Raw genomic sequence first — 47,710 nt, 5'->3', positions numbered from 1 at the left:
GGGGCTTTTTTTATGCGTGGGGTTTAAATAGTTACAACTTTTTCTATTGATATTTTCTGATCTAAAAAATGAGTTAAGGAGTAATAAGGAGCAGCCAAAACTTCAGAGCTATTAGCTGCACCATATTGTTTGAAGTAATTAAATTTTATCTATTAATACTTCTTTAATATATTTAAGAATTTTCAATTATTTCCTGTTGATCAAGCTGACGACGAGCATGTTTAAATGCTGTTCTTAGTCCTTCTTCTAAAGTCGGATGGTAGTAAGGCTTTGCCAGAATCTGATGAATATCTTGCTCTGCATCAATCATCCAGGCTAGCATGTGTGCTAGATGTTCGGCTTGAGGACAGAATAGTTCGGCGCCTAATAATTTTCCTGACTTTTTATCTATATATACTTCAGCTCCACCTTTATTTTCAGCAAGGATTAATGCGCGTCCCTGTCTTTCATAAGATACAAAGCCTCTAATATATTCTGCATTTTTTTCTTCTAACTGTTTGAAACTTTGTCCAATGATCGCCATTTCTGGTTGGCTAAATACAATTGCCAAAGGAGTCAGGGAAGAAATAGGCTGAACATCTGGAAAATTTAAGCAGTTTTGGACTACTTCTTTACCATTATGGGCAGCTTCATGTTGAATTGGGACATCAGGGGCTGCATCTCCAACAATAAAAATGGGTAAGTTTTCTAATTGTTTGGTTTTTTTATTGATAGGTAGCTTTTTAACATCATGGAATTCAAGATTAATTTTCTCTAAATCTAATCGATCCAAATTAGAGCTACGACCAGTGGCTGAGAGTACATAATCTACTTCAATACTTTGCTTTTGATCGTTCTCTATATAGTCAATTTTTACCTGATCATTAAGGAGTTTGACTTGATTAGGCAAAGTTTTAAATTTGATAGTTAGTTCGTTATTTAACTGCTCTCTAACCAAAGCTTGTAGAGTTGGACTAGTGAGTGCACCTATTTTCTGACTACGAGCAAACATAGTAGTACGTACCCCTAAACGTTGCATGGCTTGAGCCAATTCAATTGCAATAATGCCACTACCAATCACTGCTAAGGATTTGGGTAAATGTGAAAGCTCAAAGATTTCATCAGAAGTCAGGAGTTTATCGCTTAGTTCATTTTTTAAGGTGTCATCAAAATTTGGTCGAGAGCCTACTGCAATAATAAAACTTTTAGCTTGATAAAATTTTCCCTCTACTTGGACTGTTTGAGCATTAGTAAATTTTGCGTGCCCCGATATTTTATGAGTTGAATCCCATTGTTCAACTTCTTTTAAAGTAGCCCGAATATAATGATCACGAAGCTTATGCAGGCGATCCATAACGGTGGAGGTATTTACTACAGCATCATGTTGTAATCCCAAGGTTTCTGCATTTTTTATCTCATGCATACGGTTAGCAGAAGATATTAGAAGCTTGCTCGGCATACAGCCTACACGAGCACATGTAGTCTCCCATGAACCGGCATTAATAATTAAAATATTTTGGGTATGTTTAATAGCTTCTTTATAGGCACTGATTCCTGCTGTTCCTGCGCCGATAATAATAATGTCATACATAAAATGCTTACCAATTCTCAGAACATGAATATTTATATGCATGATTTACAATGTTTCTGATGTAAATTATGTAACTAGATTGCTTATTTTTGATATTTTGAGTAAATTTTGTGTAAAAGCCAGAAGATTAACTTTTATGGCAGCTTAACTATTATATGCAGTGGGAAAAAACATGAGTTTGTTTATAAATTTAAAAAAATTAGGGGTTAACACGACTGTTTTAGCAACATCGATTTCTTTAGTTGCATGTGGCGGGGGGGGGAGTGACGGTTACTATAATAATGACAATAATAGTCAACCAAATACAGGTGGAAATAATGGAGGCGGCAATGAATCTACAGATAATACAGCCCAAGTTCCAGAAAGCTTGAATATTAGTTTGCAAGATTCGAGTGGCCAAAATATTGTTCAGGTTGTAGATAATTCAACTGTACAAATTGCTGTTCAGGTCTTAAATGCAGATAAAGGTGGAATTTCTAGCAAAAATGTACGATTAGCGATTAATGATTCAGATAAATTAGGTGTAACAAGCAAAAGTTCCTTAGTTGCTACAGCTGAAGATGGCATTGCTATTTTTGAGCTTAAAATTCCTTCAATTAATATTGAATCTGGTAAAGTACAATTAACTGCAACTGTAGATGGCACACAAGTTAAACAGGTATATACCCTTAATATTAAAAAATCTAGTGTAATTGTTAGTGATTATACTCTAGATGTGCCACAAGGCCTTACGATTGATTTACCAAATGGGGCAGTTGAATTTTTTGTCCAAGTGACTGATCCAAAGGGTGGTTCTAAGTCAGGACAAACCGTTGAATTGTCTTTACCTGCTGAGTTACAAGGATTGTTTGTAATTAGCAACGGATCATCTGTACAGACAGATAGTGAAGGTAAAGCAAATTTTAAACTTGTAGCAAATAAAAATTTAACTGCGGCACAAATTCAACAGCTTGTAGATACATCTAAAACACTAAACTTTAAACTCATTGATGAGCATCGTGCAGAAAAGCAAGCAACTACGTCTCTAACATTTAAAGATATTGCAACAATTGTCGATAAACTTGAAATTATTAAGCCTGATGCACCGATTGCTGCAAAAAATGGCGAAGCACGTATTCGTGTATATGCCAAAAATTCCAATAAACAAGATTTAGCAGGTAAAAAAGTTCGCCTGGAGACCAATCAATCTGGTCGTGGTGTAACCTTGGATAAAACTGAAGCCATTACAAATGCACAAGGTTATGCGGAATTTATCCTAAAAAGTAATTCTGATACACCACTTGCTTTGAAGGATGAAGGGATTGAACTTAAAGCAACTTTCCTAGAGAACCCTGAGAAATTCGCGACCATTACTGTTGATGTCATTACTGCAGATGATAGTGCAACCGATCAAGAAGCTATTCAACGTTTAGAAATCGCTTCATCTTATAAAATCAATGCAATGTCTGACAGTGTTGAAATTAAGGTAAAAGCGATTGCGAACAATGGACATGCTGCGAAAAAAGGTAAAATCAAACTTACCTTGAATAGCGAAGCTGTAGCAAATGCTGTTAAGTTAGAAGGCAGTAGTGATGGTGTTAACTTTGATTTAAATGAAAGTCAGTCTGTCGGCGCAGAGGGTTATGTCACTTTCAGAATTAAAACACCAGCATCGCAAACAGCAGCAGCTGTAGAAGCATTAAAGGCTTCAGGGATCACAGCGACGTTTACAACAGATAACGGTATTAGCAATAATATTAAAATTGTTGTTGAAGATAAGGCTGTTGCAACTGAAGCAGTTAAGTATCTCTTAATTGACCCAATTAATGAAAACTTTGATCCTACCAAGAACCAAGACATTACAATTAAAGTAAAAGCAATTGGTGAAAAAGGTGGCCCTCTTAAAAATGAAAAAGTATCAATTAAATCTTTACTTTCAGATGATCAGCTGAATAAGTTGAGTCTAAGTTTAAGTACAGATGCTGAAGTTTTAACAGATGCAGATGGCTATGCAAAGTTTGTTTATAAGTATCAATATAATAAATCTGCAGAACAGCAAGCGTTGGCTAAGCAAGGGATTACTTTTACATCCACGGCATTATCTAATCAAAAGACTCAAACGATTAAAGTTAACTTCAATACAAAGAGTGTCAGTGACAAAGTCAGCCTTGATTACTTTACTTTAGATACTGATGGTTTAGCTCAAATTGCACTTAATCAACAAACTGAAATTGTAGTACGTACGCAAGCCTTTGGTGTTGATGGTGCAGTTCTTGCAAATCAAGAATTAGCTATTGGTATTGATGAAACTGCGATTTCAAATGGTGTTTCATATGCCACGGCAACTAAGCTTGTATCGGATGCACAAGGTAAAATTGAATTTAAATTAAAAGTTGCAGCACGTAATTTGACTGAATTAAATACCTTGATTGAAAAAGGCCTAACTGTTGCAGTAGTGTCTTATCGTAATGATGGTTCTAAGCATTCAGTTACTCGTAAAATTGATTTAGTTTCAAACTCGATTATTGACACTGGAACGAGTCAAGTGGATTACCTCATGGTAGATCCAATCTTAACCCGTTTTGACTATACGCAAAATCAAGAAATTACCGTTCGTGTAAAAGCATTAGATGTCAATGGAAGCCCATTAGCAAAAGAAAAAATTCAATTAAAATCTGCCCTAACTAATCAGAAGATGCAGCAGTTAGGCTTAAGTTTTACGACCCAAGCAGAACAAATCACTGATGCATTAGGTTATGCAACGTTTAAACTTAGTTACCAGTATAACGAAACGCCTGAACAAGAAGAACTTGCGAAAAAAGGTCTTACTTTCAATGCTTTGGCAAATGGTAAGGTCAGTAATATTCGCATTAACTTTAAGGCTCCGAGCGATAGTATCGACTTAAGTTTCTTTACTGTCGATACAGATGGACAAGCCTTAATTTCGACCACTACAGATACACCGATCAAGATCCGTGTCAAGGCAATGGGTACAGATGGTAAGGTTTTAGCTAACCAACGTATTAGTATTGGTATTGATAATACTGCAGTTTCAAATGGCGTAACGTATGCGACCTCTAATAACCTAGTTACAGATGCATTAGGTAATGCGGAGTTCGTTTTAAATGCGAAACCAAAGAATAAAGATGAACTGAATGCATTGCTTGCGAGTGGTGTAACAGTCGCTGTTAAAGCAACTGCAAAAGATGGTTCTGAATATACAACGCTAAGAACGATTAAGCTTATTGAGCAAGAGCAAGCATCGCAAGTATCTTCACTACTAATCGATCCGTTACAAGCAGCATATGACTATACAAAAGACCAAACAATTCAAGTACGCGTGAAAGCGATTGGTCAAGCTGGTCAGTCTTTACGTAATGAAAAAGTGAGCTTAACGACAGCCCTTAGTGCACAAGAGTTAGCTGATCTGAATTTAAGTCTTGTTGGCGATGCGACGAAACTGACTGATGATTATGGTTACGTGACATTCACATTTGACTATAAATACAATGCACAGTCTCCTGCACAAAAGAAACTGCTAAATGGTTTTGAAATTAAAGCAACTGCTAATGGAAAGACGAATAATACGATTATTAACTTTAAAGCACCTGCAAATGAACAAGAAATCAATCTTGATTATTTAGTGGTATCTACAGGTGGTCGTGCAGTTATCTCAACCGATAAACCAACAGAAGTGACGATTACAGCAACTGCATTGGCAACAAATGGTCAGGCATTAAAAGACCAGACTGTGAAAATTGAATTGAATGAAACAGAAACCAATAGTGGTATTTCATTTAATTCTGCGACAGAAGTTGTGACCAATGCACAAGGACAAGCCACATTTAAAGTCAACATTGCACCAGAAAATGCATCTGAATTAGAGGCATTGCTTGCATCTGGTTTGAATGTTCGTTTATCTGCACAGCGTGTAGATGGTTCTGCATACAAAGTATCAAGAAAAGTTGAACTTTATAAGTCAGAAGCAGAAGCACCAAGTGAAGTTGATTATCTGATCATTGATCCTATTAGTGTTTATGATTACAGTAAAAATCATACCATTGCGGTACGAGTGAAGGCGATTGGTGAAGATGGTAGCGCATTACGTAATGAAAAAATTACATTGCGTCCTGAAAACATCTCAAGTGCAGAATTAGCAAAACTTAATTTAAGTTTAAATGGTGCTGCTGAGCAATATACCGATGATCAAGGCTATGCTGTCTTCGAATTTAGCTATAACTACGATGCACAATCTACAGAGCAAAAAACCCTTGCATTGAAAGGTGTAGCGTTATTGGCGACTGCAAATGGTAAAGAGCAGCGCACAGTTATTAACTTTGCCGAAACTCAAACTAATACGCTTGATTATCTTGTCATTGATATGATTGGTAAAGCTGTCATTGATACGGATGTAGAAACTAAAGTTGTATTATCAGTGCTTGCAAAAGGTACTGATGGTTCAGTTTTGGCAAATCAAAATGTTCAGATTGAATTGACCAATGAAAATGGTATTAATCTTCTTACAGTTTCATCAGTAGCAACTGATGCAGAAGGTTATGCAAAATTTGAATTCAGTGTGCATCCAAAGAACCAACAGGAATTAGAAGCATTATTGACAAATGGCGTAACAGTAAAAGTCTTATCTGCAGTTGCTGATGGATCTGTTCGTCAAGCTCAACGTAAAGTTGAATTAGTACAAGCCGAAGAGCAAGTTGAATCTAAAGTTGAGACTTTAGTTATTGATCCAATCTTAAATTCATTTGACTATACTCAAGATCATACGATTCAAGTACGCGTTAAAGCATTAGATGCTGCTGGCAGTACGCTGAAAAATGAAAAAGTTGCAATCACAACTGATATTCAAGCGAAATTAGCACAACTCAACTTTAGTTTAAATGGAGCAGCTGAACAGTTTACTGGTGATGACGGCTATGCGACATTTGTATTTGAATATAAATATGCAAAATCTACAGTACAGCGTGAGATCTTAAATGGTGTAACTGTTACTGTAACTGCAAATGGAAAAACACAGACGACAAAATTGAACTTTAGAGAGTCTTTAACTTCAGAAGCATTAGATTATATTTCTATTGATACAAATGGTTATGCTGCGATTGAAGAAAACGTACAAACTGATATTACCGTTAAGGTACGTGCAATTAATGTGGGTGGTAAAGCACTTGCTAATCAAGATGTAACGATCAGCTATAATGAACAAGCCCATAATAATGGTGTTTATTTACTTGATCCAACAGGTGCGAATGTTGGTGCACAAACCTTTACGCAAAAAACGGATGCTGATGGATATGTAACCTTTACCTTTAAGGCATTGCCACGTAATAGAGCGGAAGTGCAAAAGCTGATTGATGATGTGACTGGTGATTTACAGGTTACATTAACAGCTAAACGTGCTGATGGTTCGAATTATGAAGCTTCTCGCCGTATTGATTTAAGAGCTCCTGATGTTGAGTCTACACCTGCAGAAGTTTTAATTGATCCAATTACACAAGCATTTGATTATTCAAAAGATCAAAAAATCATTATTCCAGTAAAAGCGTTATCTGCTGATAAGGGTGCTTTACAGGGTGCCAAAGTTACGATTGATACACCGGATTTAACCCTAGCGCAGTTAAAAACAGCACAGTTAACTTTAACAGGTGAAGCAACTAAGCTTACTGATGCCAATGGTTACGCTTATTTTGAGTTTGAATATAAAGTTGCAGGTACTCAAGAGCAGATTAAGTTGGTAAGTCCTGGTGTTCGTATCACGGCGACCACCAGCAATGGTAAAGCTGCTGTTCAAACCTTGAACTTTAAATCACCAAATGCCGGGCAGATTCTAGATTACTTTACCTTAGATGCATCTGATTATGTAGTTGCATTGGATGTGAATACACCTAAGACAATCCAAGTGACGATTAATGCAAAAGATACTGAAGGTAAGGCATTTGCAAACCAAGTTGTTTCACTTGGTCTAAATGAAGCTGCTTTAAGTAATGGTGTAAGTTTCAACACACCATCTCAAGTCATGACAGACGATAAAGGTCTTGCAACATTTAAAGTGACACTCAATCCTCAAAGTGATACAGAAATTGAAAACTTAGCTGCAAATGATCTTGAATTTACAGCAACTGCACGACGTGCGGATGGTTCTGAATATACGCTGGTTCGTAAAATTGAGTTAGATAAAGCTAAGGTTATTTTACCTGAATTAGCGAATCTTATTTTTACGACAGTAGATGATAAGCCATTAGATACAATTTCTGTTCTTGGTGGTGAAACACGCGTCAAAATTAAAGCAGTTGATAAAGCTGTTAATACAATTCCAAACACGCCTATCGCAGTTGCACTATCTAGTTTAACTTCTAGTCGTGTGACATTAAGCAATGTACCAACTCAAACTAACAGTAAGGGTGAAGCTGAATTTACGGTTACCGTTTCTGAGGGCGCATATGATGCTAGTTTGATCAAAAATGGTATTGTCTTTGCAGTAGTTGGTACGAACTTAAATAATGGCGATCGTTTACAGCAAACAAGTGTAATTGGTATCACCGCTCCAGCAAATGCTTTAAATCCACGTTTAACATCAGATGTAAAAACAGTGACAGCTGGACAAACAGTTAAAGTGTATGCAGCTGTTAAAGATGAAATGGGGATTAATACTGTTACAGGTACACCGATGCGATTAAGCTTGAATAAAGAAGCGATCGATGCTGGTGTTAAGTTAAAAGCCAATGGTGTTGATATAGAGGGTGTGCTTATACCAGCAGATAGTTCAATTGAATTTGCCTTAGAGGTACCAAAAGGTATAACGACGGATATATTACAATCTATTCGAGTTACAGGTGTAATTCGAGATCCAAAAGGTAATGAAATTCCTGCTATTTTACCGTTTACAGTTGAAGATGTCGAAAACCCAAACCATCTTGAAATCAATAGTTTTAAAAACACTTTGAATCCAGGTGATGACAGAACAGTTGTCGTTGTACGTTTACTCGATGCTTCTAATAATCCTGTACGTAATGAAGAAGTCACCTTGGCTGTACGTAAGACAAACACTACCACAGGTAAAAATGTAGGCTTTATTACTGAAGAAAATACTTCTGATGAAAATAATCATCCTTTACCAGAAAATATTGCTGAGAAATGGACTGTCAAAACTGATGAAGATGGACGAGGCTTCTTCACCCTATATATTCCAAAAGAAGGTTTTGATAAAGATGCTTTGATAGCAAGTGGTATTACCTTAGATGCAACTAATACTACGAATGGTATTGATGTGAAGCAGGTTCTTCATTTAAATGTTACAGATCCAACTTCTACTGCACCAAGATACAGCCTGTTCATTAAACCTAGTCAATCAACTATTAATGTTGTAGATGGAACCGCAACAATTACTGTGAATTTACGTGATCAGTTTGGTGGAGCAGTTTCTAATGAATATATTACATTGAATTTAAAGAACTCGAACTTCAATGGAGCTTATATTCAAGGCGCTTCCGGGATTGTGACAAATAATAATGGTGAAGCTGAATTCATAATTAAAATTGATGAAAGCTTACGTCGTAATTATACTGAGACTGCTTTTATCAATGAAGATTTGGAGCTGAGTGCAAGTTTTTCAGGTGCTACCCAAACTCATATACTGGATGTAGTCAGAAAATCTGTTAACAATCTAGTGATTAATATTACAGATAATCATTTAGAACCTATAGCCAATGGTAATGCTTATGAGCAAACGTTAAAAGCTACAGTAAAAGATGAACTTGGAAATTTAGTAAAAGAACAGAATGTAAGCTTTGAAATTAAACCTCAAAGTTATATTAGAGGGCAAAATTTATGGGCATTAGCACCAACAAATTCCATAACTCCTCCAACTAGTGAAATGAAATGGGTGTTTGCTGGTCAAAGATATTATCAAGGTAATGATGCTGCTAATCCTGAATTAGTTAATCAGAGCTTGCACTGTAACTTTGCTGTAGATGTTACCCAAGTCACAAATGCGAATGTAGCGTTAGATGTTGTTAAGTTTAAGGCAAGTAATGATGCGACATGGACTGGGGTTACAAATAATTCAGGTGAAATTAATTTTGTAATAACTTATCCAAAAACGTATGCTCAATGGTTAAATGTACGTATTGATGCTACAGCAGAATCAAATTCGTATAGAATGTCAAATAGTTATCCTCATCTTTTACGTAACCAGCAAGGTAATGATAAGGATTTCAATGGAATTTATTCGATTAATGCAATTAGTCCATTTGGTACAAATACCTCGGAGTGTACACCCTAAAATTTAATGAATTGTAGATAAAATTTACCTATAATTCAAAAAAAACAGCGCCTCGGCGCTGTTTTTTTATAGGAGCTAAAATTCATAGGAGCTAAAATTCAAAAAATTAAATAGAAGTTCCCACACTGACACCCACAGTAGGCTTAAAATTCATTGAATTACAACCCATCAATGCAAGACTGCAACATATAACCAGTAAGAATTTATACATAGGCCGATCTCTGAAACTAAAAGGAGATGTTGACTAAAAGTACATTTCCCCAAATACCTTAGTCATCCAGCAGATCCATCTGTTTCGCTAACTGATATAAATTATTGGAGCGATTTCCTGTACGGCAGAACATCAAGATCGGTTTTGGTAATTCGTTATAATGGTTAGCAAAGGTGCGCACATCCAGCTCGGTAATCTGGCCAGCAACTACTGGCTGGAAAACATAATCCAGACCTGCACTACGAGCAGCTTCCTCAATTTGTACGCTGGTTGGCTGTTCAGGGCCACCTTCCATATCTGGACGGTTATTGATAATTGATTTAAAACCTTTTTCAACTACTTGAGAGATATGTTCAGGACCAATTTGGCCAGCAAAGCCTACATTTTCGCTCATGATGTCACTCCATTATGTCATTTATCTTGATATGCTTTATGATAGCATTAAGCTGAAAACATGATGGCCTAGTTCTGAAAAATTTATAAACGATTACAACTATAAAATAACGCAATGGAGCGCGTATGTACGCCTATACAGTCGAACCACTGTATGTCAAAAGCGGTCAGGAAGTGATTGCTGCGGATTTCTATCGTCCTCAACAAATTGACAAACCAGCTGTGATCCTGATGGCTCATGGCCTAGCGGCTTTACGTCATTTTAAACTGGTACAATATGCCCAATGTTTTGCCAGTGCAGGTTATGCGGTGGTTCTGTTTGATTATCGCTATTGGGGAGGCAGTACCGGACGTCCGCGTGAACTGGTATCGATCAGTGCTCAAATTGAAGACTGGCGTACGATGATTCAGCATTTGCAGGTACGTAAATCCATTGATGCTAAACGGATTGTGTTATGGGGAACAGCATTGAGTGGCGGGCATGTGCTGACATTGGCCGCAGAACTAAAAAATATTCAGGCGGTAATGGTCCAGGTACCCTTTGTAGATGGGGCAGAAAGTGCCAAACTTTATCCTTTGCAGCAATTGCCTAAAGCCCTGAAGATTTCCAGTCAGGATTATATGGGAGCAAAGGTCGGAATGGCTCCCAAGACCTTGCCGGTGGTTGATCGTAATGAACTCTGTTTTATGCCGACACAAGACAGTTATGAAGGGTATCTATCCATTGTGAATCCAGATTATTACTGGAGTGGTCATATCCCAGCCCGGGTATTCTTTAAATTGATGCGTTATCGTCCTATTCAGCAAGTCCGCAAAATCACTATTCCTGTCCTGTTTATCGCAGCACAACAAGACAGCCTGATTCCCATTGAAGCTAGCCGGGAAACCGCAACCAATATTGCACCATTTGTACAATATCATGAGTGGAATATGCGGCATTTTGATATTTATCATGGTGAATGGTTTGAAAAAGCAGTCTCGACCCAATTAGAATTCTTACATCAACATATTGGAGTGCGCTAGATGATCATTGTATGCCCGAATTGCCAGGCTAAAAATCGTGTGCCTGAAGAAAAATTAACGGCCGATCCAGCATGTGGTCAGTGTCATCAGGCTTTGGTTCCACTGGCGCCGATTGAGCTAAATGAACAGAACTTTAGTCAGTTTGTCACCCATAGTGATCTTCCCATCCTGATTGATCTATGGGCAGACTGGTGTGGTCCATGTAAAATGATGGCACCGCATTTTGCTGCTGTAGCAAAAGAAAATCCACGGGTGGTATTTGCTAAAATTGATACCGAAGCCAATCCGCGATTAAGCTCAGCATTTAATGTGCGTAGTATTCCGACGCTGGTTTTGATGAATAAAACCAATGAAATTGCTAGAATAAGCGGTGCATTACGTTCAAGCGAACTACAAAAGTGGCTTGATCAGCAGTTAAATAATGCTCAATCCTAATTTAAAAAGCCTGGAGTTCAAGTGACAGATTCTCATATTAAACCAGAGGGAGTACTTTCCCTGCAGACGATTGCAATGCCTGCGGATACCAACTGGAGTGGAGATGTATTTGGTGGCTGGATTGTTTCACAAATGGACTTGGCGGGAGCAATTCATGCAGAGCGCTTTAGTAAAGGACGCTGTGCAACGATTTCGATTAACCAGATGACCTTCCTGGTTCCTGTGAAAGTCGGCGATGTCATTAGCTGCTATACCAAAATTCTAAAAGTTGGTAATACCTCAATCCAGATGCAAATCGAAGTATGGGACAGTCATGATAACTCACGTGCACCTGTACGCGTGACTGAAGGGGTATTTACCTTTGTCGCAGTGGATGTCAAAGGCAATAAACGTCCAATTCCGGATGAAGCAAAACAGAAATTTGCAGAATCTCAGCAGAACTCATAATTCTTTAAATAAGAAATCCCAGATCATTGATCTGGGATTTTTTTGTCTGTATTGAAATTAGGCTGGCTTCAACTGATTCTTGGCGATCCAGGCCCAGAGCATCTCGCATTGAATCGGTGCTTCACCAGATTCATCAGTTACAATAACTTGTACTAGCGTTTCACCTTTTTCTGAACTCTGCATGAGTTCTTGTTGTTCAAGAGTTAAAGTAGCTACTGCAGTCATGGCGCCTTTAGTTGGACGCTTAAAGTCTACTTTTAGGCTTTTAATCAAAACCACTGCGCTGTCAGGTACATTCATTGCAGTCACAAAGCCGGTTGCTGTTTCTGCCAATAGTGCCATAGCACAGGCATGAATCTGACCGATATGGTTCTGCATGGCTTTATGATTGACCATACTCACCACAACTTTGGATGCACTGACTTCCTGATAGCGAATCTTGGCAGAGCCAACCATTGGAACCACTCGGCCAAAGGTCTTACTCAATAAAGAAGTACGCATACCTTGCGGTAGTCTTGATGTCGCTTTGACCAGTTTGGTCAGTCGGTTGCTCTTTGCCATAATTCCATCTACAGACGTTGCTGCCTTAGTCTTTAAAGTTGTTGAACTGTAAAGGCAGACCGAATTGTTGTTCTTTCAGGAATGCCATCACTTGTTGCAAGGTATCGCGTTTTTTATCAGTCACACGAATCTTGTCGCCCTGAATAGAAGATTGCACTTTAATACCGCTTTCTTTAATGGCCTTATTAATTTTTTTTGCTGTATCTGAGTCAAGGCCATCTTTAAGCTTGATCACTTGAACTACATTTTTGCCTGAAGCGGTCATTTTTTGTGGATCTAGTGCCTGAATATCCACTTTACGCTTGAAGAAATGGTTTTCCAGCATGGTATACACTTGCTCACATTGGAAATCACTTTCTGTGCTAATTTTGATTTCCTTGTTTTTTTCATTCAGTTCAATGGAAACATCCTGTCCACGGAAATCGAAGCGGGTTGCAATCTCTTTTTGGGTATTTTGAACTGCATGATTTACTTCAAAAATTTCTAATTCAGAAACAATATCGAAAGAAGGCATAGTTTAGACCTTTACAAAGGGAAAGAATATCTGAGATGCTAGGGATGTTTTCTTCATTTGCCAAGTGTTGTTTACATCAAAGGAGTGCGCAATGATCCGTAAACAAGAAATTACAACATTTGAGTTCCCAGAAAATGCTGTAATCTGGGATGTACGAGATGCAAGTGCTTATGCTGAAGCACACGTGAAAGGGGCGGTCAATCAGCCCATTAACGATCTTTCAGCAGATAGCCTGACTCAGGTGTCAGCGGATCAACCGATTTACATTTTATGTGGTGGTGGGAGTAAAGCTCCACGTGCAGCTGAAAAATTAGAAGGTTTTGACAGCTCACGTGAATATGTCATCCTGATGGGTGGTACTCGTGCTGCTCGTGATGCAGGTATGCCACTGGAACAAGGCGCATAATTGACCTTGTGAAAAAAAAGCGCCGTCAGGCGCTTTTTTGTTGTCTAGATTTCTTCAAAGCCCCTTTTTTTAAAGAGGGGGTTAAACTCTTTCTAAAATCTCTCCCTTGCGGAACAGTGTTCCTCCCCCTTTATTAAAGGGAAGGCTCTTTAATCTTGAGGCTTAAAATAAGGCTTCTTGGCTTTTACCTTCTTTTGAAAGCGTGTCACGTCGAGTTTCTTTACCAAGTTCGAAGGTGCGGGACAGGCTTCCCCTAAAATCTGGGCAGCCAGAATTTCACTACACAGTGGTGCAAATAGAAAACCTTTAGAGCCGAGACCAGCAAAACTATAAATCTCTTCATCTGCTTTCATTTTTCCGAGTAAAGGAAAATAATCCTGACTCTGGGCACGTACTGCTGCTCGACCTTGCCAGGTTTCGGTAGGTGGTAATAACTGTGCATATTCAGGAAAGACACTGTGGATAAGTTTATAATTATGCACATGATCTTCTATTAAGACTTCTGCATCATCCCGGCCTGGATAGAAGGAAGCACCCAAAATCAGTTGTTCGGGATTGAGCTGCATACAGTAACCGCCATAACTATAGGCTGTATCCTGATGTAAGGGCTGATCGTGATTATTGACCCAGCTAACCTGTCCACGAATCGGTTTCAGGATTGGATAATTTTTGAAGAATTGCTGGGTATCACGTGCGGTACATACAATGATGTGATCAAACTTGCCTAAGGATTGCTGATCTGCAAATAACTCAGGTTGTTCAGCAGCCTCAATATGACTAATTTGGGCTTGTTTATACTGAATAAGAGGATGCTGCAAAATTTCATCACGCAGTTGATGGGGTGAAACTGCGCCCGCTGCTAATAGTTTTAAAGCTGGAAATTCAGTTTGAATCTCTTGGTCTGCTGCACTTTGAGCAGAAAGAATGTCTGCGGGATATTCATCTACCAATCCTAAAAGCTGTTCAGGATTTTTTAAGGCAAGCTGATTGACCTGAATTGAGCGAAAAGCTTTAAATTTCTGATAATGATTTAAGGCATGCTGCCAGGCCACCGTCATCAGATGTTCAGCACTTTGCTCAACTGGACACAGTTTAGGATTAAGCAGGGCAAGGGGATTGCCGGAACCGCCTGAAAGAGGCGCTGACTGGTCGTAAATCGTGACTTGATGACCACGCTGAGCGAATGTCAATGCCGTACTTAAACCTGCGATTCCAGCGCCAATCACAGCGATTTGACGAGGTCTGGTAGGACTCTCTAGATCTGGTTCAGTTTTTTTTTGAGCAATTTCCAGCTCTAAAACCGTTTCACTGTCTTTATTTTTTTCAACAGGATTCCAGATCGCTTTCAGCATTTCACGTTTATGCCCAAACCCACGTGGACGGGAAATGGAGATTCCATGCTGTTTTAAACCACGCTTTAAGACACCTGCAACACTGAAAGAAGCAAAAGTCGTTCCGATCTCGGATAAACGCACGATGTTATTTAAAACATTTTCTTCCCACATGTCCGGATTACACGAAGGTGCGAAGCCATCTAGAAACCAGGCATTAACTGGTGCAGTTTTTTCAATAACAGGAAAGACATCATGTGCATCTCCCAGCCACAGATCCAGACTGAAACGTTCTTCAGGAAAGCTGAGACGATGACAACCGGCAATCGGCATTGGATATTGGGAAATGAGTTGATCTGCTAGTGGCTTCAATTCTGGCCAGGCATTTAAGGCGCGAATTAAATCTGCTTTAGAAAGCGGAAATTTTTCTACTGAAATTGCATGCAGATGACTTTGATTATCTGGACGAACCTGTTGCCACAGCTGCCACAAAGCCAGAATATTTAAACCCGTACCAAAACCCGTTTCACCGACACAGAAATATGCAAAAGGTTTTAAATCGGCCAGGCGGGTACGAAGGTCATTACCATTTAAAAAGACATGCCGGGTTTCCAGCAATCCATTGTCTTTGGAAAAATACACATCACCAAATTGCTTGGACACAGGCACATCAATGCCATCCACTAATTGCCAATCCAGATCGGCAGTTTGAATTGCATACGACAAAACGGGTACAACCTTAAAGATATTTGGAAAGCTTATAGATTACCACTGACGGCGACGTTTAGTATAAACATAGCTTGCAATGAGAAAGCCAAGTAATACACCGACCGCCAAAGTTGCAGCACCGTAGAGAAACATCTGGGCACTACGTTCACTTTGCAGGACCTGTACCTGAACCCCGAGATTGTCGTTCTTGAGCTGCAATTCCTGATTTTGTGACAGGGCTTCCAGATTGGCTTTTTCCAGTTGCTGTAGACGCGTTGCCTGATCTTTGACTAAAGCTTTGACTTTGGCATCTTGCTGGGCTTTCTGCTTGGCAATTTCTTCTGCAGTGAGCGGCTTTTTCTCAGTCGGCTGAACAGTCTGAGCAGTTGTCGCAACTGCTGGAATAATTCCAGCCTGCTGTGCAGAAGTGCCCTGAGCAGGTGCTTGCGTGGTAACAGCTTGAACAAGAGTAGCTGCTGGCTGTGTAGCCGGGGCAGCTGGAGCAGAAACTTCAACAGCCCAGGCAGAAGGAATCATGAAACAAAAGCCAATGAAACTGGCGGTAACAGCGCGCATGAACCTTATCCTTTAGGAAATGCTTTGTTAAATGGTTTCACATCAATATGCGCGTATACACCTTCTTTCAGGAATGGCTCATCCTGTAACCATGCATCCAGTGCTTCACGACTGTCAAAATCAACGATGATGGTACTGCCATAGAAACCGGCTTGTGGATTGGCTGGATCTTTAGGCATGGCACCTGCAACAATCAGACGACCTTCAGCATCTAACTGTTCCAGACGTGCAAGATGTTGTGGACGAATCGCAAGGCGTTTTTCAACTGTACCTTCGCGGTCGGTACAGCTAACGACGAATAATGGCATGATGACTCTCTATCGTTTGTAGTTGGACTTATTCAGCTGTTCTAAAGTATTTACGTAATACAATAAACTGAATAATGATAAAGGAAAACATCACGATCATGTCACCGAATGCAGTAAATTCGCCCCAATATTTTCCATCCATCCATAAATAGGCGAAGAAAGTATGCAGAAATGACATGAGAGTAAACATACCGACCCAGGCATAGTTTAATTTAAGCCAGCCTTTGGCACTCAAATTGAATACCGGTCCAAACAGACGCTGGATGAGTGGCTTCTTATCTTTGCTAAACCATGGCGATAATAGGAAGACGCCGGCAAAGACCAGATTCAGTAATACAGCTTTAAGACGGATATAGAAATCGTCGCTGAGCATCAGGGTAATACCACCGAAGATCACTGTCATAAACAGAACGATCCATTGCTGTTTGTCCAGGCGGAATTTTTGCATGACAAATAACGCACCATAAACCACCAGCATGGAAATGATCAGACCCGTAGTTGCAACGAGAATATTGTTATTGTCGACACCCCCCGCAGAACCGATCAATTGTAAAAGTTGATGGTCAGTGTCTTTTGGATCTACAGTTTTATATAAATAAAAGAAAATAATGAGTGGCACAAAGTCTAAAAGTGCTTTCATGTTAGAGTATCTAAATCTGATCAAATAAATGTCATAGTATAGAGATGCACGGCGTAGATTTACATACACATAGTAATATTTCTGATGGAACTTTGAGTCCTCGGCAATTGGTCGAAGCGGCTGCGGACAAACTTATCCATACTTTGGCCCTCACTGATCATGACACCATGGACGGTTTGGTGCTGGCTGAAGAAGCTGCCAAAAATCATGAGATTAAGATAATTTCTGGAGTCGAGATTTCCAGCCAATGGTCACGTCCAGCGACCAAGAAAAATTATGGCGTACATATTGTGGCACTCAATGTTCAGAATCCTGAGCCGTTACAAAAAGCCCTCAATCAGCAGAAGATCATTCGTGCCGAACGCTCTAAACAGATCTGTGATCTTCTGGTTCCTTTAATAGGCCAGAATATTTATGCTGACGTGATTGCCAAAGTTGACAATATTCCTGATCGGGTTACCCGAACCCATATTGCCAAAACGCTGGTAGAAAAAGGCATTGTGACCCGTCCACAGCAGGCCTTTGATAAGTACATCAAGGAAGGTAAAAAGGCTTATGTCAAATTTGATGGTCTGGGTCTGGAAGAAACCATTCAGGTCATACATGACAGCGGTGGCTTTGCCGTGCTAGCTCATCCAACCCGTTATGACTTATCAGCCACCAATATTCGCTATCTGATCGAGATCTTCGCCAAGTTTGGTGGAGATGCGGTGGAGCTACCGCCAGCCATTGATCCAAGTTCAACCCGTCAGATGGTCGACCGGATGATTGCAGAACAAGGTTTGAAAGTTTCGATCGGAAGTGATTTTCATGGCGATAATATGCCTTGGGTTAAACTGGGCCAAGTCCCAAGCCTAAAACCAGGGCAGATCGGGATCTGGGAGAGTTTTGTTTAATGCGTTAAGCAGTAGTCGCAACACTGCTACGCATCCCAGTGTGAAAGAGTTCTCTCTTTTGATAAGAGAGGTAATCTATTAAAGCAAATTATTATCTTGAGCCTGAATCGGTGGTGGTGTCGGTTTACCTAAAGTTCCCAAGAGTTCAATTTCAATAGTACGAACCATAGAATCAAGTGGTAAGTCATTGCTTTGTGTACCAAAAGGCTCTTCAATTTCTGAGCTTAAAGCATCCAGTCCTAGGAAGGTATAAGCGAGAATGCCGACCAGAAAAGGGGTGAATAAACCTAAGGTTGCACCAAGGCTAAACGGCAGAATAAAACAGAAGAAATAAACAGTACGATTCAACAGAACTGAATAAGCAAAAGGTAAAGGAGTCGTCGCAATCCGGTCACAACCTGTCTGCACAATACTGAGTTCCGCGACATGATTATTCATCTGCATATAAATGATGTCAGAGATTTCACCTTCTTTGAGAGCCTGCATCAGCTCCCATTGAATCAGACTCAAGGTATATTGCGGGGCATTGGCCTGTTGATAAAGCTGAGTAATTGCTTGCTGGCTCATTCCACTGGTTTCCACTAGCTCAGTCGGATTGGCTGTCTGATGGCGTAGACGGTCACGCAGGACATTTGCGAAAACGATGACATGCTGAATCACACGTTCACGACGACCTTGGGACAACATCCGGCAGTCACGGTCAAAATGACGTGCATTGGCAATCAGAATACCCCAGAGTTTACGTGCTTCCCACCAGCGGTCGTAACAGGCAGTGTTTTTAAATCCGAGAAAGATAGACAGCACCACACCGATGAGGGTAAAGCCAACGAGAGGGAGTTCTGGAAAATGAAAGTAACCTACACGTGAAAAACCACCAATAATGGCTGAAATCAGCATGACCACGCCTAAAGGAGGTAGAACCTTAGGTAAAATCGTTCCTCGCCAGGAAAATAATAATTTAAAAACGTCCTGCTGGTCACGTACGATCATTTATTGGAATCATCACAATTTTTTTCATGATCTTCTTGAGTTGTAGCTGCTTTGTCAAGTGCTATTCCCCCTTAGGCTTCAGGTTTGATGAGTTGCTGCTCAGCAAAGGAAAAACTGCCTTCCAGAGCAATAATACAATGATCAATTAAACGGATATCGACCAGTCGACATGCCTGTTGAATCTGGCGGGTCAGATACAGGTCAGCCTTAGAAGGAGTGGCTTGGCCCAAGGGATGATTATGCGCAATCACAATTGAAGTTGCCTGTTGGGTAATGGCATATCTGAGCAACTGATTAATTGAAATATCACATGCATTCACAGAGCCATAAAACAGCTTTTTAAACGCAATTTTCCTTAAACTGGCGTCCAGACACAGGACCGCGAACACTTCCTGATTTTCACCCAATAATTCGAAACGTAAATAATCCCGCAGTCTTTTTGAATTACTTAGTTCTAAGGCATCCTGTTTAAGATGCTCGGCAGTATAACGCCGTCCTAATTCTTTAACCGCCATCAGTTGGGTATATTTGCTGATACCCATACCATGAAACTGACTGACTTCCTGTAAGGGTGCATCGAGTAAAGCAGTTAAATGGCCAAAATGTTGAATCAGTAGTCGGGCTAATTCTACGGCTGAATGCTGTTGTGAACCTGATCGGAGAAAAATGGCCAGCAGTTCCGCATCAGATAAACTTTCTGCCCCAAATTGAATTAAACGTTCCCGCGGCCGTTCCAGTTCAGGCCAGTTTTTGATTGAAAATCGCATAGTTATTAGACTTATTTATTATGAATTATGAGTTTTCCCTGAAGCTGATCTCTTGGGAATGCAATTATTTAATGCTATTGTGAGCCCCACTGCAACAGAAAGGTAAGCTGTTCGTGAGCTTTGATCTAAGTGTAATTCCTCATAAAAATATCATTTTAGCAGTCACTGGCGGTATTGCTGCCTATAAAAGTGCCATTCTGGTTAGACGTCTGAAAGATGCCGGGTTTAATGTGCGGGTTGTCATGACTCAAGGCGCACAGGCTTTCATTACTCCTTTGACCTTTCAAGCTTTGTCAGGCAATCCGGTACATACCGAGTTGCTGGATCCTGAAGCAGAAGCGGGCATGGGGCATATCGAGCTGGCACGTTGGGCTGATCTGTTGTTGGTAGCGCCAGCCAGTTGCGACACGCTGGCAAAATTTGCTGCAGGTCTTGCAGATGATTTGCTCAGCACTTTGTATCTGGCTACCAATGCACCGGTCTGGGTAGCACCAGCGATGAACCAGCAGATGTGGGCTGCCAAAGCGACACAGCGTAATCTGGCGACTTTGATTGAAGATGGCGTACATGTGATTATGCCGAATGCCGGTTCGCAAGCCTGTGGTGATGTAGGCTTGGGACGTATGCCGGAACCGGAAGATCTGGCACGTCAGGTCACTGAGTATTTTCATAAGGCACAGCGCGCGATTGCAGAAAAATTTGGCATGCTGGCGGGCAAGCAAGTCACGATTACAGCTGGTCCGACCCGTGAAGCGATTGATCCGGTACGTTATATTTCCAACCATAGTACCGGGAAAATGGGTTTTGCATTGGCAGCGGCCTGTTATGCGGCTGGAGCGAATGTGACCCTGATCGCTGGCCCCGTAAGTCTGGATACACCGAATGGTGTCAAACGTAGAAATGTTTCTTCGGCAGTACAAATGCTGAATGAAAGTATGCAGATGCTGGAGCAGGGCTGTGACATCTTCATTGCGACCGCTGCAGTAGCTGATTATCGTGTCGCACAGATAGCTGAGCATAAGATCAAAAAAGCAGGCGATGAGCTGAATGTTGCTTTAATAAAGAACCCGGATATTGTGGCGACCATCGCACAGCAGGAAAAACGTCCATTTATGGTGGGCTTTGCTGCAGAAACCCGTAATATTGAAGAATATGCAGCGGGCAAACTGGTAGCTAAAAAACTGGATATGATTGCTTGTAATGATGTTTCGCGTGCGGATATTGGTTTTGCATCCGATGAAAATGCTATGACGGTATTCTTTGCCGAACACTATCATCTGGATAAGCGTGATCTGGACAAAGCTTCTAAACAGGAAATCGCCCAGCAGTTGGTTCAAGCGATCCATGATGCCTTGCACCATGATCCTGCTGCAGAAGATGATTTTTAAGTTTTCAATGACGGTTAAAGCCCTGACTGGTTTAGGGCTTTTTATTATCAGTTTTTTACTATTAAGTTAAAAAAATCGGTATGACATAAAAATAAAAACGACTTTATAGACTAAGGATTTATTTATTCATTTATTTAAAAAAAGTGTAAAATGGATCACAGAATAATCCAAAGATGAAAAGTTTTACACATCTGTAAAGCAGTGAGAGAACACAAGGGGGCGGGATGAAAAAAATCATAATGATATTGATGATCGCCTGTCTGGCTGGATGCAGCTATTTTGTATCGATTGATGAACTGGCCAAAAATATTCAAGGGCAAATGCAGCAAGAATTTAATGCCAATCCCAATTATCAGCATTATCGTCTGACTGTGGTAAATGTAAAAATCCGCCATCGCAAAGGCAATGAGTTTGAAGCAGTTTCACATCTGAATTATCAGGGCAATGAATATCCCATTAATGTCAAAATTTCAAAGGTGAATGGTGGTTATAGCTGGGCCATTGAAGATGATGCTTTTGCCTTTATCGATGAAATCGAGATTGAGAAATATCGTCAGCAACTGGATCGTGAACTGGAACAGCTAGCTTCATCACTCGATGATCTGGAACCTGTGAATGAACCTACCAGCATTGAGTTAGGGCCAGATGTCCGCCCAGTTACAGAACCTGTCCTGCAAGCGGCTTCCTATGATGAAGAACCGATTCCGGTCGGAAATATTACGGCCTATACCCACTAATTTTTATTTTAGGTCATCAAAAAGCACCGGATCTCGGTGCTTTTTGATTTTAAGGCTGAACTTGATGTTCACGCAGATAATCTTCAGTGCGCTGCATGGCTTCCTGAATATTCGATAATGCTGTTTCTACATCTTTTAGCGTTTTGGCATTGCCACCACTTAAAGCCTGACGCCATTTGCGTGCACCTGGCAAGTTTTGGAATAAACCTAAAATATGACGGGTAATAATCGACAAGGGGGCACCTTCAGCCATACGTTGGGCAATATAAGGCAGCATCTGTTGCATGATCTCAAAACGGTCCGGTGCTTCGAGATTCCATAGTTGCCCCAGCTCAGCTAACAGGTACGGGTTGTGATAGGCTTCGCGGCCAATCATCACGCCATCAACATGCTTGAGATGTTCAAGCGTGTCTGCGTAGGTTTTAATCCCGCCATTTATTTCAATGGTCAGTTCCGGACGGTCCTGCTTCAGGCGGTAAACATCTTCATAGCGCAGTGGCGGGATTTCACGGTTTTCTTTAGGTGAAAGACCTTGGAGTAAAGCAATTCGCGCGTGCACGATGAAATTATCGCAACCGGTTTTGGCGACCGTATCCACAAAATGCAGCATTTCTTCATAAGAATGCATGTCATCAATACCAATGCGGTGTTTCACACTCACCGGAATATCAACGGCATTACGCATTGCATCAATACATTCCGCGACTAGATCAGGTTCGGCCATCAGGCAGGCACCGATTTTATTATTTTGTACCCGGTCACTCGGACAGCCGACATTCAGGTTAACTTCATTATAACCCCAGTCCTGAGCCATTTTAGTACAAGTTGCCAGATCTTGAGGATTGGAACCGCCGAGCTGTAACACAATCGGATGTTCTTCTTGATTGAAGTCCAGATGACGTTTGGCATCGCCATGAATGATGGCGCCCGTAGTCACCATTTCGGTATATAAAATGACATTTGGATTAAACAGGCGCGCAAAGAAACGATAATCTTTGGTGGTCCAGTCCATCATCGGCGCAACACTGATGCGAGGTTGAAGTTTGTTTTCAATGGTGCTGAGATCAGTCATTCAAAATCACGCCTTAAATGAAATGGAAGAGAAATAGCAGTACAAGAATGAGCAGGAATTGCTGGAAATCTGCTCAAAAAAGCAGTACTGCAAAAAGAGGGCGTAATACTAGCATAAAATTTGCATGACCAAAGGCTGAACTGCATGAGGATCTATAACTGTCATTCCAATAAAGATATTTAACAAGAGAAATTGTGGGAATTGAAAAAATAAACTCCCAGTCATTCGGCAATGCTATATTTTGAGATATTTAAGATTAAGATAAAGAAAACGAAATAAATAAGGAGAATAACGATGCTCATGTTGGAGGAGATTTATAAAAGCAAAAAACCTCAGCATTCAGACTATTTTAATTTACGGATTCAACGGGGACTTAGTTGGTTTAAAAAAGCATTAGAGCTGGATGAGGAACTAGAGTTTAAGTTTATTAGCCTGTGGATCAGTTTTAATTCGATTTATGCACAAGAAACAGAGGTTCGTCAGGATCAACAAAGCCTGCATCAATTTCTGGAAACCCTCTGTCAAAAAGATGTGGAACAAAAACTTCAGCATATTGTCTGGGAGAAATACAACCAGCCAATTTCTGCACTGCTGGATAGCCCTTATACCGATCAAGGTTTCTGGGATTATCGCCATCATAAAGTCAGTCTGGAAAGCTGCCGTGAAGCATTAGACCAGCAAAAACAGAAAATACAAAAGGCTGTACAGGAACGAAATTTAAGTGAAATTTTATTGGTGATTTTTAACCGTCTTTCCACCTTGCATTATCAGCTTATGCAGGGTGGTGCGACTTATCAGAGCTCATTTAACGTCAAACAGCTCCAAGACAGTTGCCGGGTTTTGGCCGGGTTGCTGCCCACTTTTATCTGCATTCTTTTGGAAAATGCAGCAACTTGGGATTCGGGTAAACCTTATTACCCAGTCGTACAAGTCAGCTAAATTTGTTTAAGCTTTTGCTCGATGCTGCTGCCATTGATCAATTAGTGCAAACAGGGTGGCGCATAGTGCCAAGCCAAGTCCAAACAGACAGGTCATGCTCCAGCCACCATGATGCCAGGCATAAACCCCCAAGGCAGAACCACAGGCACCACCAATAAAATACAGCGTCATGTAAATAGAGTTCAGGCGTGATTTGGCATCTGGGCGCAAGCGGAAAATCACGTTCTGATTACAGCTATGAGTAATCGCCAGGCCTAAGTTAATCAGGGCATAACCTAGAATATAACTGAGCAGGGATACGCCACCAAAATATAAAAATAGCCAGCTTCCTGCCAAAATTGAACAGCCAATCCAGGTTAGGATCTTGATATAGCCACGATCCGCCCATTTGCCAATAACCTGAGTCGACAGCGCACCAAAAACACCAACTAGTGTTACTAGGCCCACCATCACATCAGAAAGATGAAAAGGGTTCTGGGTCAGCAGCAGGGCAATGGTTGAAAACAGCATGCTCATGGCTGCAAAGGCACATGCACCAATCAGGGAGCGTAAGCCTAGTCGCGGTTCCTCACGCAGTAGCATACCCATGGATTTAAAAATTGCTGCATAGCTGATACGCATACGCGGCATGCTGGGCAATTGTCCTTTTAAGTAAAAGCCCAAAACCAGCAGTGCCATACTACTGAGCGCATAAATGGTTTTCCAGTGAAACAAGTCTGAAAGAAGTCCGGCAATACTGGTCGACAATAAGATACCGACTAATAAACCACTCATAAGAAAGCCGACCACTTCTCCGGTTTTTTCAGGTCGGACAGCCATCGTAGCTAATGGAATCAGAATCTGGGCAGCAACAGAAAATAGCCCGGCAATAATAGTGCCCACCCAGAGCATCGGCAGGTTGACTGCTGTGGCACAGATCAGCAAGCCTAATGCGGCACCAAACATCAAAAAAGGAATGAGTCTGGACTTATTCAGCATGTCTCCCAAAGGCACAATAAACAGCAGGCCCAAGGCATAAGACACCTGCGCAAAGGTCACGGTCAGCGCCACTTGGGATTCTGGTACCTGGTAATATTGCTGAATTGAGGAGATGAGCGGTTGGCAATAATAGTTTGCACCTGCACATAAACCACATGCGATCGCCATCAGCCATAACAGGGATTTATTTTGACTGATATCGAGAGGAGGAGTCATGGCAAGTACCTTAAGCTCAGGGAGAATTTTTATAAAGCACATCAAAGATGATGCATAAGTTGCAGGCACTATAGGCGAAAACCCGTCAGGATAAAAGTAGAAAAATAGTGCAAAGTGCTCGAACTCCTAGAGGAGAAATGCCACAAAAAAGTACTTTTCTGGATTGATAAGAGATGAAAATTCGCTAGAAATTTAATTTTTTTACTTAAGAAAATGGACTTGGAAGCGCTTTGTATTAAGTCATCTCATTTAAGACTAAGTGACAGAGATCCATCTGAATCAGTGATTGCCCAAAATTGGTGCAAAATGAAGAATTTGTAAATCTGACAGTGGACTGAGTATTAATATAATAAATGTTGCAGAATATTTTTTTCTCTTATTTTAGGTAAGTCTTAAGACTTGAGCTGAATAAGTCAAATAAGGGAATCCCTAATCAATTTTTTCATCATCAATTCATATTTTTTATGAGTGAAAAATGAAAAAGTTATAGGAAAACAGTATTTTTAGGTCTTAAAAATGAATAGTTCAAAGTAGATTAAATTTGTCAAAAAGGTCAAAAAATAGAAAGCTGCCCTAGAAAAGTGCCTTAATTTAAGCTTTATCAGTTCATTTGAAATAAAGATTTGCTGAGTAGAAAAAATGAAATATCTGTCAGAATGATCAATGTAACAAAATAAAACAAAAAGTAGTCTAATAAAAAATAACCAGGAAAACAGTCATCGTTCAAGAGAATGAATATCGTTTATAAATTCAGCAAATCAAAATAATCAGGCTGAACTAATAAATGGTATATGACAGCATCATTTTTATGAATCATCAGTTCAAAATATGGGTATTTATTAAATAAATAATAGGTAGTAATTTCTAGAAGTTTAATTAGAATCCAAAAATTCAACAAAAACACATCCTGAGGGGAAGCACTGTAAATCACGGTGTTTACTTAAGAAAAAATTAGCTTGAGGGACGCTCATGCAGATTGGAATTCCAGCCGAAACTGTCGTCGGTGAAAATCGCGTCGCTGCGACGCCTGAGACAGTAAAGAAATTGATCAGCGCTGGTCATAGTGTGGTGATCGAACGTGGAGCAGGTGTTAAAGCTGCCTACATCGACAGTGCCTATGAGCAAGTTGGTGCCAAAATTACGGATGATGCCTACACCGGTAGCCAGATAGTTTTGAAAGTTCGTGCACCGAAGGGTGAGGAAATTCAAAAGCTGTCAGCCAACACCACGGTTGTAGCGATGTTTGACCCATACCGCAATACCGAGCTTGACCAGTTCGCGGCACAGAATGTGTCTGCATTTGCTCTTGAGCTTTTGCCACGTACTTTGTCACGTGCGCAAAACATGGACGTATTGTCTTCGCAAGCGAACCTTGCAGGTTATAAATCAGTGCTTTTAGCTGCTGCTGAATATCAGCGCATGTTCCCAATGCTGATGACAGCGGCAGGTACGGTAAAACCGGCTCGTGTCGTGATCATGGGTGTCGGGGTAGCAGGACTTCAAGCGATTGCAACAGCGAAACGTCTGGGTGCAGTCGTAGAAGCAACTGACCTTCGTCCGACTGCCAAAGATCAGGTTGAGTCTTTGGGTGGTAAATGGCTAGACGTACCGATGTCTCCTGAAGAGCAAGCACGTGCTGATGAAGCAGCTAAAAACGGTTATGGCTGGATGCCAGGTGAACAGTACATCAAAGACCAGGCAGCGATTGTCGATAAAGCGGTATCGAATGCCGATATCGTGATTACCACTGCATTGTTACCAGGTCGTGATGCACCGCGTTTAATCCGCGCTGAAACTGTAGCCAAGATGAAACCAGGCTCAGTCATTCTGGATATGGCAGTGGAATCAGGCGGTAACGTGGAAGGTTCTAAGTGCGGCGAAACTGTTGTGACTGAAAATGGTGTGAAGATTCTGGGTGTTCCAAATATTCCATCAACGGTGTCGACTGAAGCTTCAGCGCTATATGCACGTAACGTGTATAACTTTGTTGAAACACTTTTTGATGCAGATAAGAACTTTGTCCTGAATCAGGAAGATGAAATTCAAAAAGCCCTACTTGTCACTCACGGCGGCCAAGTGCTGTTAAAACGTGGTTAAGGAGCAGACTCATGGTTGAAACAATTACGATTTTCGTCCTGGCCATCTTCGTGGGTTACTACGTGGTTTGGGGGGTAACACCAGCACTACATACGCCATTGATGGCGGTGACCAATGCCTTGTCTTCGATCATTATCGTGGGCGCAATGATTCAAACTGTTGGCTTGCCAATGGTGGGCGTTGAAGGCAGCGTGGATTTCCAGACCATTAACGTGGTGAGTGTACTGGGGGCAATCGCAGTATTTCTGGCGAGCATTAATATTTTCGGTGGCTTTGCCGTGACTGCACGTATGCTGGAAATGTTCAAACCGAAGCAAAAGAAAAAAGAGGGTTAAACCATGGAATTTATTCGAGAGTATGCGGATTGGTTCTACCTGATTGGCGCCGTTCTTTTTATCTTAACGCTACGTGGTTTGTCTGGCCCTAAAACTGCAATTGCAGGTAACCGTTACGGTATGATCGCAATGGCGATTGCTGTAGTGACCACATTCTTTGTTGCTGAAAATCCAGTAGTCTGGATGATTCTTGCAGCAATGGCTGCGGGTGCAGTGGTGGGTATTGCGCGTGCACGTACTGTACCAATGACCCAGATGCCAGAAACTGTGGCACTTATGCACTCACTGGTGGGTCTGGCTGCGGTACTGATTGCAGTTGCAGCAATTATCCACAACAACAAGCTGGTTGAATTAGGACCAGACCTGTTAGCTGCAAATGGTGTAAGTTTCCATGAAATGAGCAAGGTTCACCTGTTTGAACTGTTTGTGGGCTGTTTTGTGGGTGCGATTACCTTTACTGCTTCCGTATTTGCATACGGTAAGCTGGCTGCAAAGAAATGGGCAAAAACCATTTCAGGTAGCTGGGTAAAACCGGTTCAGGCTCTGATCTTTATTGCAATGCTGGCAGCAGGGATTCACTTCTTCCTGACAGGTAGCATGACATCTTTCTGGGCAATGACTGGTCTTGCACTGGCATTTGGATGGGTATGGATTGCACCAGTAGGCGGTGGCGATATGCCGGTTGTGGTTTCGCTATTGAACTCATTCTCAGGCTGGGCAGCAGCAGGGATTGGTTTCACACTCGAAAACAACATGCTGATCGTTGCAGGTTCGCTGGTTGGTTCTTCAGGTGCGATTCTGTCTTACATCATGTGTAAAGCGATGAACCGTTCAATCATCAACGTATTGTTTGGTGGTGCGATGGGCGGTGCCGCTGCGCCGACAGCAGCTGCGGGTGCACAAGTGCAACGTAACTACCGTTCAGGTTCTGCAGATGATGCTGGCTTCTTAATGTCAAATGCAGACAGCGTTGTAATTGTACCGGGTTATGGTATGGCACAAGGCCGTGCACAAAACGCAGTCAAAGAGCTGGCAAACTTGCTGAAAGAGCAGGGCGTGACTGTACGTTTTGCGATTCACCCGGTTGCTGGTCGTATGCCAGGTCATATGAACGTATTGCTTGCAGAAGCTGACGTTCCTTATGAAGACATCCTGGAAATGGACGAGATCAACTCGGACTTCCCGGCAACTGACGTAGTACTGGTTATTGGTGCAAACGACGTTGTAAACCCGGCTGCAAAAGACGATCCGAACTCACCGATCTACGGCATGCCAATTCTGGAAGCTCATAAGGCACGTACCATCATGGTCATCAAGCGTTCTATGGCGACTGGTTATGCAGGTCTGGACAATGACCTGTTCTATAACGACAAGACTATGATGATTTTCGGTGATGCGAAGAAAGTTGTGGAAGATATGACCAAAGCGATTAATGGTACAGGTCACTAAGACTTTCCATTCGCTGAATCATCTAAAATCCTCCTTTTAAAAGGGGGATTTTTCCATTTAAATCACCGATAAATTCTCTCTCCTATATAAAAGATGAATTGGGAAGATTTACAAAATAAAATTAGCTACGGTGTTTTATTTTTAGAAAATTGGCCCGGATAAAATTGCAACAAAACGTTTAAAAAATAGGCTGAATGATTAAATCTGATCGCAAAACGAATTTATTAAAGTTACTGCTCCATAAATTTCTTTTTCGATTCAAGTTAAACAATATAAAAAAAGCGACCTACATAGGTCGCTTTTTTTGAATATTCGATGTTTATGCTACAGAATCTGCAGGATTGCGCCATAGGCTTTCTAGGTCATAGAATTTACGCGCTGTAGGCAGCATGCAGTGCACTACAACAAAACCTAGATCAATCAGGATCCATTCTGCATCACGTTCGCCTTCGATACCAAGCGGACGGAAACCTGCTTTACGTGCTTCTTCAGCAACATTATCTGCAAGTGATTTGATATGACGGGTTGATGTACCGCTTGCAATCACCATGGCATCTGCCACGTTACTGATGCTAGCAACATCAAGCTGAACAACTTCTTTAGCCTTTACATCTTCAAGGGCTGCATGTACAACTTTCAAGCATGCGTTTACTGCTTGTGCATGAGAATTCATAGTGTGATCGTGAGAATTAGAAGCGCTGGGCGATGGTTCTAAATTCATAGGGAGTATAATTTCCTAACAATTATGCATGATCTAATATAGCGGTTTTAGCCCAAAATTTCAAATGTACCTTCCGTCGCTTTAGTCATACTCTGGGAAGAACTGTTCTTTCCAGCCAAAGGACTCTCCCGAAGTTCCCAGAGGTTTATATTCGGCTGCGACATAACCATTGTATTGGCTATTCTCTAACCATTGAAAAATCTCATAATATGGAATGGAAGCCGTATTTGGTTGATGACGCCCCGGGCAGTCTGCAAACTGGATATGACCAATCTCTGCAATATTTTCTTTTAAGGCTTCAAGTACATCTTCACCCATCATGGCCATATGATAACAGTCATATTGCATTTTTAAGGCAGGATGATTGACAGCTTCTAGCATCTCCTGAGCTTGAGCTACATTTTGAATCAGAAAGCGTGGCATATCCTGACCATTGATCATTTCAAAGACTGACTGAATCTGATAATCAGAGAGCATAGAGCAGGCAATTTTCAGATTACTCGCCAAGGTGTTCAGGCAAGGAAGCAGGTCACAATCCAGTGGCTGTTTGCCGGCCAGAATATTGACACTCGGCACATTCAGAGCAGTCGCATATTGAATGGCTTGCTCTACGGCATGACGAAACTCGATTTCCTGTCCAGGGATACCAGCTAGACCGTGTCCACCTTGCATCAGATCACCAGCAGGCACATTAATCAGGCAGATATCCAGATCATGCAACTGAAGCTGCTGCTGAATCTGCTCAATACTCAGTTCATAGGGGAACTGGATTTCCACATGCTTAAAACCGTGCGCATGAGCCAAGGCAAAACGTTCTAACAGCGGTACTTCCGTAAAAATCATGGAGAGGTTAACGGCGAGTTTGGTCATGGGCTTTTCCTTGCTCAAGGCAGAATATTGAAATGAAATATTTAATGGTCTACGTGCTTGATTACAGTAGCCAGATCGGCCTCAGCAAATCCGTCTTGCTGATGGGCTTTGAGTTGAGACAGGGCTTGGCTGGCCACAGGGATATCCAAAGCTAAAGTACCGGCCAGTTGCACCGCATTGTTCAGGTCTTTAGACAATGTCTGCACTTTCCATTGCACGGGTTCAAACGTCTGACTGGCCATACGCGGGGCCAGAATCTGAAAAGGCTTGGAGTCAGCAAAACCACCAGCTAATGCTGGTGCAAGCAGGGCAGTATCTACACCGGCACGATCGGCCAAAGCCACTGCTTCAGCAATCAAGGTGCTGTTGGCTGCCACAATCAGCTGGTTACAGATTTTAGTCGCCTGACCGGTTCCAGTATCACCCATGCGAGTGACACGTTGTGAAAGCACCTTATAGATGGGATCAAGTGCGGTAATAGTTTCTGCATCACCACCAGCGAAGATCACTAGCGTGCCTTGTTTTGCACCGGCTGTACCGCCAGACACAGGAGAGTCAATCCAGATGGCTTGTTTAGCTTGGGCCTGTTCAGCTAGAGTTTTAGTTTGATGTACAGAAAGACTGGAAAAATCGACAATAACCTGTCCAGCCACCAGATCTGGTTGAATCTGCTTAAAGACCGATTGCACCGCAGCATCATCTGCCAGACAAGTCAGAATAACCGGATAATTTGCAATTTGATCTAGAGATAGCGGAGTGGCTCCCAGTGCAAGCAAAGGATCGCAGGCACTGGCCGTGCGGTTCCAGACTGCAACTCGGAAACCAGCTTTCAGCAAGCGGGTTGCCATACGACTGCCCATGAGTCCCATACCTAAAAAGGCAATTTTGCTATCACGATCGAATTGCATTTTATCTCTCATCTTTTGATTTTGCTTCAGCCATAATTATCGATATTGACGTGGTACAAACTGCACGTCCGGATCTTTATCCTTTTTACGTGCCAGTTGGCTGTTTTTGCCGAGTAACAGTTTAAGCTGCCAGATTTTTTCCATACGCAGTGACTTGTTGGGTTTGTGTTCCATCGCATCCAGCACAAATTTAGAGGCCATCAAGGCATCTGGAGAGCGTTGTAACATTTCTTCAGCCAAAGCCTGTGCTTTTGCTAATGGCTGCTCATCGACATGGGTGATCAGACCAATTTCTTTGGCATAGGCACCTTCAAAAATACGTGCGGTTAAAGTCAGCTCTTTGGCCAAATCAATCCCGATCAGACCTTTGAGAGAACGCGTTAGCCCCATATCTGGTACTAGACCCCAACGAGTTTCCATAATTGACATTTTGGTCGCAGGATGGGCGATTCGGATATCCGCGGCCAACGCAAGTTGCATACCTGCACCAAAGCAGAAACCTTCAATGGCTGCAATGACGGGTACAGGCAGTTCCTGCCAGACCAGAAAAGCTTTCTGAAATAAGCTCTGTCCAGGACGAATCAGTTCCCAAGCAGCATAGGCCCGATTTTTAGGATTATTTAAATCGGCCAAGTCAATGCCGGCACTAAAGACCTGCGCTTCACCGGTTAAAATGACACAACGCACCGACTTATCTTTTTTAATCCGGTTCGCAATCTGCACCAGTTCACGCAGCAGGGCAAAGCTCATGGCATTACGTTTGTCTGGACGGCTGAGAGTAACCGTGGCAATTCCATTATTTTTTTCAAAGCGTACAAGTGACATGGTATTCATCCTTAATTTTTCTGTAAGCGAGCATAGCATGAGCAATCTGTGCTTGCATGACAGTGCAGTCATACAGATATGAGTAAGTAAAACAGTAATTTTTTAACCACTATGCTTGTTTAAAATTTGCTGAGCTGCCTGTTCTACCTGCTCAATCATTGCTTTCAGTTCATCCAGATATTTCAGTACTTCCTGAACAAAACTGTCATCGGCCTTACGGCGTTCCTTACGCAAGGTCGAGACAAACTGCTCAAAACTTCCGGTAACTTTTTGCAGAGTCGGTGTGCCGACATAACGGGTTGCCCCATAGAGACGGTGCAAAACATGTTCCAGCTGCGGAAAATCTTCCAGCTCAATTAATTGCTCAATTTCATCCAGCTGTTTTTCAAAACTGTCGACCAGCATGCTAAGCAGATCGACTGCCAGATCTTCTTTATTGGCTGCCAGTTGCAAGCTTTGTTGCCAATCCAGAATATTCGGATCCAGCGCATCAATGACATTGGCACGTTCCAGCACTGGAATCTTTTTAAAACTTTCAGTCGTCCACTGCGTCAGGATCTGCACGATCTGATCAATCTGAATTGGCTTGGTGACATAATCATCCATACCATTTTGTAGCAATTTCTGTTTCTCATCAGAAAGGGCATGTGCTGTCAGAGCAATAATCGGTAAACGTTGATGATTTTCGAAAGTTGATTCCAGTGAACGAATTGCACGGGTGGTATCAATACCCGACATCACTGGCATCTGGATATCCATAAACACCAGATCAAAGGACGGCAGACCTTGTTCATAACGGCTCTGGATGATATCAATCGCTTCCTGTCCGCTAATGGCTTTGGTCGTGGTGACATTCAGTTCGGCCAACAAGGCTTCCAGAACAATCAGGTTCGGCAGATGGTCATCAACGGCAAGGATATGCAGTCCCTGACCATTAAAGTCTTCATGCTGTTCCTGATCAAAGACGGGTTGATTGCCGAGTAGCTGAATTAGGGCACTACGACTGAGTGGCTGATGCAGAGCACGGGCACGATGATCATTCAGCATGTTCGGATCAAGCTGCATTTGATAACCATACACAGCCAGATGTCCCTGATAGCGAGAACGAATTTCTGTCAGTAAGGCTTGACTATCACCACTATGGTCAACAATCAGCCAGGTATTCTCGATATTTTGTAAATGATTTAGACGACTGAACAGATCCAGAATGGACGTCGATTCAATATGTTTAACGTGATAATTCTCCAGATAATGTCTTAAGACATTCGCCGTTGCCGGATGGGCAAGATAAGATACAACCGTCAGATCACTGAAATCCGGGTGCTCATGGATAATATCTTCATCCACTGGGAATTGGGCGGTAAACCAGAAGGTTGAGCCTTTTTCTGTTGGAGCACGTTCCTGATTATCTTCAAATCCGATTTGACCATGCATCAGGTGGACCAGTTGTTTGGAAATGGCCAGGCCTAAACCTGTACCGCCGAATTGGCGGGTGACCGAGGTATCGCCTTGCGAGAAGGATTCAAACAGTTTTTTACGGTCAGTTCCGCTCAGGCCAATGCCGCTGTCCTGAACACTGAAATGCAGCAGACATTGCCCAATATCATCGTGCTCCATGCGTGCCCGAACAATGATTTCGCCGTCTGGAGTAAACTTGATCGCATTAGAAATCAGGTTGGTCAGAATCTGCTTAAAGCGTAGTACATCACCAATCACATGTTTCGGTACATTGTCTGCAAAATAGAATGCCATATCGATATGCTTCTGTGCAGCCAGTGGCGAGAGCATGTCCATCACATCAAAGATAGCTTCTTCCAGATCAAAAGGTGCAGTTTCCAGTTCCAGTTTGCCAGCATCAATCTTGGAGAAATCTAGTACATCATTGATCAGGGCCAGCAGATGTGCAGAAGATTTGCGGATGGTCTGCAAATACAGGCTTTGCTCATTGCTAAGATTGCCTTGACGCAGCAGTAGGTGAATAAAACCATCAATACTGTTTAAGGGTGTGCGTAATTCATGGGAAATATTGGCCAGAAACACCGACTTGGCTTGATTGGCCGAAATCGCCTGGTCACGTGCCTGACGATAAGTAATATTTTGAACTTCTAAAGTATCTAGAGTACGGCGCAAATCGTCTTCAGTCTGTTCGGTATGCTCGCGCAATTCCAGAAAGCTGAAATGCAGACGTTTCACCACATTGGCAATATCACGCTGCAACAGGCGCAGTTCACCGGTACTGTTAATCACCATATGTTGATCTAGGGTGTCGGCATTCAGGCGTTGCAGCTGCATGCGAATTTCATACATCGGCGCAATCCAGCGACGTGAATAGAAATTCAGACATAACAATAAGAGCAATAAGGTCAATAAGCCGGTCGCAATCAAAACGATCAGAACCCGGTAGCGGGCAATTTCTAAGGGCTGATTGTCCAGTTCGATCGCCAGCCAGCCTGCATTCATGCCATTTTCATTTACTTTGACTGTATAAATATGATTGTTTTTATCTAGTATCGGGCCAACAAAATTGCCATCTTTTTTAAAGTCAGGCCAAGGCGCCTGTTCCTGAAAACCAATGCCGAGTTTACTTTTGCCATTTTCATCCAGAATAGCCGCACGAACCAGATGCTTTTCATTCAGCATATTCTGCATGGCGGCATGAGCCTGCTCATATTGCCATGGGTACAGGCTCAAAATGTCCAGTGCATATTCAGAAGTGGCCTGAAAACGGGTCAGAATCGCAATGGCCATCTGCTTTTGCTGGGCACGAGCGGCATTGGAAGTTTCCGAGATTACCAGAGCAGCGCCGACACAGGCCAGAATAGTAATGGGTACAAAAATCAGTGCAATCAGCTGTCCATAAGCATGATTTAAGTGTAGGCGTTTAAACAGCTTTTTGTTGATATTTGACATGATTCAAGCAGTATTTTCCTTATGCTTTGCATATTAGCATGCTTTAAATCTACTGTTAAAATTTCAGCATTATTTTTATAAAGCTCCAGATTAAGGCAGAAAATAAGAACCATTATGCTGAACAGTCATTATGGGTGTTTGAGCAAACCTTTTCAGGGGGAGAGGTGAGCTAAGTCACTGTCATGATTAAGGAGTTTTATCAAGCTAAAACAGGACAAATTGGCCATGCCGATCGTGATTTATACAGTTTTATGCAAAAGCACTGCTATAAATGGGTGCAGGGAAATACATTTTTTCATACAATAGCCGCACCTCGATATAGGTGCAAATAATGAGTAATACCACCCCTGATTTTCAAGCAGACGAATTTTTACTGGACCATTATGTAGGCAAAACGCCACTGGTGCGTTTGCAGCGTCTGGCTAGTCACACTCAAGCCACAGTACTCGCAAAACTCGAAGGAAATAATCCGGCAGGCTCGGTCAAGGACCGTCCAGCGTATAACATGATCATGCAGGCGGAAAAGCGCGGACAGATCAAACCGGGTGATACCTTGATTGAGGCGACCAGCGGAAATACAGGGATTGCATTGGCGATGGTTGCGGCCATGCGCGGTTACAAAATGCAGCTGATTATGCCGAATAACATGAGTCAGGAACGTAAGGACGCGATGCGTGCTTATGGCGCTGAACTGATTGAAGTGACCAAAGAGCAGGGCATGGAAGGTGCGCGTGATCTGGCCTTGCAAATGCAGGCTGATGGTAAAGGTTTGGTGTTAAACCAGTTTGGTAACCCGGACAATGTCGAAGCACATTACCTGACCACAGGTCCTGAAATCTGGCAGCAAACTGGCGGCAAGATTACGCACTTTGTCAGCTCAATGGGTACTACAGGTACGATCATGGGCGTATCTAAATATCTGAAAGAAATGAATCCGGACATTCAGATTGTGGGCCTACAACCATCTGATGGTTCTAGCATTGCCGGTATCCGTCGCTGGCCAGAAGAATATTTGCCAACGATTTTCGATCGTAGTCGTATCGACCATATTATCGATATTCCACAGATTGAAGCGGAACGTACTATGCGTAAACTGGCACAAAAAGAAGGTATCAGTGCCGGTACATCTTCTGGCGGTGCAGTTTGGGCATCCATCAAGCTCGCAGAAGAAAATCCGGATGCAGTAATTGTATGTATTATCTGTGACCGTGGTGACCGTTACCTGTCTACAGGCTTGTTCTCTGTACAAGACCCTGAATAATTTTTGAGAAATCTTTTATGCGCCTGCCTGTTTTAACTTTCGATATTGAAACCCAAACCGATCTTAAATCAGGCGCGCATCTGTTTGGTCTGGATCTGCCTGAGGCTGATCTGGATCAGGCCCTGATCAAATTACGCCGTCAGGAATCAGGCTCGGACTTTCAGCGTCTGCCACTGCATGAGATTGTCTGTATTTCCGGTTTATGGATGGATGAACAGGGCATGCGCCTGTTTTCTTTCAGCCGTGAACAGTACAGCGAAGCAGAGATTTTAAAAAAATTCTTATCCATTTTTGACAAGCGTCATCCGACGCTAGTCAGTTGGAATGGCTCACAATTTGACCTGCCGGTTATTCTTTATCGGGCCATGTATCATGGCTTATCTGCCCCAAGTCTGTTCGATCAGGGCGAAATTGATACGCAAAAGCGTTATAATAACTACCAGAATCGTTACCATCAGCGTCACGTCGATTTGATGGATGTTATGGCCATGTTTCATGCCCGCCATTTTCAGAAACTGGATGATGTTGCTCATTTATTGGGTTATCCAGGCAAGCGTGGTGATGGTGGCTATCATGTACCTGAATATGTACGTAACCAGCAATGGAACGCACTCACCAGCTATTGCGAAGGTGATGTGCTCAATACTTGGTTGGTCTATATTCGCTGGCTGTTGCTAAAGGGCCAATTGATGTTGCCTGATTATCAGCATCTGGTGCAGAGTACGATTCAATACCTGCATACCCAGCCGCAACATGCAGATTTTTTATCAGTCTGGCGTGAAACCTCACAAAGAACTGAATTTACCCGTTTTGATTTTCCCATCTCCACATCCTAGGTTTTCATGAAACGTCGAGCACAACCACGTCCAGCACCGCAATCCGAGTATATTTTTCAAGTGGAATCACTCTCACATGAAGGACGTGGCATCGCTCACTATGGTTCACATCCGGACCATCCGCTTGAAAAGCATGGCAAGAAAGTCTTTATCCGTTATGCCTTGCCAGGTGAAACCGTTCGTGCCCGCATTACCCGTGAAGTCAAAAAACTGGAAGAGGCGGATAGCCTTGAGTTAATCAGTGAGGCTTCCGAGATCAGGGTCAAACCTGTGTGTCCACATTTTGGCGTATGCGGTGGCTGTAATATGCAGCATATCCATCCCGATGCGCAGATTGAACTTAAGCAGAATGTTCTGAAATCACATTTGCAGCATTTTGCCGGGATCCAGCCTGAGGAGTGGTTGCCACCGCTACGTTCACAACGTGAAGATTACCGTCGAAAAGCCCGGATTGGGGTACGTTATCTGCCTCAAAAAGACAAGCTGGTGGTTGGTTTTCGTGAAAACCAGTCCAATAAGCTGACTTCGATTGACCGTTGCATGATTCTGGATCGCGAGTTTGGATCAGTTACACGTCTTAAACAATTGCTCCAAAGTCTCGATGGTCAGGCAGATATTGGTCATATAGAATTGGCTATGGGTGATCATGACATTGCGTTGCTCATTCGTGAAACCGCAGAATTATCGGTAACAGATGTCAACCGATTGCGCCAATTTACGTTGGAGAAAGGTTGGCAGCTTTATTTGCAACCTGCAGGCCAAGATTATTTGAAGCGGATTGATGAGCCTGAACAGGCAGCACGCTTACACTATGGTCTTGATGACTTTGATGTGGAATTCGGTTTTAATCCATTGGACTTCACTCAGGTCAATTCAACGATCAATCCGCAGATGGTTCGCTTGGCATGCGATTTGCTTCAATTACAGCAAGGCGAACGCGTTCTGGATCTGTTTTGTGGATTAGGAAACTTTTCTTTGCCACTGGCGCGCTGTGTTGGTGCGTCTGGTCAGGTGATTGCGGTTGAGGGGAGTGAGGAAATGGTGCAACGCGGTGCAGAAAATGCTAACAATAATGGTATTGCACAAGTTTCGTTCTATTCACAAGATTTAACCAAAGATTTTTCGCACCAGTCTTGGGCAAATCAGGGATTTGATGCATTATTAATCGACCCGCCACGTGCTGGAGCAGAAGAAGTTATGCATTATATCCCTCAGTTTGGTGCCAAAAGAATCGTTTATGTGTCATGTAATCCCGCTACGCTTGCAAGAGATGCAGGGCTACTGGTACAACAAGGTTATCAGCTAACAAAAGCCGGTGTGATGGATATGTTTACGCATACCGGACATGTCGAGTCGATTGCCTTGTTCGAAAAAGAAAATTAAATAAACGATCAAAGAGATGATGTATCTAAAAGTAGGAGAAGGGTATGGTCACAGTACGTGAGCAACTGCCTGGGCGGCTCAATGAGTTGTCACAGGAGGCGACTGTAGAACATGCCGAACAAGCACAGCAGGATCTGACTGAATGGTTAGATCGGGTTCGTGGCATATTAGACGGGGCTCCCCTGAAGCAGCTCGAAGAAGTTGCCCGTTTAACCTTAGAAAAAGAGCTACAAAGTACGGTTCAGCATCGCTCTAATACCTTCTATACCGGTATTGAAATGGCGGATATTCTCGCGCATCTCTATGTTGATGAAGATACCTTGTCTGCTGCCATGCTTTACCGCGCAGTACGTGAAGGCGTCATGCCACTGGCAGAAGTGCAGGAAAAATTCGGTGAACAGGTCTACAGCCTGGTCAAAGGCACGCTGTCCATGGGTAAGCTGTCTGAGCTGATTGAAAAAAATAAACGCCTGGAAGACCACTTCAATAATAACCAGCGTGAACATCTGTCTGGTATTTACAAGATGCTGATTTCGGTAACGGAAGATGTTCGCGTCGTGTTAATCAAGCTGGCAGAACGTACCTATGCACTGCGTGAGCTGGCTAATTCTTCACGTGAACGGCAAGAACGGGTCGCACGAGAAATTCTCACCATTTATTCTCCTTTAGCGCATCGTCTCGGGATTGCCCAGCTGAAATGGGAACTCGAAGATCTAGCCTTCCGCTATCTGGCGCCGGAACGCTATAAAGAAATCGCCTCTTTGCTGAATGAAAAGCGTCTGGAACGCGAACAATATATTCAGTTTGTGATTGATAAGTTGCGTGAAGAGCTGGCAGAACACGGCATTGAAGCTGAAATTAACGGCCGGGTGAAGCACATTTATTCGATCTATCGGAAAATGAAAAGCAAGAGCTTGAGCTTCGACCAGCTGTATGACATCCGTGCACTGCGTGTATTGGTGAAAAGTGTGCCTGAGTGTTATCACACGCTCGGGATCGTACATCAATTGTGGCGACATATTCCGCATCAATTTGATGACTATATTACCAATCCGAAAGCCAATGGTTATCGCTCTTTACACACAGCTGTGATTGCGGAAAACAAGTCACTTGAAGTGCAGATTCGTACTTATACGATGCATGAAGAGGCCGAGCTTGGCGTATGCTCGCACTTCAACTATAAGGAAGGTTCGAAAAATACCGATACTTCCTTTAATCATCGTCTGCATTCCCTGCGTGCAGTGATTGAGCATTATCAAGAACGCAATGAAGCCAGTGCGCATAAAGATGAAGAAGAGGAAGTTGAAAATTTTGAACACATTCAAGATTTTGAAGGCTTCGAAAAAATCTATGTGTTCAGCCGTGATGGTGATATTAAAGAGTTGCCACGGGGGTCAACCGTACTCGACTTTGCCTATCACGTGCACACAGAAGTCGGCAACAAATGCTATGCGGCTCGGGTCAACCAGCGCTATGTGCCTTTAACCTATGCCTTGAAAACCGGGGAACAGGTCGAGATTCTGACCAAGAAAGACCGTGAACCAAATCGGGACTGGTTGGTTAATTCACTGGGTTATATCAAGACTGCACGTGCGCGTGACAAGTTACGTCACTGGTTCCGTCAGCAAGATCGCAGTAAGAATCTGGAAGTGGGTCGTGAAATTCTGAATAAAGAATTGGCACGTTTGGCAATTCATCCAAAATCAATCGACTTGGGTGATTATTGCAACCATTTCAATGTGAAGAGTGGCGAAGATATTCTGATTGGTCTGGTGAATGGTGATATTAGCCTGCATGCTCTGATCAATCAGGTCAATCGCCATATGCATCTGGATCAGGATGAGCCTGAACTGGTGCTGAAACCAGCCTTGAATCCGCGTGCCAGCCATACCTTGTCTGCACATGGTATTCTAATTGATGGTCTGGATAACGTCGAACTGCATGTAGCCCAGTGCTGTCAGCCAGTCCATGGTGAATCGATTGCGGGATATATTACCTTGAATCGCGGTGTAAGCATCCATAAGGTAGCTTGTCCGGATTATGTACGTATGATCAGCCAAGAACCGGAACGTGCAGTAGAAGCCGACTGGGAAATGCAGCCGACTCGTGGCCAAAGTGTACAGATCGTGGTGGAAGCCTATGACCGTCGCGGCCTGCTCAAAGATCTGACTCAGGTGATTTTCTCGGATCAGATCAATATCCGTCAGGTAAATACCATTTCAGAAGCAGATGGTATTGCCAATATGAAGCTGTTGATTGAAGTCAAAGGTCTGGCTCAACTTTCCAAACTATTGGCCCGTCTTGAACAGCAGCCGGGAATTATCAGTGCACGCCGTCTGGTACAAGGCAACTGATTCTTTTTAGGCATGATTATAAAAGCCCGCAATTCAATTGCGGGCTTTTTTGTTATAAGGTGTGGTTAAGAGGGAAAAGAGCAAATAATAGACATGAGTGCCACGGAAATATTTGAACTGAGACGAAATAATCTGGCCAAAGTGATTGATCAGTTGATTGATAGCCAGCAGTTTAAAAATGGCAAAGAGATTTGCGAGCATTTTGGTCTGTCTGCAGCCTATATTACCCAGCTATTGAACAGTAAGCGCCAGATTGGAGAAAAGGCTGCACGCGAGCTGGAACAGCAACTGAGTTTAGAAAGTTTAATATTGGATCGTGCTCAAGCACCTATCATTGAAATGGCATCTAATCCTGTAAAAATGACTTTGTTCCAGATGCAGGTTGTTGAACAGCAAGTCTTTAAAATGGAAGTTATAGATTCGGCAGAAAATCTTGTATCTTGGTTGAAATTGGAACCTCAGCATTATGCCATTCAGGTCACAGGACAGTATTATTTTCCGAACCTAAAAGCAGGCTGGTGGTTGGTCTGTGATGAGCAAGCTGATTTACAGCCATCTGGCTTGATGTGTCTTTATTTAATTAATGGACTGCAACTCATTGTGGAGCTGATTTCGGAAAGCCAAGACAGCTATCAGATCCAAAGTCTGGATGAAAGCCGCAAGGTCAGTTTCCAGAAATTTGATGTAGCTAAAATCCATCCTGTGATTGCTATCGTGCCTCCGCAGCAATTTTCTTAGACCAGAAATAATTCAGCCCATCATAAGATGGGCTGAATAGTGAAATTGAAAACGGGCAGCTTATGGAAGCTGATTTTCGTCTTCAAACTCTGGTTTCACCTGAACAATAAAGTCCTGACGATTCAGACCGCGCCACAGGGCGAAGGCTGTACCGATATAGATCGAAGAATAGGTACCGACAAAGACACCTACAAACATTGCGATTGAGAACCATTTTAGACCAGCACCGCCCATGATCATCATGGCCACTACAACCAGTAATAATGTCATAGAAGTATGAATGGTACGGCGTAAGGTTTCAGTCAAGGCAATATTGATAATTTCAACAGGTTCGGCACCCCGGATCTTACGGAAGTTCTCACGAATACGGTCAGAAACCACGATGTTATCGTTGAGTGAGAAACCGATGATCGCCAATAGTGCAGCCAGAACCGTAAGGTCAAATGGCCATTGCATCATGGCAAAGATACCGATGGTCACCACGATATCGTGGAACAATGACAGTACAGCACCCATCGCCAGTTTGAACTCAAAGCGGATGGTGACATAGACCAGCATCAGCAACAGGGCAAGGGCAACTGCACCCGCAGAACGCACATACAGCTCGTTACCGACCTGTCCACCGACTACATCGACCTTAGGTACCTGAGCCGCATTGCCTGGCAGCTGAACTGCTGCAGTAACGGCTTTGGTAAGGTCTTCTGCTTCAATATCTTCCTGAACCGGCATACGTACCATCAGGTCACGTTCCGAGCCCAGCGTTTGCACGACCGCATCATCAAAGCCAGCTTTGCTGAGTGCCTGAGTCACATCATCTGGTTTTACTGGATTGGTATAGTTCAGCTCTGCTGATACACCACCGGTAAAGTCCAGACCGAGGTTCAAGCCTTTGGTCGCAATAAAGAAGATGCTGGCAACCGTCAGGATGATAGAGAACACTGCTGCAGGCAATGCAATCTTCATAAACGGAATGATACGTTCATCTTCAGGGCGACCGTACTGTTTCTGATTCAGTTGAGTATTTTCAGTCATCGTCGATCTCCTAAATGCTCAACTTTTTCAAGTTACGTTTTTTGCCATAGATGATCTGTACGATCGCACGGGTTACGGTAATTGCCGTAAACATTGAGCAGACAATACCAATCATCAGGGTGACAGCAAAGCCTTTGATCGGACCGGTACCAATTGCGAACAGAATGAACGCTACCAAGAAGGTAGTTAAGTTCGAATCGAAAATGGTGTTATAGGCCCGATCATAACCGGCCACAATCGCCTGTTTCGGCGAGGCGCCCCATTTCATTTCTTCCCGTATCCGCTCACAGATCAATACGTTGGCATCGACCGCCATACCGATGGTAATTACGATACCGGCAATACCCGGCAGGGTGAGGGAAGCACCAATCCATGACATGACAGTCAGAATCATTGCCAGGTTAACGACCAGTGCGAAGTTGGCAATGACACCGAATAGACGGAAGAATACTACCATCCAGATTGCTACCAGAATAAAGCCGATTTGAGTCGACAATACGCCTTTATCAATATTTTCCTGACCCAGACTTGGACCAATCACACGTTCTTCAACGAAATACATTGGCGCAGCCAGAGCACCAGCACGTAGCATCAAGGCAAGCTCAGAAGCTTCCTGAGGTGAGTCCAGACCGGTAATACGGAATTGAGAACCCAATACTGCCTGAATGGTTGCAGCGTTAATCACCACAGATTCAGTATATGGTGTACGCACTTCAGTTTGTGCACCAGTTGCCGGGTCTTCTACGTAGCTGATCTTTTGCTTGTTCTCGATGAACAGTACCGCCATACGTTTGCCTACGGCATTACGTGTGGCATCTGCCATCAATTTACCGCCAGCGCTGTCCAAAGTAATATTAACTTCAGCACCACCAGTATCCTGACTAAAGCCAGAAGATGCATTTTGTACACGTTCACCGGTCAAAATACGGTTACGGTTCAGCAATAACTGACGACCACTGTCCAGAGATTCATAAGCAAATGCCTGAGTACCTGCTGGAGCTGTACCACTTAATTGGCCAGTATAAGGATCAATGTATTGATCATTCAGATCAGACACCAGACGGAATTCCAGGTTCGCCGTACGACCCAAGACACGTTTTGCTTCTGCGGTATCCTGTACACCCGGAAGTTCAACCACAATACGGTTGCTGCCCTGGGTTTGTACCAGTGCTTCAGCCACACCTAACTCGTTAATACGGTTACGTAAAGTAGTTAAGTTCTGGTTTACCGCATAAGATTCGATTTCCTGCTTACGCGTATCGGTATAGTTGAGGCGTAAAGTCGAACCGGTTTCAGTCGCCACGGCCTGCTGGTTGAATTCATTGCCATTACGGCGCAAGAAATCCATGACAGCAGCACGATCATCATTATTGGCAAACTGCACAACAATGGTGTTGTTGCTTAAATTCAGGCTATTGAATTTCAAGTTGTTATCACGCAGCTGGCGACGCAGGTCAGTTACAGAGGTGTCCATGCGCTGTGCAATCGCCTTGTCCATATCCACTTCGAGCAGGAAGTGAACACCACCGCGTAAGTCCAGACCCAGTTTCATTGGTTTGGCACCAATTTTCTGTAGCCATTCTGGGGTGGTTGGAGCAAGGTTAAGTGCTACGACGTATTCATCACCTAAACCACGGCGTAAAGCTTCTTTGGCTTTCAGCTGTGCTTCACTTGAATTTACACGTAATAAAGCAGCGTTATTACTAAAGCTATTGTCGTGAGTTGCAATATTTTCAGTTGTTAAAATCTGCTCTGCTTTTTGTACGATGCCTGTGTCAATCTGAGTACCGGCTTTGGCACCCGAAATCTGTACAGCAGGTTCATCTGGATACAAACTTGGCAGGGCATATAAAGTACTGACCACCAGGACAACCAGGATCAGCACATATTTCCATGCTGGGTAACGCATTCGTTTTCTTCTTAAAATGAAAAAGTCGTGCGGGGAGCACGACTAATTTTGATTAAATGTTATTTAAAGTGCCTTCAGGCAGAACTGAGATCACACTCGCACGTTGAACTTTGACTTCTACACCGCGGCTCAACTCAACGACTGCGAAATCACCTTCAATTTTAGTGATTTTGCCCATTAAGCCGCCTGCAAAAACGACTTCGCTGCCTACGCCAAGGCTGTCAACCAGAGCACGGTGCTCTTTGGCACGTTTTGATTGAGGGCGCCAGATCAAGAAATAGAAGATTGCAACAAAAACCGCAATCATCAAAAGGTTAGCCATCAAGCTTGGTTGTTGTGCAGCTTCACCTGCAGCGTGAGCAGTCGAAATAAATAGGCTCATTTCATTTTCCTAAAATAAAAAACTGGTGATCAACTTGATAGTAAATTGACATATTCTTGCAATTTACCCTGTCTTTTTCCTCAGCGCAAATGCTGAAAGATTAATCTTGTGGACAAGGTGGAACTTCCAGGCCACGACGAGCGTAAAAGTCCTGAACAAATTCATCAAAAGTTCCGTTATCCAGCGCATTGCGGATATCTTCGGTAAAACGCTGGTAATAACGCAGGTTATGGATGGTACCGAGCATAGAACCCAGCATTTCTCCACATTTCTCTAAATGAAACAGATAGGCGCGGGTAAAGTTCTGACAGGTATAGCAGTCGCAATGTGGATCAAGCGGACTTTGATCATGACGATATTGGCTGTTACGGATACGCACCAGACCATCGGTCACGAAATAATGACCGTTACGTGCATTTCGGGTTGGCATGACGCAGTCGAACATGTCTACACCACGGCGGATACCTTCAACGATATCTTCCGGTTTGCCGACACCCATCAGGTAGCGCGGTTTATTTTCCGGCATTTTGTTCGGAAGATAATCCAGCACCTTGATCATCTCTTCTTTCGGCTCACCAACAGACAGACCGCCAATCGCATAACCGTCAAAGTCAATCTCAAGCAGACCTTTTAAGGATTCATCGCGCAGGTCTTCATACATCCCGCCCTGAATAATCCCGAACAGGGCATTTTTATTGTTGAGTTCATCATGATGATGCTTCTTGCAGCGCTCAGCCCAGCGTAAAGACAGCTGCAAAGATTTCTGCGCTTCTTCATGGGTTGCAGGATAAGGCGTACATTCATCAAAAATCATCACGATATCGGAGTTCAGCGTATGCTGAATTTCCATCGAAATTTCAGGTGAAAGGAAAACTTTTGAACCATCAATCGGTGAGCGGAAGGTCACGCCTTTTTCTTCAATCTTGCGCATCGCACCCAGACTGAAGACCTGGAAGCCGCCTGAGTCAGTCAGAATCGGTTTATCCCATTTCATGAAACCGTGCAAGCCACCATGCTGCTTGATAACTTCAAGACCCGGGCGCAGGTACAAATGGAATGTATTACCGAGGATAATCTGCGCTTTAATGCCTTCCACATCACGTGGCAACATGCCTTTGACGGTGCCATAAGTACCAACTGGCATAAAGACGGGTGTCTCTACTACGCCATGTTCAAGCGTTAAACGACCACGACGGGCACGACCCGACTGACCTAATTTTTCAAACTTCATAAGAGTTCCAAATCAAGGCGAAAAAACAGTTCGCTGATTACTAATGCGAATTAAAGGGCGCTATTTTCCTTGATTCTGACCTTAAACGCCAGCATTGTAGAGAATTCACTCTGTAATTTTATTTATCGATGAATAGGGGAAATATCAGGTGAAAGAGGTGAATTTGCAGAAAATTGCTGTAAACGCTGCATGATTTCTTCCCGGCTCAAGGCACAGCTACCATCGGGTTCAGCCGCCATGGTAGCAATATGCCGGATCAGTTTTTGGATATAGATATTGCTGTCGATAAAATAAGATTCCAGCGTCAGTAAATAGGCATCCTGCGCTACTTGCAAATAGTCATAAGGCTCTATCGTGAGCATTTGTTCCAGATCAATCAGGATGTTTTTGTCACTTTGCGAAAGCTTGAAGCGTTTATGGGATGCAGGCAAAGGCTGAGCTTGTCTGGAAGCTAAAAAGTCCTGCAATAAGCGACTGTCAGAATTGAGTTCAAGTGCTGACTGGTGTTCGACTTCAGGCTGGTTCGGAACGCTGAGAAAAAAGATAATCGAATCTAGATCCAGACCATAAGCTTCAGATAATTTGCGTTTGGCTTGTTTAAAGGTTTCTAGCAATAAATCCAAGTGAGTAGCAGGAATCTGTTTTTGCTGGGCTAAGACAGGATGGTCAAAACTATGCTGTGTTTTAAAATACTCTGCCAGCAAAGTTTTAAAAGGCACGAGTTCAGATTGTGAAGAGCTTTGGCTTTTATAGCGCCATTTTCGTACATTCCAGCGATCCCGTTCGGCCAGATATTGCTGTGGATCTTCAGGAGCCTGAAAAAAGCTACGTTCTGTGGAAATCGCCAGATCATCCAGCAGTAAAAATTCATCAAAGACCAGACTACAAGCATAGATTTCATCATCCTGATAGCGGTCATGCAGCTGATAAAAGTCCTTGACCAGCATCTGTTGCAAGTGTTCTAAATAATCCAGCATGATTTTTTATTCTTTTTATAAGTGTATAGGACTTACGCACTATTGTTTATAGATTCTCTATGGTAGCAGATGATTTTTATCGAGAATAAAGTCATCAATGAAGTTTTTGATAAC

39 protein-coding genes are annotated in these 47,710 nt (G+C 42.7%); 17 read left to right on the top strand and 22 right to left on the bottom strand.

All coding sequences use genetic code 11. From position 1 onward, the window contains the following. Positions 1-172: 172 nt before the first annotated feature. A complete protein-coding gene (locus B3Q46_RS05635) occupies positions 173-1,570 on the bottom strand; it encodes a dihydrolipoyl dehydrogenase (RefSeq protein WP_286713939.1) in 1,398 nt (465 codons plus the stop codon). Positions 1,571-1,742: 172 nt separating this feature from the next. Between B3Q46_RS05635 and B3Q46_RS05630 the strand changes: the two genes are divergently transcribed. Then, entirely contained in the window at positions 1,743-9,842 is an 8,100-nt protein-coding gene (locus tag B3Q46_RS05630; protein WP_262477271.1) for a hypothetical protein, read from the top strand. A gap of 269 nt (positions 9,843-10,111) precedes the next feature. Here the strand turns inward: B3Q46_RS05630 and B3Q46_RS05625 are convergent, their stop codons facing one another. Next, entirely contained in the window at positions 10,112-10,447 is a 336-nt protein-coding gene (locus B3Q46_RS05625) for a TIGR01244 family sulfur transferase (RefSeq protein WP_004783676.1), read from the bottom strand. 125 nt (positions 10,448-10,572) lie between these two features. Between B3Q46_RS05625 and B3Q46_RS05620 the strand changes: the two genes are divergently transcribed. From B3Q46_RS05620 to B3Q46_RS05610, 3 genes are all read left to right on the top strand, one after another. Next, the gene (locus tag B3Q46_RS05620; protein WP_286713936.1) at positions 10,573-11,469 is read left to right on the top strand and encodes an alpha/beta hydrolase; all 897 of its coding nucleotides are present in this window, start codon (positions 10,573-10,575) and stop codon (positions 11,467-11,469) included. Further along, positions 11,470-11,904, top strand: a complete 435-nt coding sequence (gene trxC / locus B3Q46_RS05615) for a thioredoxin TrxC (RefSeq protein WP_034702471.1) — start codon at positions 11,470-11,472, stop codon at positions 11,902-11,904. Between the two features lie 75 nt (positions 11,905-11,979). Continuing rightward, positions 11,980-12,351 (top strand): acyl-CoA thioesterase, encoded by a 372-nt coding sequence (locus B3Q46_RS05610; protein ID WP_171523022.1) that lies wholly within the window; start codon positions 11,980-11,982, stop codon positions 12,349-12,351. A 57-nt stretch (positions 12,352-12,408) separates the two neighbouring features. On the opposite strand, the gene B3Q46_RS05605 is transcribed toward B3Q46_RS05610, so the two are convergent. Both B3Q46_RS05605 and B3Q46_RS05600 read right to left on the bottom strand, forming a co-directional pair. Next, on the bottom strand, positions 12,409-12,912 hold the full coding sequence (locus B3Q46_RS05605; RefSeq protein ID WP_262477273.1) for a DUF4442 domain-containing protein: 504 nt from the start codon (positions 12,910-12,912) through the stop codon (positions 12,409-12,411). Between the two features lie 25 nt (positions 12,913-12,937). Beyond that, positions 12,938-13,426, bottom strand: a complete 489-nt coding sequence (locus B3Q46_RS05600; protein WP_004783667.1) for a YajQ family cyclic di-GMP-binding protein — start codon at positions 13,424-13,426, stop codon at positions 12,938-12,940. A gap of 91 nt (positions 13,427-13,517) precedes the next feature. On the opposite strand from B3Q46_RS05600, the gene B3Q46_RS05595 reads away from it, so the two are divergent. After that, positions 13,518-13,832: a rhodanese-like domain-containing protein gene (locus B3Q46_RS05595; RefSeq protein WP_005233835.1), complete on the top strand. Its 315-nt coding sequence runs from the start codon at positions 13,518-13,520 to the stop codon at positions 13,830-13,832. A 149-nt stretch (positions 13,833-13,981) separates the two neighbouring features. Here B3Q46_RS05595 and mnmC read toward each other — a convergent pair whose 3' ends face one another. From mnmC to B3Q46_RS05575, 4 genes are read right to left on the bottom strand one after another with little or no spacing between them, the layout of a single operon-like run. Then, entirely contained in the window at positions 13,982-15,889 is a 1,908-nt protein-coding gene (gene mnmC, locus B3Q46_RS05590; RefSeq protein ID WP_286713932.1) for an FAD-dependent 5-carboxymethylaminomethyl-2-thiouridine(34) oxidoreductase MnmC, read from the bottom strand. A gap of 39 nt (positions 15,890-15,928) precedes the next feature. After that, on the bottom strand, positions 15,929-16,447 hold the full coding sequence (locus B3Q46_RS05585; protein ID WP_005233837.1) for a hypothetical protein: 519 nt from the start codon (positions 16,445-16,447) through the stop codon (positions 15,929-15,931). 5 nt (positions 16,448-16,452) lie between these two features. Continuing rightward, positions 16,453-16,755: a YciI family protein gene (locus tag B3Q46_RS05580; protein ID WP_004783657.1), complete on the bottom strand. Its 303-nt coding sequence runs from the start codon at positions 16,753-16,755 to the stop codon at positions 16,453-16,455. A gap of 28 nt (positions 16,756-16,783) precedes the next feature. After that, a complete protein-coding gene (locus tag B3Q46_RS05575; RefSeq protein ID WP_005233839.1) occupies positions 16,784-17,395 on the bottom strand; it encodes a septation protein IspZ in 612 nt (203 codons plus the stop codon). 44 nt (positions 17,396-17,439) lie between these two features. Between B3Q46_RS05575 and B3Q46_RS05570 the strand changes: the two genes are divergently transcribed. After that, positions 17,440-18,291 carry a PHP domain-containing protein gene (locus B3Q46_RS05570; protein WP_286713928.1) on the top strand — a complete coding sequence of 284 codons (852 nt, stop codon included), beginning with the start codon at positions 17,440-17,442 and terminating at the stop codon, positions 18,289-18,291. Positions 18,292-18,369: 78 nt separating this feature from the next. Here the strand turns inward: B3Q46_RS05570 and B3Q46_RS05565 are convergent, their stop codons facing one another. Together B3Q46_RS05565 and radC are read right to left on the bottom strand one after the other, a co-directional pair. Continuing rightward, the gene (locus tag B3Q46_RS05565; protein WP_005233841.1) at positions 18,370-19,281 is read right to left on the bottom strand and encodes a bestrophin family protein; all 912 of its coding nucleotides are present in this window, start codon (positions 19,279-19,281) and stop codon (positions 18,370-18,372) included. A gap of 71 nt (positions 19,282-19,352) precedes the next feature. Beyond that, the gene (radC, locus tag B3Q46_RS05560; protein ID WP_286713925.1) at positions 19,353-20,048 is read right to left on the bottom strand and encodes a RadC family protein; all 696 of its coding nucleotides are present in this window, start codon (positions 20,046-20,048) and stop codon (positions 19,353-19,355) included. A 113-nt stretch (positions 20,049-20,161) separates the two neighbouring features. Here radC and coaBC point away from each other — a divergent pair, with 113 nt between their 5' ends. Further along, positions 20,162-21,436, top strand: a complete 1,275-nt coding sequence (gene coaBC, locus B3Q46_RS05555) for a bifunctional phosphopantothenoylcysteine decarboxylase/phosphopantothenate--cysteine ligase CoaBC (RefSeq protein WP_286713923.1) — start codon at positions 20,162-20,164, stop codon at positions 21,434-21,436. Between the two features lie 224 nt (positions 21,437-21,660). Beyond that, positions 21,661-22,173, top strand: coding sequence for a hypothetical protein (locus B3Q46_RS05550; RefSeq protein WP_104425731.1), 513 nt, complete (start codon positions 21,661-21,663; stop codon positions 22,171-22,173). 49 nt (positions 22,174-22,222) lie between these two features. Here the strand turns inward: B3Q46_RS05550 and dusA are convergent, their stop codons facing one another. Beyond that, entirely contained in the window at positions 22,223-23,245 is a 1,023-nt protein-coding gene (gene dusA, locus B3Q46_RS05545) for a tRNA dihydrouridine(20/20a) synthase DusA (RefSeq protein WP_286713920.1), read from the bottom strand. Between the two features lie 294 nt (positions 23,246-23,539). Here dusA and B3Q46_RS05540 point away from each other — a divergent pair, with 294 nt between their 5' ends. Next, positions 23,540-24,184 carry a HEPN domain-containing protein gene (locus tag B3Q46_RS05540; protein ID WP_286713918.1) on the top strand — a complete coding sequence of 215 codons (645 nt, stop codon included), beginning with the start codon at positions 23,540-23,542 and terminating at the stop codon, positions 24,182-24,184. Between the two features lie 6 nt (positions 24,185-24,190). On the opposite strand, the gene B3Q46_RS05535 is transcribed toward B3Q46_RS05540, so the two are convergent. Then, complete coding sequence (locus B3Q46_RS05535) at positions 24,191-25,378, bottom strand: MFS transporter (RefSeq protein ID WP_286713916.1); 1,188 nt, start codon at positions 25,376-25,378, stop codon at positions 24,191-24,193. A 969-nt stretch (positions 25,379-26,347) separates the two neighbouring features. Between B3Q46_RS05535 and B3Q46_RS05530 the strand changes: the two genes are divergently transcribed. From B3Q46_RS05530 to B3Q46_RS05520, 3 genes are read left to right on the top strand one after another with little or no spacing between them, the layout of a single operon-like run. Beyond that, the gene (locus tag B3Q46_RS05530) at positions 26,348-27,475 is read left to right on the top strand and encodes a Re/Si-specific NAD(P)(+) transhydrogenase subunit alpha (RefSeq protein WP_034170850.1); all 1,128 of its coding nucleotides are present in this window, start codon (positions 26,348-26,350) and stop codon (positions 27,473-27,475) included. An 11-nt stretch (positions 27,476-27,486) separates the two neighbouring features. Then, complete coding sequence (locus B3Q46_RS05525; RefSeq protein ID WP_004783638.1) at positions 27,487-27,810, top strand: proton-translocating transhydrogenase family protein; 324 nt, start codon at positions 27,487-27,489, stop codon at positions 27,808-27,810. Positions 27,811-27,813: 3 nt separating this feature from the next. Further along, a complete protein-coding gene (locus tag B3Q46_RS05520) occupies positions 27,814-29,259 on the top strand; it encodes an NAD(P)(+) transhydrogenase (Re/Si-specific) subunit beta (RefSeq protein WP_286713911.1) in 1,446 nt (481 codons plus the stop codon). A 319-nt stretch (positions 29,260-29,578) separates the two neighbouring features. Here B3Q46_RS05520 and rsfS read toward each other — a convergent pair whose 3' ends face one another. The 5 genes from rsfS to B3Q46_RS05495 all read right to left on the bottom strand — a co-directional run bounded on the left by rsfS (position 29,579) and on the right by B3Q46_RS05495 (position 35,493). After that, positions 29,579-29,980, bottom strand: coding sequence for a ribosome silencing factor (rsfS, locus tag B3Q46_RS05515; RefSeq protein ID WP_004783634.1), 402 nt, complete (start codon positions 29,978-29,980; stop codon positions 29,579-29,581). A gap of 81 nt (positions 29,981-30,061) precedes the next feature. After that, the gene (locus B3Q46_RS05510) at positions 30,062-30,850 is read right to left on the bottom strand and encodes a hydroxypyruvate isomerase family protein (RefSeq protein ID WP_286713909.1); all 789 of its coding nucleotides are present in this window, start codon (positions 30,848-30,850) and stop codon (positions 30,062-30,064) included. Between the two features lie 41 nt (positions 30,851-30,891). Then, the gene (locus tag B3Q46_RS05505) at positions 30,892-31,758 is read right to left on the bottom strand and encodes an NAD(P)-dependent oxidoreductase (RefSeq protein WP_286713907.1); all 867 of its coding nucleotides are present in this window, start codon (positions 31,756-31,758) and stop codon (positions 30,892-30,894) included. A gap of 36 nt (positions 31,759-31,794) precedes the next feature. After that, the gene (locus tag B3Q46_RS05500) at positions 31,795-32,583 is read right to left on the bottom strand and encodes a crotonase/enoyl-CoA hydratase family protein (RefSeq protein WP_286713906.1); all 789 of its coding nucleotides are present in this window, start codon (positions 32,581-32,583) and stop codon (positions 31,795-31,797) included. 102 nt (positions 32,584-32,685) lie between these two features. Next, complete coding sequence (locus tag B3Q46_RS05495) at positions 32,686-35,493, bottom strand: GacS-like sensor histidine kinase (protein ID WP_286713904.1); 2,808 nt, start codon at positions 35,491-35,493, stop codon at positions 32,686-32,688. 331 nt (positions 35,494-35,824) lie between these two features. Between B3Q46_RS05495 and cysM the strand changes: the two genes are divergently transcribed. The 5 genes from cysM (at position 35,825) to B3Q46_RS05470 (ending at position 42,065) form a co-directional block, all read left to right on the top strand. Beyond that, positions 35,825-36,754 (top strand): cysteine synthase CysM, encoded by a 930-nt coding sequence (cysM, locus tag B3Q46_RS05490; RefSeq protein ID WP_286713902.1) that lies wholly within the window; start codon positions 35,825-35,827, stop codon positions 36,752-36,754. A gap of 17 nt (positions 36,755-36,771) precedes the next feature. Next, on the top strand, positions 36,772-37,590 hold the full coding sequence (locus tag B3Q46_RS05485) for a 3'-5' exonuclease (protein ID WP_286713900.1): 819 nt from the start codon (positions 36,772-36,774) through the stop codon (positions 37,588-37,590). A 6-nt stretch (positions 37,591-37,596) separates the two neighbouring features. After that, positions 37,597-38,973, top strand: a complete 1,377-nt coding sequence (rlmD, locus tag B3Q46_RS05480) for a 23S rRNA (uracil(1939)-C(5))-methyltransferase RlmD (RefSeq protein WP_286713898.1) — start codon at positions 37,597-37,599, stop codon at positions 38,971-38,973. Positions 38,974-39,017: 44 nt separating this feature from the next. Continuing rightward, a complete protein-coding gene (locus tag B3Q46_RS05475; RefSeq protein ID WP_159123078.1) occupies positions 39,018-41,327 on the top strand; it encodes a RelA/SpoT family protein in 2,310 nt (769 codons plus the stop codon). 93 nt (positions 41,328-41,420) lie between these two features. Continuing rightward, entirely contained in the window at positions 41,421-42,065 is a 645-nt protein-coding gene (locus B3Q46_RS05470; RefSeq protein WP_104425745.1) for a hypothetical protein, read from the top strand. Between the two features lie 60 nt (positions 42,066-42,125). On the opposite strand, the gene secF is transcribed toward B3Q46_RS05470, so the two are convergent. The 5 genes from secF to B3Q46_RS05445 form a co-directional block, all read right to left on the bottom strand. Then, complete coding sequence (gene secF / locus B3Q46_RS05465) at positions 42,126-43,097, bottom strand: protein translocase subunit SecF (protein WP_004783617.1); 972 nt, start codon at positions 43,095-43,097, stop codon at positions 42,126-42,128. Between the two features lie 10 nt (positions 43,098-43,107). Then, positions 43,108-45,006 (bottom strand): protein translocase subunit SecD, encoded by a 1,899-nt coding sequence (secD, locus tag B3Q46_RS05460; RefSeq protein ID WP_286713894.1) that lies wholly within the window; start codon positions 45,004-45,006, stop codon positions 43,108-43,110. A 52-nt stretch (positions 45,007-45,058) separates the two neighbouring features. Continuing rightward, positions 45,059-45,388 (bottom strand): preprotein translocase subunit YajC, encoded by a 330-nt coding sequence (yajC, locus tag B3Q46_RS05455; RefSeq protein WP_004783613.1) that lies wholly within the window; start codon positions 45,386-45,388, stop codon positions 45,059-45,061. Between the two features lie 100 nt (positions 45,389-45,488). Continuing rightward, positions 45,489-46,619, bottom strand: a complete 1,131-nt coding sequence (tgt, locus tag B3Q46_RS05450; protein WP_004783611.1) for a tRNA guanosine(34) transglycosylase Tgt — start codon at positions 46,617-46,619, stop codon at positions 45,489-45,491. Between the two features lie 122 nt (positions 46,620-46,741). Beyond that, positions 46,742-47,596: a DUF4303 domain-containing protein gene (locus B3Q46_RS05445; RefSeq protein WP_286713891.1), complete on the bottom strand. Its 855-nt coding sequence runs from the start codon at positions 47,594-47,596 to the stop codon at positions 46,742-46,744. Positions 47,597-47,710 lie beyond the last annotated feature (114 nt).

Origin of the sequence: Acinetobacter sp. UBA2581, from assembly GCF_002339435.1 — a bacterium.
Taxonomy (GTDB): Bacteria; Pseudomonadota; Gammaproteobacteria; order Pseudomonadales; family Moraxellaceae; genus Acinetobacter; species Acinetobacter variabilis.
Note: the sequence above shows the minus strand (reverse complement) of the source record. Positions and strands in the feature narration are given on the sequence as shown.

Bases quoted from the DNA above. Each gene is read 5' to 3' on its own strand.
- B3Q46_RS05625 (WP_004783676.1), bottom strand. From the start codon at position 10,447: ATGAGCGAAAATGTAGGCTTTGCTGGCCAAATTGGTCCTGAACATATC.
- B3Q46_RS05600 (WP_004783667.1), bottom strand. From the start codon at position 13,426: ATGCCTTCTTTCGATATTGTTTCTGAATTAGAAATTTTTGAAGTAAAT.
- B3Q46_RS05445 (WP_286713891.1), bottom strand. From the start codon at position 47,596: ATGCTGGATTATTTAGAACACTTGCAACAGATGCTGGTCAAGGACTTT.
- B3Q46_RS05610 (WP_171523022.1), top strand. From the start codon at position 11,980: ATGCCTGCGGATACCAACTGGAGTGGAGATGTATTTGGTGGCTGGATT.
- yajC (WP_004783613.1), bottom strand. From the start codon at position 45,388: ATGAGCCTATTTATTTCGACTGCTCACGCTGCAGGTGAAGCTGCACAA.
- B3Q46_RS05485 (WP_286713900.1), top strand. From the start codon at position 36,772: ATGCGCCTGCCTGTTTTAACTTTCGATATTGAAACCCAAACCGATCTT.
- B3Q46_RS05570 (WP_286713928.1), top strand. From the start codon at position 17,440: ATGCACGGCGTAGATTTACATACACATAGTAATATTTCTGATGGAACT.
- B3Q46_RS05510 (WP_286713909.1), bottom strand. From the start codon at position 30,850: ATGACCAAACTCGCCGTTAACCTCTCCATGATTTTTACGGAAGTACCG.
- B3Q46_RS05635 (WP_286713939.1), bottom strand. From the start codon at position 1,570: ATGTATGACATTATTATTATCGGCGCAGGAACAGCAGGAATCAGTGCC.
- B3Q46_RS05500 (WP_286713906.1), bottom strand. From the start codon at position 32,583: ATGTCACTTGTACGCTTTGAAAAAAATAATGGAATTGCCACGGTTACT.
- B3Q46_RS05620 (WP_286713936.1), top strand. From the start codon at position 10,573: ATGTACGCCTATACAGTCGAACCACTGTATGTCAAAAGCGGTCAGGAA.
- B3Q46_RS05595 (WP_005233835.1), top strand. From the start codon at position 13,518: ATGATCCGTAAACAAGAAATTACAACATTTGAGTTCCCAGAAAATGCT.
- B3Q46_RS05630 (WP_262477271.1), top strand. From the start codon at position 1,743: ATGAGTTTGTTTATAAATTTAAAAAAATTAGGGGTTAACACGACTGTT.
- B3Q46_RS05535 (WP_286713916.1), bottom strand. From the start codon at position 25,378: ATGACTCCTCCTCTCGATATCAGTCAAAATAAATCCCTGTTATGGCTG.
- B3Q46_RS05505 (WP_286713907.1), bottom strand. From the start codon at position 31,758: ATGCAATTCGATCGTGATAGCAAAATTGCCTTTTTAGGTATGGGACTC.
- B3Q46_RS05540 (WP_286713918.1), top strand. From the start codon at position 23,540: ATGCTCATGTTGGAGGAGATTTATAAAAGCAAAAAACCTCAGCATTCA.
- B3Q46_RS05525 (WP_004783638.1), top strand. From the start codon at position 27,487: ATGGTTGAAACAATTACGATTTTCGTCCTGGCCATCTTCGTGGGTTAC.
- radC (WP_286713925.1), bottom strand. From the start codon at position 20,048: ATGCGATTTTCAATCAAAAACTGGCCTGAACTGGAACGGCCGCGGGAA.
- B3Q46_RS05565 (WP_005233841.1), bottom strand. From the start codon at position 19,281: ATGATCGTACGTGACCAGCAGGACGTTTTTAAATTATTATTTTCCTGG.
- rsfS (WP_004783634.1), bottom strand. From the start codon at position 29,980: ATGAATTTAGAACCATCGCCCAGCGCTTCTAATTCTCACGATCACACT.
- B3Q46_RS05475 (WP_159123078.1), top strand. From the start codon at position 39,018: ATGGTCACAGTACGTGAGCAACTGCCTGGGCGGCTCAATGAGTTGTCA.
- secF (WP_004783617.1), bottom strand. From the start codon at position 43,097: ATGACTGAAAATACTCAACTGAATCAGAAACAGTACGGTCGCCCTGAA.
- B3Q46_RS05605 (WP_262477273.1), bottom strand. From the start codon at position 12,912: ATGGCAAAGAGCAACCGACTGACCAAACTGGTCAAAGCGACATCAAGA.
- B3Q46_RS05575 (WP_005233839.1), bottom strand. From the start codon at position 17,395: ATGAAAGCACTTTTAGACTTTGTGCCACTCATTATTTTCTTTTATTTA.
- rlmD (WP_286713898.1), top strand. From the start codon at position 37,597: ATGAAACGTCGAGCACAACCACGTCCAGCACCGCAATCCGAGTATATT.
- dusA (WP_286713920.1), bottom strand. From the start codon at position 23,245: ATGACTGATCTCAGCACCATTGAAAACAAACTTCAACCTCGCATCAGT.
- B3Q46_RS05585 (WP_005233837.1), bottom strand. From the start codon at position 16,447: ATGCGCGCTGTTACCGCCAGTTTCATTGGCTTTTGTTTCATGATTCCT.
- cysM (WP_286713902.1), top strand. From the start codon at position 35,825: ATGAGTAATACCACCCCTGATTTTCAAGCAGACGAATTTTTACTGGAC.
- B3Q46_RS05530 (WP_034170850.1), top strand. From the start codon at position 26,348: ATGCAGATTGGAATTCCAGCCGAAACTGTCGTCGGTGAAAATCGCGTC.
- B3Q46_RS05470 (WP_104425745.1), top strand. From the start codon at position 41,421: ATGAGTGCCACGGAAATATTTGAACTGAGACGAAATAATCTGGCCAAA.
- B3Q46_RS05580 (WP_004783657.1), bottom strand. From the start codon at position 16,755: ATGCCATTATTCGTCGTTAGCTGTACCGACCGCGAAGGTACAGTTGAA.
- secD (WP_286713894.1), bottom strand. From the start codon at position 45,006: ATGCGTTACCCAGCATGGAAATATGTGCTGATCCTGGTTGTCCTGGTG.
- B3Q46_RS05520 (WP_286713911.1), top strand. From the start codon at position 27,814: ATGGAATTTATTCGAGAGTATGCGGATTGGTTCTACCTGATTGGCGCC.
- B3Q46_RS05550 (WP_104425731.1), top strand. From the start codon at position 21,661: ATGAAAAAAATCATAATGATATTGATGATCGCCTGTCTGGCTGGATGC.
- tgt (WP_004783611.1), bottom strand. From the start codon at position 46,619: ATGAAGTTTGAAAAATTAGGTCAGTCGGGTCGTGCCCGTCGTGGTCGT.
- trxC (WP_034702471.1), top strand. From the start codon at position 11,470: ATGATCATTGTATGCCCGAATTGCCAGGCTAAAAATCGTGTGCCTGAA.
- B3Q46_RS05495 (WP_286713904.1), bottom strand. From the start codon at position 35,493: ATGTCAAATATCAACAAAAAGCTGTTTAAACGCCTACACTTAAATCAT.